General features: G+C 52.5%; 58 protein-coding genes (2 of these 58 running past the window's edge). 22 read left to right on the top strand and 36 right to left on the bottom strand.

The features are described 5' to 3' along the window. Positions 1-778 carry the 3' portion of a hypothetical protein gene (locus PCI15_RS04450; RefSeq protein WP_271273157.1) on the top strand. Its footprint begins 731 nt before the window's first position, so the window shows 778 of its 1,509 coding nt (coding positions 732-1,509); its start codon lies beyond the left edge, outside the window; it ends in the stop codon at positions 776-778. 53 nt (positions 779-831) lie between these two features. Here the strand turns inward: PCI15_RS04450 and PCI15_RS04445 are convergent, their stop codons facing one another. After that, positions 832-1,203 carry a YybH family protein gene (locus tag PCI15_RS04445; RefSeq protein WP_205659056.1) on the bottom strand — a complete coding sequence of 124 codons (372 nt, stop codon included), beginning with the start codon at positions 1,201-1,203 and terminating at the stop codon, positions 832-834. 134 nt (positions 1,204-1,337) lie between these two features. After that, positions 1,338-1,889, bottom strand: a complete 552-nt coding sequence (locus PCI15_RS04440; RefSeq protein ID WP_271273156.1) for a cysteine hydrolase family protein — start codon at positions 1,887-1,889, stop codon at positions 1,338-1,340. 140 nt (positions 1,890-2,029) lie between these two features. Between PCI15_RS04440 and PCI15_RS04435 the strand changes: the two genes are divergently transcribed. Beyond that, on the top strand, positions 2,030-2,986 hold the full coding sequence (locus tag PCI15_RS04435) for a GlxA family transcriptional regulator (protein ID WP_271273155.1): 957 nt from the start codon (positions 2,030-2,032) through the stop codon (positions 2,984-2,986). A 6-nt stretch (positions 2,987-2,992) separates the two neighbouring features. Here PCI15_RS04435 and PCI15_RS04430 read toward each other — a convergent pair whose 3' ends face one another. The 4 genes from PCI15_RS04430 to tdh form a co-directional block, all read right to left on the bottom strand. Continuing rightward, on the bottom strand, positions 2,993-3,238 hold the full coding sequence (locus PCI15_RS04430) for a DUF2442 domain-containing protein (RefSeq protein WP_271273154.1): 246 nt from the start codon (positions 3,236-3,238) through the stop codon (positions 2,993-2,995). Continuing rightward, positions 3,219-3,443 carry a DUF4160 domain-containing protein gene (locus PCI15_RS23690; protein ID WP_376787839.1) on the bottom strand — a complete coding sequence of 75 codons (225 nt, stop codon included), beginning with the start codon at positions 3,441-3,443 and terminating at the stop codon, positions 3,219-3,221. The genes PCI15_RS04430 and PCI15_RS23690 overlap by 20 nt, the downstream gene beginning before the upstream one ends. A gap of 255 nt (positions 3,444-3,698) precedes the next feature. Further along, positions 3,699-4,889 carry a glycine C-acetyltransferase gene (kbl, locus tag PCI15_RS04425; RefSeq protein ID WP_271273153.1) on the bottom strand — a complete coding sequence of 397 codons (1,191 nt, stop codon included), beginning with the start codon at positions 4,887-4,889 and terminating at the stop codon, positions 3,699-3,701. A 3-nt stretch (positions 4,890-4,892) separates the two neighbouring features. Then, a complete protein-coding gene (gene tdh, locus PCI15_RS04420) occupies positions 4,893-5,921 on the bottom strand; it encodes an L-threonine 3-dehydrogenase (RefSeq protein WP_271273152.1) in 1,029 nt (342 codons plus the stop codon). 154 nt (positions 5,922-6,075) lie between these two features. Here tdh and PCI15_RS04415 point away from each other — a divergent pair, with 154 nt between their 5' ends. Continuing rightward, entirely contained in the window at positions 6,076-6,684 is a 609-nt protein-coding gene (locus PCI15_RS04415; RefSeq protein WP_271273151.1) for a helix-turn-helix domain-containing protein, read from the top strand. Between the two features lie 193 nt (positions 6,685-6,877). Here PCI15_RS04415 and cysQ read toward each other — a convergent pair whose 3' ends face one another. Continuing rightward, the gene (cysQ, locus tag PCI15_RS04410) at positions 6,878-7,660 is read right to left on the bottom strand and encodes a 3'(2'),5'-bisphosphate nucleotidase CysQ (RefSeq protein ID WP_271273150.1); all 783 of its coding nucleotides are present in this window, start codon (positions 7,658-7,660) and stop codon (positions 6,878-6,880) included. A gap of 275 nt (positions 7,661-7,935) precedes the next feature. On the opposite strand from cysQ, the gene PCI15_RS04405 reads away from it, so the two are divergent. After that, positions 7,936-8,460: a hypothetical protein gene (locus tag PCI15_RS04405; RefSeq protein ID WP_271273149.1), complete on the top strand. Its 525-nt coding sequence runs from the start codon at positions 7,936-7,938 to the stop codon at positions 8,458-8,460. A 63-nt stretch (positions 8,461-8,523) separates the two neighbouring features. Here the strand turns inward: PCI15_RS04405 and PCI15_RS04400 are convergent, their stop codons facing one another. From PCI15_RS04400 to PCI15_RS04365, 8 genes are all read right to left on the bottom strand, one after another. Continuing rightward, entirely contained in the window at positions 8,524-9,084 is a 561-nt protein-coding gene (locus PCI15_RS04400; RefSeq protein WP_271273148.1) for a lipid-binding SYLF domain-containing protein, read from the bottom strand. A gap of 63 nt (positions 9,085-9,147) precedes the next feature. Next, on the bottom strand, positions 9,148-9,642 hold the full coding sequence (locus PCI15_RS04395; RefSeq protein WP_271273147.1) for a protein-tyrosine phosphatase family protein: 495 nt from the start codon (positions 9,640-9,642) through the stop codon (positions 9,148-9,150). 92 nt (positions 9,643-9,734) lie between these two features. Continuing rightward, the gene (locus PCI15_RS04390) at positions 9,735-10,385 is read right to left on the bottom strand and encodes a GntR family transcriptional regulator (protein ID WP_271273146.1); all 651 of its coding nucleotides are present in this window, start codon (positions 10,383-10,385) and stop codon (positions 9,735-9,737) included. A gap of 86 nt (positions 10,386-10,471) precedes the next feature. Further along, complete coding sequence (locus PCI15_RS04385) at positions 10,472-11,296, bottom strand: 3-methyl-2-oxobutanoate hydroxymethyltransferase (RefSeq protein ID WP_271273145.1); 825 nt, start codon at positions 11,294-11,296, stop codon at positions 10,472-10,474. Positions 11,297-11,315: 19 nt separating this feature from the next. Then, positions 11,316-12,614 carry a M24 family metallopeptidase gene (locus tag PCI15_RS04380; protein ID WP_271273144.1) on the bottom strand — a complete coding sequence of 433 codons (1,299 nt, stop codon included), beginning with the start codon at positions 12,612-12,614 and terminating at the stop codon, positions 11,316-11,318. Between the two features lie 66 nt (positions 12,615-12,680). Then, entirely contained in the window at positions 12,681-13,919 is a 1,239-nt protein-coding gene (locus PCI15_RS04375) for an NAD(P)/FAD-dependent oxidoreductase (protein ID WP_271273143.1), read from the bottom strand. Between the two features lie 11 nt (positions 13,920-13,930). Next, entirely contained in the window at positions 13,931-14,242 is a 312-nt protein-coding gene (locus tag PCI15_RS04370) for a Rieske 2Fe-2S domain-containing protein (RefSeq protein WP_271273142.1), read from the bottom strand. A 51-nt stretch (positions 14,243-14,293) separates the two neighbouring features. Then, positions 14,294-15,307 (bottom strand): fatty acid desaturase, encoded by a 1,014-nt coding sequence (locus PCI15_RS04365; RefSeq protein WP_271273141.1) that lies wholly within the window; start codon positions 15,305-15,307, stop codon positions 14,294-14,296. Positions 15,308-15,457: 150 nt separating this feature from the next. On the opposite strand from PCI15_RS04365, the gene PCI15_RS04360 reads away from it, so the two are divergent. Continuing rightward, positions 15,458-16,342: a LysR family transcriptional regulator gene (locus tag PCI15_RS04360; protein WP_271273140.1), complete on the top strand. Its 885-nt coding sequence runs from the start codon at positions 15,458-15,460 to the stop codon at positions 16,340-16,342. A 40-nt stretch (positions 16,343-16,382) separates the two neighbouring features. Here PCI15_RS04360 and PCI15_RS04355 read toward each other — a convergent pair whose 3' ends face one another. From PCI15_RS04355 to PCI15_RS04340, 4 genes are all read right to left on the bottom strand, one after another. After that, positions 16,383-17,528, bottom strand: a complete 1,146-nt coding sequence (locus tag PCI15_RS04355) for a mandelate racemase/muconate lactonizing enzyme family protein (protein ID WP_271273139.1) — start codon at positions 17,526-17,528, stop codon at positions 16,383-16,385. Between the two features lie 84 nt (positions 17,529-17,612). Then, positions 17,613-18,737 (bottom strand): mandelate racemase/muconate lactonizing enzyme family protein, encoded by a 1,125-nt coding sequence (locus tag PCI15_RS04350; protein ID WP_205659022.1) that lies wholly within the window; start codon positions 18,735-18,737, stop codon positions 17,613-17,615. Continuing rightward, positions 18,737-20,245 (bottom strand): BCCT family transporter, encoded by a 1,509-nt coding sequence (locus PCI15_RS04345; protein WP_271273138.1) that lies wholly within the window; start codon positions 20,243-20,245, stop codon positions 18,737-18,739. The genes PCI15_RS04350 and PCI15_RS04345 overlap by 1 nt, the downstream gene beginning before the upstream one ends. A 92-nt stretch (positions 20,246-20,337) precedes the next feature. Continuing rightward, the gene (locus PCI15_RS04340) at positions 20,338-21,660 is read right to left on the bottom strand and encodes an FAD-dependent oxidoreductase (RefSeq protein WP_271273137.1); all 1,323 of its coding nucleotides are present in this window, start codon (positions 21,658-21,660) and stop codon (positions 20,338-20,340) included. 361 nt (positions 21,661-22,021) lie between these two features. On the opposite strand from PCI15_RS04340, the gene PCI15_RS04335 reads away from it, so the two are divergent. Beyond that, positions 22,022-22,423 carry an MAPEG family protein gene (locus PCI15_RS04335; RefSeq protein ID WP_271273136.1) on the top strand — a complete coding sequence of 134 codons (402 nt, stop codon included), beginning with the start codon at positions 22,022-22,024 and terminating at the stop codon, positions 22,421-22,423. A 119-nt stretch (positions 22,424-22,542) separates the two neighbouring features. On the opposite strand, the gene PCI15_RS04330 is transcribed toward PCI15_RS04335, so the two are convergent. From PCI15_RS04330 to PCI15_RS04315, 4 genes are all read right to left on the bottom strand, one after another. Beyond that, a complete protein-coding gene (locus PCI15_RS04330) occupies positions 22,543-24,552 on the bottom strand; it encodes a N,N-dimethylformamidase beta subunit family domain-containing protein (protein WP_271273135.1) in 2,010 nt (669 codons plus the stop codon). Positions 24,553-24,659: 107 nt separating this feature from the next. Further along, complete coding sequence (locus PCI15_RS04325; protein WP_271273134.1) at positions 24,660-25,988, bottom strand: TRAP transporter large permease; 1,329 nt, start codon at positions 25,986-25,988, stop codon at positions 24,660-24,662. Beyond that, positions 25,949-26,431, bottom strand: coding sequence for a TRAP transporter small permease (locus PCI15_RS04320; protein ID WP_271273133.1), 483 nt, complete (start codon positions 26,429-26,431; stop codon positions 25,949-25,951). Before PCI15_RS04320 ends, PCI15_RS04325 begins: the two co-directional genes overlap by 40 nt. Before the next feature lie 90 nt (positions 26,432-26,521). Continuing rightward, positions 26,522-27,535, bottom strand: coding sequence for a TRAP transporter substrate-binding protein (locus tag PCI15_RS04315; RefSeq protein ID WP_271273132.1), 1,014 nt, complete (start codon positions 27,533-27,535; stop codon positions 26,522-26,524). 179 nt (positions 27,536-27,714) lie between these two features. Between PCI15_RS04315 and PCI15_RS04310 the strand changes: the two genes are divergently transcribed. Further along, positions 27,715-28,617, top strand: coding sequence for a LysR family transcriptional regulator (locus PCI15_RS04310; protein ID WP_271273131.1), 903 nt, complete (start codon positions 27,715-27,717; stop codon positions 28,615-28,617). 7 nt (positions 28,618-28,624) lie between these two features. On the opposite strand, the gene PCI15_RS04305 is transcribed toward PCI15_RS04310, so the two are convergent. Next, positions 28,625-29,476: a CZB domain-containing protein gene (locus tag PCI15_RS04305; RefSeq protein WP_271273130.1), complete on the bottom strand. Its 852-nt coding sequence runs from the start codon at positions 29,474-29,476 to the stop codon at positions 28,625-28,627. A gap of 142 nt (positions 29,477-29,618) precedes the next feature. Then, positions 29,619-30,026, bottom strand: a complete 408-nt coding sequence (locus PCI15_RS04300) for a group II truncated hemoglobin (RefSeq protein WP_271273129.1) — start codon at positions 30,024-30,026, stop codon at positions 29,619-29,621. Positions 30,027-30,261: 235 nt separating this feature from the next. Between PCI15_RS04300 and PCI15_RS04295 the strand changes: the two genes are divergently transcribed. Then, positions 30,262-31,359, top strand: a complete 1,098-nt coding sequence (locus PCI15_RS04295) for a PQQ-dependent sugar dehydrogenase (RefSeq protein ID WP_271273128.1) — start codon at positions 30,262-30,264, stop codon at positions 31,357-31,359. A gap of 109 nt (positions 31,360-31,468) precedes the next feature. On the opposite strand, the gene PCI15_RS04290 is transcribed toward PCI15_RS04295, so the two are convergent. Together PCI15_RS04290 and PCI15_RS04285 are read right to left on the bottom strand one after the other, a co-directional pair. Then, complete coding sequence (locus PCI15_RS04290) at positions 31,469-33,022, bottom strand: trimethylamine methyltransferase family protein (RefSeq protein ID WP_271273127.1); 1,554 nt, start codon at positions 33,020-33,022, stop codon at positions 31,469-31,471. Between the two features lie 5 nt (positions 33,023-33,027). Next, on the bottom strand, positions 33,028-35,454 hold the full coding sequence (locus tag PCI15_RS04285) for a GcvT family protein (RefSeq protein ID WP_271273126.1): 2,427 nt from the start codon (positions 35,452-35,454) through the stop codon (positions 33,028-33,030). A gap of 178 nt (positions 35,455-35,632) precedes the next feature. On the opposite strand from PCI15_RS04285, the gene PCI15_RS04280 reads away from it, so the two are divergent. Beyond that, positions 35,633-36,565, top strand: coding sequence for a LysR family transcriptional regulator (locus PCI15_RS04280; protein WP_271273125.1), 933 nt, complete (start codon positions 35,633-35,635; stop codon positions 36,563-36,565). 54 nt (positions 36,566-36,619) lie between these two features. Here the strand turns inward: PCI15_RS04280 and PCI15_RS04275 are convergent, their stop codons facing one another. From PCI15_RS04275 to PCI15_RS04265, 3 genes are all read right to left on the bottom strand, one after another. Next, positions 36,620-37,681 (bottom strand): quaternary amine ABC transporter ATP-binding protein, encoded by a 1,062-nt coding sequence (locus tag PCI15_RS04275; protein WP_271273124.1) that lies wholly within the window; start codon positions 37,679-37,681, stop codon positions 36,620-36,622. Beyond that, on the bottom strand, positions 37,674-38,561 hold the full coding sequence (locus tag PCI15_RS04270; RefSeq protein ID WP_271273123.1) for an ABC transporter permease: 888 nt from the start codon (positions 38,559-38,561) through the stop codon (positions 37,674-37,676). Before PCI15_RS04270 ends, PCI15_RS04275 begins: the two co-directional genes overlap by 8 nt. Positions 38,562-38,674: 113 nt before the next feature. Then, on the bottom strand, positions 38,675-39,664 hold the full coding sequence (locus PCI15_RS04265; RefSeq protein WP_271273122.1) for a glycine betaine ABC transporter substrate-binding protein: 990 nt from the start codon (positions 39,662-39,664) through the stop codon (positions 38,675-38,677). Positions 39,665-39,823: 159 nt separating this feature from the next. Between PCI15_RS04265 and PCI15_RS04260 the strand changes: the two genes are divergently transcribed. The 4 genes from PCI15_RS04260 (at position 39,824) to PCI15_RS04245 (ending at position 42,830) form a co-directional block, all read left to right on the top strand. Continuing rightward, entirely contained in the window at positions 39,824-40,351 is a 528-nt protein-coding gene (locus PCI15_RS04260; RefSeq protein WP_271273121.1) for a MarR family winged helix-turn-helix transcriptional regulator, read from the top strand. 267 nt (positions 40,352-40,618) lie between these two features. After that, the gene (locus PCI15_RS04255; RefSeq protein ID WP_271273120.1) at positions 40,619-41,086 is read left to right on the top strand and encodes a DUF2269 family protein; all 468 of its coding nucleotides are present in this window, start codon (positions 40,619-40,621) and stop codon (positions 41,084-41,086) included. Then, complete coding sequence (locus tag PCI15_RS04250; protein WP_271273119.1) at positions 41,083-41,730, top strand: DUF4166 domain-containing protein; 648 nt, start codon at positions 41,083-41,085, stop codon at positions 41,728-41,730. Before PCI15_RS04255 ends, PCI15_RS04250 begins: the two co-directional genes overlap by 4 nt. Further along, the gene (locus PCI15_RS04245) at positions 41,727-42,830 is read left to right on the top strand and encodes a saccharopine dehydrogenase family protein (protein ID WP_271273118.1); all 1,104 of its coding nucleotides are present in this window, start codon (positions 41,727-41,729) and stop codon (positions 42,828-42,830) included. The genes PCI15_RS04250 and PCI15_RS04245 overlap by 4 nt, the downstream gene beginning before the upstream one ends. Positions 42,831-42,843: 13 nt before the next feature. Here the strand turns inward: PCI15_RS04245 and PCI15_RS04240 are convergent, their stop codons facing one another. From PCI15_RS04240 to rpe, 3 genes are read right to left on the bottom strand one after another with little or no spacing between them, the layout of a single operon-like run. Beyond that, positions 42,844-43,845: a CobW family GTP-binding protein gene (locus PCI15_RS04240; RefSeq protein ID WP_271273117.1), complete on the bottom strand. Its 1,002-nt coding sequence runs from the start codon at positions 43,843-43,845 to the stop codon at positions 42,844-42,846. A gap of 53 nt (positions 43,846-43,898) precedes the next feature. After that, positions 43,899-44,579: a phosphoglycolate phosphatase gene (locus PCI15_RS04235; protein WP_271274578.1), complete on the bottom strand. Its 681-nt coding sequence runs from the start codon at positions 44,577-44,579 to the stop codon at positions 43,899-43,901. An 8-nt stretch (positions 44,580-44,587) separates the two neighbouring features. After that, complete coding sequence (gene rpe / locus PCI15_RS04230; RefSeq protein WP_271273116.1) at positions 44,588-45,256, bottom strand: ribulose-phosphate 3-epimerase; 669 nt, start codon at positions 45,254-45,256, stop codon at positions 44,588-44,590. On the opposite strand from rpe, the gene PCI15_RS04225 reads away from it, so the two are divergent. Beyond that, positions 45,255-46,496: a DUF3530 family protein gene (locus PCI15_RS04225; RefSeq protein WP_336296729.1), complete on the top strand. Its 1,242-nt coding sequence runs from the start codon at positions 45,255-45,257 to the stop codon at positions 46,494-46,496. The two genes, rpe and PCI15_RS04225, sit on opposite strands and share 2 nt — an antisense overlap. 1 nt (position 46,497) lies before the next feature. Here PCI15_RS04225 and djlA read toward each other — a convergent pair whose 3' ends face one another. From djlA to PCI15_RS04210, 3 genes are read right to left on the bottom strand one after another with little or no spacing between them, the layout of a single operon-like run. Continuing rightward, positions 46,498-47,340, bottom strand: a complete 843-nt coding sequence (gene djlA, locus PCI15_RS04220; protein ID WP_271273114.1) for a co-chaperone DjlA — start codon at positions 47,338-47,340, stop codon at positions 46,498-46,500. A 58-nt stretch (positions 47,341-47,398) separates the two neighbouring features. Next, positions 47,399-48,103, bottom strand: a complete 705-nt coding sequence (gene murU / locus PCI15_RS04215) for an N-acetylmuramate alpha-1-phosphate uridylyltransferase MurU (RefSeq protein ID WP_376787830.1) — start codon at positions 48,101-48,103, stop codon at positions 47,399-47,401. Next, positions 48,100-49,149, bottom strand: a complete 1,050-nt coding sequence (locus PCI15_RS04210; protein ID WP_271273113.1) for an aminoglycoside phosphotransferase family protein — start codon at positions 49,147-49,149, stop codon at positions 48,100-48,102. Before PCI15_RS04210 ends, murU begins: the two co-directional genes overlap by 4 nt. 188 nt (positions 49,150-49,337) lie before the next feature. Between PCI15_RS04210 and PCI15_RS04205 the strand changes: the two genes are divergently transcribed. The 8 genes in view from PCI15_RS04205 to PCI15_RS04170 are tightly spaced (at most 49 nt apart) and all read left to right on the top strand, a layout consistent with a single transcriptional unit that may run on beyond the window. Further along, positions 49,338-51,794 carry an LPS-assembly protein LptD gene (locus tag PCI15_RS04205; protein ID WP_271273112.1) on the top strand — a complete coding sequence of 819 codons (2,457 nt, stop codon included), beginning with the start codon at positions 49,338-49,340 and terminating at the stop codon, positions 51,792-51,794. Next, positions 51,784-53,088: a peptidylprolyl isomerase gene (locus tag PCI15_RS04200; RefSeq protein ID WP_271273111.1), complete on the top strand. Its 1,305-nt coding sequence runs from the start codon at positions 51,784-51,786 to the stop codon at positions 53,086-53,088. Before PCI15_RS04205 ends, PCI15_RS04200 begins: the two co-directional genes overlap by 11 nt. After that, positions 53,088-54,089 (top strand): 4-hydroxythreonine-4-phosphate dehydrogenase PdxA, encoded by a 1,002-nt coding sequence (gene pdxA / locus PCI15_RS04195; protein ID WP_271273110.1) that lies wholly within the window; start codon positions 53,088-53,090, stop codon positions 54,087-54,089. The genes PCI15_RS04200 and pdxA overlap by 1 nt, the downstream gene beginning before the upstream one ends. A 49-nt stretch (positions 54,090-54,138) precedes the next feature. Continuing rightward, positions 54,139-54,948 (top strand): 16S rRNA (adenine(1518)-N(6)/adenine(1519)-N(6))-dimethyltransferase RsmA, encoded by an 810-nt coding sequence (gene rsmA / locus PCI15_RS04190; RefSeq protein WP_271273109.1) that lies wholly within the window; start codon positions 54,139-54,141, stop codon positions 54,946-54,948. Positions 54,949-54,952: 4 nt separating this feature from the next. After that, a complete protein-coding gene (gene apaG / locus PCI15_RS04185; protein WP_271273108.1) occupies positions 54,953-55,339 on the top strand; it encodes a Co2+/Mg2+ efflux facilitator ApaG/CorD in 387 nt (128 codons plus the stop codon). Positions 55,340-55,350: 11 nt separating this feature from the next. Next, a complete protein-coding gene (locus PCI15_RS04180; protein WP_271273107.1) occupies positions 55,351-56,169 on the top strand; it encodes a symmetrical bis(5'-nucleosyl)-tetraphosphatase in 819 nt (272 codons plus the stop codon). Positions 56,170-56,173: 4 nt separating this feature from the next. Beyond that, entirely contained in the window at positions 56,174-56,500 is a 327-nt protein-coding gene (gene glpE, locus PCI15_RS04175; RefSeq protein WP_271273106.1) for a thiosulfate sulfurtransferase GlpE, read from the top strand. 2 nt (positions 56,501-56,502) lie between these two features. Further along, positions 56,503-57,150 carry the 5' portion of a tRNA nucleotidyltransferase/poly(A) polymerase-related protein gene (locus tag PCI15_RS04170; RefSeq protein WP_271273105.1) on the top strand. 453 nt of this gene lie beyond the right edge of the window, so only the first 648 of its 1,101 coding nucleotides appear in the window; its start codon is at positions 56,503-56,505; its stop codon lies beyond the right edge, outside the window.

Genomic DNA, 57,150 nt, shown 5'->3' with positions numbered 1-57,150 from the left:
GGATATCCCCAAAGACACGCTGGAAGTAGGTGAGGATGTCAGCATGCATGACATGATTGGCTGTGCGTCTCCCGGCTGGAGCGATAAATACGATATCCCTCAGCAGCGGATCGCCAGTACCTGCGTCTCAGAAAAGCGCTTTATGTTTGATCAGCTCATCCAGAGCCGGCCTGAAGTGCTGATCATCGTCAGTAACAGTTCGCTGAAAATGTTCTGCGACGGGCTGGACAGCTTCAGCGCCAGCATCGACCTGACCACCAAACGGCCGGACTCCGATGAACAGCGGGATGTGTTCGATCTGATGAAAGAAACCTGCCTGCGTAAACGTTACGTCAGCTATCCGGTGAACGGAAAAACCGTTAAAACCCGGATCATCGTCACCCCGCATTTCTCCTACGGCAGTAACTTCAATAACCAGTCACGGTTTTCAGTACAGGCCTGGGAAGCATTTAAAGCAGAATATCCCGGCGATTACCTGACCCTGAAAAAAGCCAACAAAATAGAACGGGAAACCTATAACGGCTATATCCCGATTGATCTGCAGGGTGAAGACGACACCCTGAAAGACAGCATTAACCCGGCCGCCTGGCAGGTGCTGATGGGCCACCATTATGAGCCGAAAGAACTGGTTGCCGACGCCCTCTATTCAGAAGTGGAAGCCGGCAATCTGCACTACGACAGCCAGTCGGGCCACCTGAAACGGGTCAGCGGCAAGTGTACCTTCTGCGTCAACGACCAGTGGCAGTTCCCGGAAGGCTGTGCCTACGGCAAAGCCTGAGCCGTTCTGAACAGAGCAAAAAGCCGGGAAACCCCGGCTTTTTTGTGCAGCAATCAGCCCTGCGCTTCGAAATCATCTTCACGCAGTTTGGCGGTACCATCATCCTGCAATACCCAGAGTTCGCGGTGAATCACGCCGTGGGCATTATTCATTTTCCAGCCGGATGTCAGCAGCATGCTGGTTTCATCCACCATTTCCAGTTTCGGCTCGATGTATTCCACGTCACTGAAGCCATCGGCGATCAGCTTGGTCCAGAACGCCTGAATTTCTTCCGTGCCGGTAAATGTACCGAACGGCCGGGCATGCATCACCGCATTCGCTTCATACTGGGCGGCACAACCGGCAGCATCGCCGCTGTTAAACGCATTTTTCCAGTTTTCACTGGCGGCCTGTACCGCCGCTAACAGAACATGATTGGTTTTCATAACTTCTTCCTTCGTTAAATAACAGTCAACATCAAACAGACTTTCACTGGCCCCTTTACGGCCCGGTATGGCAAAACAGTAAACGCAGAAAACGCCACCCACTTTCGCAGGCAGCGTTTTAAAAAAGTTCGGACTTACAGATCAGCAAGCAGCTCATCAGTGCCGGCCACCCGGCCATAACCAAAGCTGAGTGCTGACATATACCCGTGGTGCACATCCGCCGCGGCAACGGTTTTACCGTCGAAGCTCAGATCCAGCGTGGCGCAGGCATCATGGGCAACCGAGACTTCATAGCCAAAATCAGCGGCAGCCCGGGCACCGGCATCAATACACATATGGCTCATCGCCCCGACAATCACCAGATGCTCAATGCCCTGCTCATCCAGCAGTTGCTTCAGCTCGGTATCCCGGAAGCTGTTAATCTGCTGCTTCAGGACCACCGGCTCACCCGCCAGCGGCGCGACACTTGGGTGAATCTGTGCGCCTTCTGAACCGGGCAGAAAAAACGGCGCATCATCGGTTGGAAACTCATGCCGCACGTGCACCACCGGCAGGTTTTTCTCACGGAAAGCAGCCAGCAGTCTGGCCCCCTGCGCGGCGGCGGCCTCTGTACCCACCAGTTGCCATTTGCCACCCTGGAAATAATCGTTCTGAAAATCGATCAGTAATAATGCTGTTTTAGCCATCGGCCAGTACCTCTGAAAGAAGATGTTCTGCGTTAAGTCCCGGGAATGATTTAAGGCGCCCTGAATATGGGACTATTATTACCCGGCTCTGCACGCTAGACTAAAGTCAAAACTGGCACAAAACAGGCTAAAACTGACAAATGACCTCTACTTCTCAGTCAGCGGATACATCCCTGATTAAAATCGGCATCATCAACTACCCAGGAGCAATGCTGTCTGCCGTACAGGGGCTCAGGGAAATCTTTCTGCTGGCCAACCGGATTTGCGCGCAAAATGGCTTTGAGCGGGAGTTCGAAGTGATTCTGCTTACCCCGGAAGACATCGCCGGGGGCGGTTATGAAGATCACCGCCTGCAGGTACTGATCATGACCCCCTGTCTGGAAGGCAAATATCACCTGCAACCGGATGCCCACCTGAACCGCTGGATGCAGCAGCACCACAGCCAGGGCGCGGTGGTATGTTCAGTCTGTGCGGGGGCTTTCCTGCTGGCAGCCAGCGGTATTCTGGACGGCCGGCCCGCCACCACCCACTGGGATCTGGCGGAACAGTTCGCCACCGACTACCCCCGGGTAAAACTGGATATCAATAAGATTCTGATTAACGACGGCGACATCATCACCGCCGGCGGCCTGATGGCCTGGATGGATTTAGGGCTGGAACTGGTGGCCCAGTTCACCCAGCCACAGATCATGCGCCAGTTAGGCAAATACCTTATTATCGACACCGGCGCGCGGGAACAGCGCTATTACCAGAGCTTTAATCCCAAACTGGATCACGGTGACCGGCTGGTACTGAAAACCCAGCACCACCTGCAGGCCTGTTTTCATGAACATATCAGCATCAGCGACTTACCGGACATGGTTCACCTGAGTGAACGGACTTTTTTACGGCGTTTTGTTAAAGCCACCGGTCTGAAACCCATGCAATACCTGCAGCGGCTGAGAATTCAGAAAGCCTGTGATCTGCTGGAAGCCAGCGCCGATACCATAGAAGCCATCGCCGAGCAGGTCGGTTACGAAGACACCAGCGCCTTCCGTAAAATATTTATAAAAACCACCGGATTAACCCCTAAGGAATTCAGGGGACGGTTCAGTTAAAAGCACTTAATGATTGCCCGAAAGGAGCCCGGCAATACTTAAATCTTCATCCAGCGCCGGCCAGTGTATACCTTCACCATCGCCCAACAACTGTAAGTTCTTAAGCTGATCTGGCTGGGCATTATTCAACCGTGGAAACCATTCAAGCGGCACTGAAATCGTCCGGCCATCCCGAAGCTGGACGGTAAGGCTACCTTCCGAACACAGAGCACTGACTGCCCGGGGTTCAGAATCAATGGGTACAATTGTCATGCCATCCCTCCTGAAAAACGTCCTTATATTTTATAACCAGAGATTTTACTTTGCGAAGTTCTGCGTTCGACATCTGCGTAGCACTGGCCAGTTCAACCGGACTTAACCAAAACTTGGCCAGTTTATTATCCCGCTGGATATGAATATGGGCGGGCTCTGAACCTTCATTACTGTAGAAGAAAAATCGGTACGGACTGATTCTCATTATGGTAGGCATCATTTTCTCTTCCCTGAGAATTCATCTTCAGCGTAACAAATTCAGGGAAAAGAAAAAAATTGCGTCCTCCACCGTTCAGGCTACTTCACGGTGGAGAACGCGAGGGCACAAGGTACGTTACCCGGCAGGTAATCCGGATAAGCTGTGCACGCTGCCCGGGGCAAGGCGTTTTAAGGCAGGGCAGCGTTGCTTTGGAGATCAGACAATCAATCTGATCTGAAGGGGACCAAAGTCGTTTACGTATTACAGGTTCATTTCCTGCATTACTTTACGGAAAGCATCCAGTACCCGGTCGATATCTTCGCGGCTGTGACCGGCGGATACCTGCGTACGGATACGGGCCTTACCCTGTGGTACCACCGGATAAGAGAACGCAATTACGTAAATACCGTGTTTTAAGGCCCGCTCGGCAAACTCAGCAGCCACCTTCGCGTCGTACAGCATGATAGGGACGATAGGATGGTCACCCGGCAGAATTTCAAAGCCGGCCTCTGTCAGCTTTTTACGGTAATACTGGGTGTTTTCTTTCAGCTGACCACGGATATCCGCCGACTCACTGACCAGATCCAGCGCTTTAATCGCACCGGCAACCACCGGTGGCGCAACCGTATTGGAAAACAGATACGGGCGTGAACGCTGACGCAGCAGCTCGACAATTTCCTTACGGCCACTGGTGTAACCGCCACTGGCACCGCCCAGCGCTTTACCCAGCGTACCGGTAAGGATATCGATTCGGCCGATCACACCGCAGTGCTCATGGCTGCCGCGACCATTCTCGCCGACGAAACCGGTGGCGTGACAGTCATCCACGTGCACCATCGCACCGTACTTGTCCGCCAGATCGCAGATCTTATCCAACTGGGCTACATAGCCGTCCATAGAGAATACGCCGTCGGTGGTGATCAGCTTGATCCGGGCGCCGTCAGCATCCGCCTGCTGCAGAGCCTCTTCAAGCTGCTGCATATTGTTGTTGGCATAGCGGTAACGCTTCGCCTTACACAGCCGCACACCGTCAATGATGCTGGCGTGGTTCAGGGCATCAGAAATAACCGCATCCGCATCCGTCAGAATGGTTTCAAACAGACCGCCGTTGGCATCAAAGCAGGACGGGTACAGAATGGTATCTTCCGTGCCCAGAAAATCGGTCAGTTTGTCTTCCAGCTGCTTATGGATGGTTTGAGTACCGCAGATAAAGCGTACCGACGCCATGCCATAACCAAACTCTTCCAGGCCTTCACGGGCCGCCCGGTTCACTTCCGGATGCTGCGCCAGCCCCAGATAATTGTTGGCACACAGATTCAGCACCTGTGAACCGTCCTGCAGTGGCACATTGGCATTCTGTGCACCGGCGATGACGCGCTCATTCTTGTATAAACCCGCATCGCGAATCGCCGCTAACTGATCGGCGTAATGTTGTCTTGTATTCGCCTGCATTGTTTAATCCTCCCAGTTCAGGATAACTTTACCTGCCTGTCCGCTGAGCATTGCGTCAAAGCCCTGTTGAAATTCTGTGTAGTGCATCCGGTGAGTAATCACCGGGCTGAGATCCAGACCGGTTTCCACCATCATGGACATCTTGTACCAGGTGTCATACATCTCACGGCCATAGATACCTTTAATGGTCAGCATGCTGAAAATCACCCGGTTCCAGTCGATATGCGTATCCTGATTCGGAATCCCCAGCACCGAAATCTTACCGCCGTGGTTCATGTTGGCGATCATGTCATTCAGCGCCGCCGGGCTGCCGGACATTTCCAGACCCACGTCGAAACCTTCCACCATGCCCAGCTCTTTCTGAATATCATCGAGCTTCTCGTCCATGATATTCACCAGACGGGTTGCCCCCAGTTTACGGGCCAGATCCAGACGGAACGGGTTGTGATCGGTTACCACAATGTTACGGGCACCGGCATGTTTACAGACCGCCGCCGCCATACAACCGATGGGACCAGCACCAGTAATAAGCACGTCCTCACCCAGTAGCGGCCACTGCAATGCTGTATGCGTGGCGTTACCGAACGGATCGAAGATGGCCGCAATGTCTTTATCGATATCCGGGCGGTGTACCCAGACGTTCGCCATTGGCACCGCAATATATTCAGCAAAGGCACCGGTGCGATTTACCCCGATACCGGAGGTGTGATTACAGAAGTGACGCTTACCGGACATACAGTTACGGCAGCGGCCGCACACTACGTGCCCTTCACCGGAAACAATCTGGCCAGGATAAAAATCCACTACGTTGGAACCCACATCGACAATCTCGCCCACGAATTCATGGCCGATTGTCATCGGAACCGGAATGGTTTTCTGCGCCCACTCATCCCAGTTATAGATATGCAGGTCGGTACCACAAATCGCCGTACGCTGTACTTTGACCAGAACATCATTGATACCGATTTTAGGCATCGGTACCTGCTCCATCCAAAGACCGACTTCTGCCTTCGATTTAACCAGTGCTTTCATTGCCACTTCTCATATATTGGAAAATTTTCCTGCATACTTACTCAAGAAAGTACAATATGCAAGATTTTTTTCTATTATCCTAAAAACGACATATGGAAAAAATCCGCAAATACGCGTAGCATTGGGCTCCTTCGTAAATCAGCGCAAAAGAAAGATGTCGGAAATAAACCTGAAAAGCCTCGCAGACAGGCTAAAACAATACCGCAAAGATAATCAGTGGACGCTGGAACAGCTGGCTGAACAGTCAGGTGTCAGCCGTTCAATGCTGAGCCAGATCGAACGGGGCAAAGCCAACCCGACACTGGCGGTGACCTGCCGGGTCGCCCAGGCGCTGAATATCTCCATTGCCGAACTGGTGGAAGAACCCTGGACCCAGCCAAGTATTGAAGTGGTCGCCCACGACGCCGACGATAACGTGATGCGCGACGATGAGAACGGTTTCGTGCAAATGCTAACGCCGCCGAACTCCACCACCGAATTCTACCGCCTGCGGCTGGCACCTGCCGCCACCCTGAACTCCAAGCCCCACTTCCGCGGCACCCGGGAAATCCTCACCGCCCACAAGGGCAAGGTAACGGTGATTTCCGGCAGCGATAACCGGGATATGGAAGAAGGTGATACGGCGTATTATCAGGCGGATCAGAACCACTGCATTATCAACCGCAGTGATGAAGAGGCGTTGCTATATATGGTGATTTGTCTGGAAGAACCCAATGCCATTGGCTATGAGTGGGATCTGACGGATCATCCGGATAATGTTTGATTCCATTATCCCGCATAAAAAAAGCAGCCCTTGGTGGCTGCTTTTTTATGTCTGTTTAATTTATGGGTTTTGGAATAAGAGCAAGCGCTGACAGGTTTTTACATTGTCTTTATTATTCAAATTGCTGATATTTCAGCACTCGAATACATAAAAACACTGAATTGTCAGTATCCCAAATGAATCAACCCAACAATCACTTCACCCGATAACGCCCACCGGCAATAAATGCCCCGTTACGATACTCATCCTTCCCGTAAAGAAACGGCCCGCCTTCCGGCAGATCCACATAGCCTCCTGCAGCCCGCAACACCACATCACCGGCGCCGGTGTCCCATTCCATGGTTGGCCCGAAGCGGGGATAAACGTCTGCTTCGCCGGCGGCCAGCAGGCAAAACTTCAGTGACGATCCAATCGCTACTGTGTGTTCAATCCGCTGTTGTTCTAACCATTCATCGGTTTGCTGATCCCGGTGGGAGACACTGGCCACCGCCACTGCTCCGTCAGGTGGAATTTCCCGCACCTGTAATCGCCGTGTACCTGCTGAACTGACCTCAAATGCACCGTTCTCATTGCCATAAAACAGCCGGTCCAGCGCCGGAGCATACACCACACCCAACACCGGCACACCGTTGTCGATCAGGGCGATATTCACCGTGAACGAACCTTTACCGTCCCCTTTCAGGAATTCCTTGGTGCCGTCCAGTGGGTCCACCAGAAAGAAACACGGTGGCGCGCTGATGCTGTGGCTGCTGGCGTTTTCTTCCGATATTACGGTGATCTCCGGGGCGACCCGGGCCAGTACAGGTAAAATCAGATCTTCCGCGGCCTGATCCGCCATTGTAACCGGCGAGCCATCATCCTTAAGGCTGGCCTGAAACCTTTTATCAGCAAGCATTTGTTCATAAACCTGCATAATCGCGGCACCGGCTTCTCTGGCGACATCTATAAGAGGCGATAATAAATATTCTGTTTGCATAAGAGCCTTCTTTTGGAAAAAACACACGAAATTACCAGGATCATCCAAGATTAAAGCTGACAGATTTTATGTAAACACTAAGGAGAAAGTTCTGCGAAATATCTTGAAATATACTAAACGCTTTAGCTTTCCCGGTGTCTGTCTGACTGCATAGTCTGAAGTAGCTCAATCATCAGATAATCACCGCCGAAACACAACATAAACGTGCTTCAGCTGGCAGTCACCCGGCAGCGGGTATATATATGTAGTAACCCACGAAGAACCTGGTGAACACCATGCTGAAACATTTAACTCTGATCTCCGGTTTACTCATATCTGCATTGTTACTGGTACCGGCCAGCCAGGCCGCAAAACCGGAAGGCGTTGGTCAGGATAAAGCCAAACATCAGCAGAAAGCGAACAAGCACCATAAGGCTTCTGCCAAACATGATTCCGATTCCGCCAGAATATACGGTTTCACCCGCCATGAAGCAGACATTATCCGTGACTATTACGGCGATCATTACGGCTACGATGCCCGCACCTATAAAAGCCTGCCAAAAGGGCTGCAAAAGAAGCTCGCCCGCGGTGGCAGCCTGCCGCCGGGCTGGCAACGTAAATTACAGCAGGGTGATGTACTGGATTATGAGCTGCGGGCACTGAGTGAACCTATCCCGGACAGCCTGCGCCGCCGCCTGCCGGATTATGACCGGGCCCGTTATGAACTGATCAGAATCAAAGATCAGATCATCCGGGTTGCCCGAGGCGAGGGAACTGTTATTGATATCCTCAGCCTGACGGATCTGTTTCTCAACCGCTGAACGCCCCTGAGAGACCCACTGTGACATCTGCCGTACTGGCAGATGTCCGGGGCAGCCTGCTGCTCAGTTCAGCTCTGAATCCCGCCAGAACTTGGTGCCTTTAAGCGTTGCCTGCAACGCCAGACCTGATTCAGTAATCTGGTAAAGGGTCATGTTACCCACAGGAATACCACCACCTATCTGGCCACCGCTATCTGCGGCTTTAGCAGCAGCGTCTGCTTCACCACTGAATATCAGACCTTTATCAACAAAGTCACGATAAGCACTGGCGGAATGGAAAACAAAAAGAGCCCGGAAGTCCTTAACCCCCAGCCCCAGACCAAAGCCCACTTCTCCCATTTTCATATACACCCGCCGGCCACCGGATTTAGCAACACCATGCCCTCCTCCACCGGCAAGGAAGAACAGATTTATCTGGGCATTACTGAATACTGCATACCCGGGTGAAGAAGCCACGTGAGAGCGGGCCTGCGGACTGACAGCATAAATATCCTGCAGAACCCGGTCATGCATTCGCTCAATACTGGCCCGTTTATCTGCCGACGTTGTACCCGTTGCACTGCAGCCTGCAACAGCCATCACAAAGCAGCCCAACAGAATATAAGTTACATTTTTTACCAACATGACATATACCCATTCCTATCGTTCGGTAGTTACAGCATAGTCACAGGTATTCAGCTGTGCAGATCAGCCAGCCATATGCAAAGCAATCAGCTTATAAACCCAGTCACGTTGTACGACACTTTCCGGTACCTGTTCACCACGACACTCCGTGATTCGGGCAAACGCCACATCCGCAGAGATATTAAGCCGGGAGAGCAGCAGCGTTAGCATCATTGATGAACGGCCAACACCTCCACGGCAATGAAACAGAATCCGCGAATGAGTACCGGACATAGCCAGTAAGGTATCCACAAACGCCAGCGCAGCGGCATCCGAATCCGGAATGTCATCACGCACAGGAAAGTTAAGGTAGCGAATACCCGCAGCTTCAACAGAATCAGCTTCCGTGCTTAATCCCAGTTCATCCTGCTCTTCAGACGTGAGCATAGAAACAACCAGATTTATATTGAGCGCTTGCCATTGCTGAATTTCTGCCGGCAGATCTTCCCCTTGCGGGTGCGGCATAATAAAAAACCGGTCATCACAAACTCCGGTTATAGGGTAAATTCTGGTCGACATATCTCATCCCTGTCATTCGATCATTGACTGTTTCATAAAAAAGGGCCACTCCTGAAACAGGGCAGCCCTTCGGAAAACTCAATGCCAGCCGTCTACCGAAACTGTTCCAGTTGCTGGCGGGCGAAGTTCTGCAAATACTGCATCAGTTCAGCTGAGCAGGCCATAGATGTGGTTTCATCGCCGCTGAGCAGTGCCTGCATCTGACGGACATAGAGGTCAGTACAGTAGGCCTGGTCTTCATCCGTGGCGTAGTAATACCAGAAGCGCCGGGAAAGGCCCTGGGTTGACTTGATTGAGTCGAGAATAAATTCGTTCTTAGAGGAGTCCGCCAGAATGTTATGGATTTCCCGCAGCTGCGCCATGAAGCCTTTGCGGTCACCGTTATCCAGCGCCTGAAGGGCATCAATTACCGGCGTGATTCGGGCGCGGTCTTCATCCACCATGCGTTCGATAGCTTTTTCAATGCACAGCCGTTCCATCATGCTGCGGGGTTCCAGCAGCTTGAGCATGGTCATGGGGTTCAGTTCAGGAATGACCACCCCTGCCCGGGAGAGGCGTACCAGATTTTCATTGGCCAGCCGGGTCAGTGCTTCACGGACCGGGGTTCGCCCCAGATCGAGGTATTCGCTGACCTCAGTTTCTGTCATCACAGAACCCGGTTCCAGATCACAGCTGATAATTGCAGCTTCCAGCAGCTCGGCGGCAAGTTCCGCCTTGGTCTTTTTTTCCAGAGATGTTTGCATGCTGGGATTATATCGGAAATCGACATAATACCCAGCGGTTTCATCCCAGTCGGTGGCCATTTTAATGCCTGTGGAAAAACAGCCTGTTACGGCTGTTTATCCAGCTCCTCAAGGAACTTATCCAGCTCAACAGCATTCATCTCCACGGATTCGGCAATCCCCGGAAACGCCCCTTCTTCCACATCTGCCCGGAACTCTTTCAGGGCGGCAATGCGTTCACGGCGCATCTGTTCCCGGATCTCGAAAAAGTTACGATAACTGCGCACATGCCGTGGCGGATTTTCCGTTTCACCGACAATGTCATCGGTAAACAGGAACATCACATCGCCACCGGAACCGGCTCCGATAGAGGTTGTCACCAGTTTGGTTTTCATATTGATGGCCGCCAGCACTTCTGTCGGTACTACTTCCACTTCAACCGCCCAGGCACCGGCGTCTTCCAGCCGCTTGAACTGCCGGTACAGCTCCATGGCTTCTTCGGCAGTACGGCCAAAAGCACGCAGGCCGCCAATCCAGGTGGACTTGCGGGGAATCAGCCCCGCATGGCCCATCACCGGCATATCAAAGCTGGCCAGTTTACTGACCATCTCCAGATTACGGATGGTATAAACCGCATCCGCGCCCCCTTCCATTGCCTTAAAGGCACCGTTAATCACCGCATCTTCCTGATAGTAATCCGTCAGTTGCAGCGCCGCGGTTATAAAGGTGTGCGGCGCTGCGGCACGGGTCACGGCCAGATCATCAGCAATGATGCTGATCATGTCGATCCCCGCCGCTTCCGCCGCTGCGGCTTCTTCCCCGTTAACAGCGGTCACCTGTGTCAGTTTCGCGCCGCCTTTGTGGGCCGCCAGATCGGCGGCGGTCCAGTTACGCAGGCCGAACTCGCCGCCGTAGGTATAAATCTTTTTCATTACAACATCCTCAGCGGGTTCAGAACTCAGGGTTCAGCAGGTTGTCTTCGAAGGGATAGCGGGACAGGGTGATCGGGCCGGACTCAGTGACCAGCACCTGGTTTTCCAGCTTGATGCCTTCGTTGCCGCCCACTTCCCCCACATAACTTTCTACACAGATAACCATGCCGGCCTCCAGCTGGCCGTCGAAATGGAACTGTTCATCTGCGGGGTAATAAACCACCGGCCATTCATCCCCCATGCCCAGCCCGTGGCACAGGGCCGGATAGGTCTGCTGGCCAATGGCTTCCGGCTGAATATAGCGGTTGGCGATAATGTCGTTAAAATCCGCCCCCGGCTGCATCAGTTCGGTGTTGTGCTGAATCTCTTCCCAGGCCTGAGTATACAGCATGCGCTGGTGATCGGTCGGTTTTCCCGGGCCGCAGTGAAAGGCCCGGGAAATGTCGGCGCCGTAGCCGAACGGGCCGATCATGCCGCAGTCGAAACACACCAGATCACCGGCACGGATCATCCGCGACCCGGCTTCCTGCTGCCAGGGGTTGGTACGTTCACCGGAGGCCAGCAGGCGATATTCAATCCACTCACCGCCCCCTTCAATATTCGCCTGCCACATGTGAGACCACAGCTGAACTTCGCTGATACCGTTGACCAGCGCATTACGCATGCGGGTCATGCCGTCTTCCGCCACCGCGATGGTCTGGTTCATACAGAGAATTTCTTCAGCGCTTTTGATTTTCCGCGCCATGGCCAGCGCGGCACCGGCATCCAGCACTTCCAGCCCGACATTCTGGAATGCAATGGTGCCTTCCGTGCCTGCCTTTTCCAGACCTATACGCGGGTTACCGCCGCCGTACTGGTCCATCAGATCTTTGATCTGCAGGGCCCATTTACGGCACCATTCTTCATGGCGACTGCCGGCGAACATATGGCTGATCGGTAACAGGTCATCCCGGATAATATCAATGGTTTCCAGCTGATTACCGGTATAGCGCCCCGGGGAAGAATCGAAATACACCACTGGCCCTTCTGCCGGCACAAACAGGTAGCCTGCATGAATATGGGTCTGGAACAGGGCGCAGTTGCGGACACCGGTGGCATAACGGATAGACAGTGGATCTGTCAGCAGCACGCCGCCCAGATTGTGCAGTTTGATCTGCTTACGCAGGCGTTCCTGGCGGTAACGGCGCAGCCTTGGCATGTCCAGCATTGCTTCGGTATCTGTCAGTTGCGTCGGCGGGGTAATCCAGGCAGCCTGCTCCAGCGTCATGGGCTGGGGTTTGGCGGCAATGCCGGTTTCGTAATCAGATGCTCGGTTCATTATGTTTGACTCTTAATTGTTTTTGTTATGGTTCTGCGGGCGCAGTTAAAGCTGTGTTTAAGGCCGTCAGAGTTTCAGCAATTTTTTCAGCGAGATATTTTCATCCGCCAGCATGTCAAAGGGCGGTGTTTTACCCTGCTGCAGCAACATCTGGCCTACGCGGACATCTTTCGCGATGGACGTACCTTTACCCCAGCCCACCACACCGGTCAGCACACCGTCGCTGTGGATAAACCAGATTTGTTTGCCCTCTGCTGCCGATCCGCGGCTGATAAGCTGTGCCTGGCTGTCGAAGATACCAGCCACCTGAAATGACCAGTCGTACTGATCCGACCAGAGCCAGGGAACCGCATCATTCTGTATGTCTGAAGTCTCAGCACAGATGGCCGCCGCGACAATTGCCCCCTGCAGGTTGGCGTTCTGCCAGGATTCCAGCCGGACGGCCCGCTGGTAATAGGTGTGATAACTGTTAGCGCAGTCACCGATGGCATAAATATGCGCATTGCCGGTGCGACACTGAGCGTCGGTACAGATGCCGTTATCCACCGCCAGCCCGGCGGTTTCTGCCAGTTCGGTATTAGGAATCAGGCCGATACCTACCACCGCGATGTCGGCGTCAATCGACTTATCTTCCAGCTGAATACCACTCAGACGGTCCGTACCGGCAAAGCCCTGCAAACGGGCGTTATAATGGAATTCCACCCCCTGATCTTCATGCAGGGCAACCACGTCGGCGGCAATGGTTTCCGGCAGGCTGCGCTGCAACACCCTGGGTGCGGCTTCTATCACGCAAACTTCCAGCCCCATTTTCCGGGCGCTGGCGGCCACTTCCAGACCGATAAATCCACCACCGATCACCGCCAGTTTTTTATACTGTTTCAACTCAGCAGCCAGCCGGGTACCGTCACCGTGACTGCGCAGATAATGTACGCCCGGCAAGGCTTTACCCGGCAACTGACGGGGGCGGCCGCCAGTGGCCAGAATCAGGTTGTCATAGCTGATCACCTGACCGTCACCGAGTTTTACCTGCTGTTCCTGCGGCAGAATCTGTTCGGCCCGGCTTCCCAGCATCAGTTGAATATTGTGGCTATCGTAGGCGGGTAAATCCCGCACCAGAATATCTGAAAGGCTCTTCTCTTCGCGCAGCACCGCTTTAGATAGCGGTGGCCGTTCATAGGGCGGCAGCGCTTCTTCACCGATAATGCACACCGGGTCGCTGTAACCTTTCTCCCGCAGGGCAAACGCCGCACTGGCCCCGGCCTGCCCCGCTCCGATAATCAGGGTGCCAACTTTCAGTTCCCTCATGCTAATCCCCCTCAGACGATCTGAATATAGATCTGATCGCCTTCCACTTTCACCGGATAGCTAACCAGGTCTTCACACACCGGAGCACTCAGGGCTTTACCGGAGGAGATCTCAAACCGCCCCTGATGCAGCGGGCATTCAATGACATTGCCGATCACTAACCCGTCTTCAAGATGCTGCACTTCATGGGTGCAGTAACCGGCAGTGGCAAAAAAACCGTTATCGGTATTGTAGATAGCGTAGGTTTTGTCTTCGTGATCAAAACGGATCAGATCTTCTTCGTCGATATCATCAGTGGCACAGGCCAGCACCCAGTCAGTCATAGTTCGTTCCTTACAGCGTTCTTATGGTTGTTATGTTGTTCCGGTGAGACGTCAGGACATTTCCTGCAGGTCCGGTGTGTTAATCATGTGCGGTGCCTGACGGATACTCGCCGCCCGGGTTGAGCCGCCCATGGAGCGGCGCCAGACCACCTGTAACACTTCCAGATTGGTGCGGATAAAGCCCGGGTCCGGTTGCGGAATCTGGTCTTTAATCTCAGCATTGAGATTTTCCAGCTGATGGAATGGCACCATCGGATACAGGTGGTGTTCGATGTGGAAGTTCATGTTCATGTACAGGAAGCGGCCCAACCAGTTACTGGTGAACGAGCGGGTGGATTTGCAGATATTTACATCGTTTTCCTGCATTTCCACGTGCTGAATCAGGGTAAACAACAGCATCACCGGTGCCCCCAGCAAACGCGGGATAATGACGAACCACAGTGGCCACATAATGCCGGCCAGCGCCATGCCGAACAGGCTTGCATAAACCGCCAGACAAATACGTGCGCCCCACTTCAGTTTGCCCAGCTCAGACGCCGGGGTGTAATCCAGCACCTCAGCATCAAACTTACCCAAAGCATTGCGGATGAACAGACGGGTTTCGTAGACATACAGCGCCCAGCCGGTGATCTCCAGCAACCAGCCTTTAAAATTCATCGGCGTGGCAAAGGGCATCTGGGCATCTTTGCCTTCTATCCAGGTGTAGGTGTGATGCCGGGCATGGGCAAAACGGCGATGGTTTGGCTCTTCGTAATACAGCAGGGAAGAAATCCACAGCAGGGCTTCATTCAGGCCACGGGTGCGGAAGGCCGAGCCGTGGGCACATTCATGGGACAGCGCATAGCTGGGTACTGTCAGGAAGATGCCGTAGAGGAACATCGCCGGCCAGTGCCAGACAGTGCCGATGCTCAGATATACACCGTACCCGGTGATCAGCAAAAACGCAGCCCACTGGGCCAGCCAGATCAGGCCCGGCTTATCGCTGCGGCGCATCAGCGCTTTGAGGTTTTTCTTGGGAACACTGATGCCGGAAGAAGCAGCATTGGTGGCTTGATAGTCAGTCATAGGAACTCTTCATCACGTTATTGTTTTTCTGAGTTCAGTAGAAAACAGCGGCCGAAAAGTGACAAACGATGAATTTACTGTTATCACATTACTCAAACTTATGCATAAGTTGGTCATTACAAAAATAACAATGCGTATCAGGAATTTGCTGTGAATAAACTGCCCCCGGTGCAATGGTTACGCTCCTTTGAAGCGGCCGCCCGGCACCTGAGTTTTACCCAGGCTGCCAGTGAGTTGCATGTCACCCAATCGTCGGTCAGCCAGCAAGTTAAACTGCTGGAAAACCATCTGGGGGAATCCCTGTTTATCCGCCGGGTGCGCAGCCTGGAGCTGAGCGAAGCGGGCCGCCTGTACCTGCCATGGGTCCAGCAGGCGTTCGAAACCCTGCGTCAGGGCACCGAACTCTTTACCGGCAAAGACCACCAGCAGGCCATTACTGTTCGGGCGAATATTGCCTTCATCACCTTCTGGCTTGCTCCCCGGTTAGCGGATTTTTATCAACACTATCCGGATATTCAGACCAGCCTGACCACCATGATCTGGCAGCGGGAATACGGCCTGGGCGAAGAAGATCACGTGGAAATACGTTTCGGCAAAGGTGACTGGCAGGTGGATGATTTATACCCATTTCCCCGCCAGACCTGTTTCCCGGTATGTACCCCGGAAATTGCTGCTCAGCTCAGTACCCCTGCCGATATCTTCCGCTTCACCCGCTGGGAGACGCAGGGATCAGCGGACCGCTGGGAAAACTGGCTCAGCTATGCCGGCTGTGAGACACAGGGCAGCCAGCCGGTGCACTCCACCTCCACCTTTGTGGTCTCCATGGATATGGCCCGGCGCGGGCTGGGCATTGCGCTGGGGCATCCGCTGGTATGCGCGGATTTGCTGGCCAGTGGCGAACTGGTCAAGCCTTTCGATATCAACATGCCCATGGAAGAGAATTATTACCTGCTCAGCCCGGCGGACAACGAACGCAATGCCAGCGGCCGGACTTTTTGCGACTGGGTGAAAGCATTCTTCCCTGATGCAGAGTGATCCTGCCCCGGCAGGCATCCCCCTCTGATCCGTCCCGGGGTCATTGCCCCGGCAGGACACATTCCCTGATCAGCTCCCAGTTCAGATCTACCCCCAGCCCCGGCAGCTCTGAGCGCACGGCAATCATGCCGTCATCGTCCAGTTGATGAGGGTTCAGTGCCAGCTGCCGGCGTAATACCGACGGGCTGGTGGAAAACTCCAGTGGCTCACAGATTGTTTGAGCAGCAAGAAAATGGGCATTTACCCCGATGGTGATATCCGTGTTATAGCCATGGGGAACGATCCGGCTGTCGGTATCCGCCAGCGTGTTCTGTAATTTCATCGCTTCACTGACACCACCAAACATGGTGATATCCGGCTGAGCAATGTCCACCACCCCGGCATCCAGCCAGGGCTGATATTCCCGCACGGTAGTCAGCCCCAGATCCCCCACCCCCAGCGGCAAATGGGTACGCTGTTTCAGGCGCTGATGATCCCCGGGATTATCCAGCGGAAACGGTGCTTCCAGCCATTTGATATCCAGCGCTTCCAGCAGATCGATAAAGGGTTCCAGCTGGGCGTAATGCTGGAACTCCAGCGCCACATCCAGCATCAGTTCAATATCCGGTCCGATAAAGGCGCGCAGTTCTTCCAGATTGCTGCAGGCCAGCTCAAAGTCATGCCACCAGGGCTCCACACAGATTTTGATCCGCCGGAAGCCCTGGCTGAGAAATTCGCCGATCTGAATTTTGAAACTTTCCGGCTGCTCCTTCATGGGGTACACCGTGGCATAGGCCGGTAACCGCCGGTGTTGCTGCGGCCCGAAATATTCCAGCAGAGGCTTACCTTCGGAGCGGGCATAAAGATCCCACAGAGCAATATCCAGCGCGCTGATCGCATGAATCGCCACCCCGTGGCGGCCGTGCCAGCTGGTATGTTTGAACATCTTGTGCCACAAACGGACCGGGTCATCCAGGTATTCACCTTTGAGTAATCCGGCCAGCCCGCAGGACAAATGGTTATAGGCAGGGGCATCAATCAGTGCCTTAATGACCGCCGGCGGAGAGTCACTCTCACCGATGCCATAGAGGCCGTTATCCCCGTGAACAATTACCAGCACATTCTGGTAACTGCCTTCAAAGCGCACATAGTCTGCCTGCGGATCCTGCAGACAAAGCACCTGAATATTTTCGATTCTGACAGACATTTTCCAACACACGCATAAAACCCGGTGCCTGCACGGCAACCGGGTTTTCTGTTCTTACAACGGAGTCGCTAAGGGGCGGCTCTGCTAACGGCTGAACCGCCGATGGAAATACACCAGCGGATCCAGTACATCCCAGTCCAGCTCAACGCCGAGGCCCGGCAGTTCAGTCGGGCTGATATAGCCGTCGCTGTCCGGCCGGAATACCTGTTTGGCACCCACTTCGTATTTCTCATACGGCGCGGCCTGCTCAAAGTATTCGCAGTTCGAGTTAGATAGCATCATGTGCAGGTTAGCCGCCTGCGTCAGAGTGTAACCCCATGACTGCACTTCGGCTTTCAACCCATACGCCTGACTCAGCGCCATTACCCGGCTACCGTTGGTAAAGCCGCCAATAGTGGTGAAATCAAAGCGTACCCGGTCCCAGCTGCCGCGCTGCAGTGCCTGATTAATCAGCTGCAGGTTGGGCACTGCGTTACCGCCGGCCACAATGTCGATATCCAGATTTTCTGACAGATAGCGATAGCCTTCAAAGTCGGTATCGCTTAAAGGTTCTTCAAAGAAGTCCCACTCATATTTATCCAGCAGGCGCCCCATACGCAGCGCTTGCTGCCGGTTGTAGTTGGCATCAACATCCAGACTCCAGCCAATGTCCTGATCAGCAAACTCAGCCTGCAGTGCTTTCACAAGCGCATAGTCTTCCTGAAAGACACAGCGTGGATGGATTTTAATGGCATTAAAACCCTGTGCCAGCATCTGATGGCAGTACTCAATGTATTGCTGATTATCTTCCAGCAGCGGGCTGGAAGCATATGCCCGGACTTTTGGCTGCGCCTGACCGAGCATTTTGTAGATCGGCAGGTTCAGCAGCTTGCCCTTGGCATCGTGCATGGCAATGTCGAACAGCGAGGTTGCGACATTCTTCAGCGGCACATACCGGGACATGCATTCGGCATAGATCTTCGGTATATCGAACAGGCCCTTACCCAGCAGGAAAGGCGCCATCAGCGAGGCACTTTCGACCACGCTGCGATCAAACTCATGTTCGGTATAGACGGTCGAGCCGGCAATGCCGACCAGACCATTATCAAAGGTCAACTCGACGACAATCATCGCCTCGTACATGGGCCCCAGGAAAGAAGACCAGGAGACCTTCTCGCCGTCGGGACCTATACCATAGATGTCAATTGACTCGACAACCGGTTGGTTCATTATGGATTGTCCTCACGGATGTACTTCCAGGTGGTGTACATCATAAAGATTAGAATAAACATGATAGGCAGACCAGTAATGACAGCGGCTGTCTGCATGGTCTTCAGACCGCCCAGGAACAGCAGAATTACCGGCATGACTGCAATGGCGAAACACCAGAACAGACGGTTATTACGCGCCGGCTCCTGGCCTTCATCCAGTTCTTTGGTACTCGCACAGGCCATAGTGTAGGCCGCAGAGTCAAAGGTGGTTGCCAGCATCACGATGCCGGATATACCCACAGCAATCAGCACCACGCTGGCCAGGGGTAAGGTTTTGAACAATTCAATGATCGCCACCGCAGGACCGGAGCTGTTCACAATCGCCTGGAAATCAACGCCGCCATTAACCTGCAGGTCGATGCTGTACCCGCCCAGTACGATGTAGAAGATCGCACAGCCCAGAGTCCCCCAGGTCAGCATGCCCAGAATCACTTCACGGATAGTACGGCCACGGGAAATACGGGCAACGAACATGCCCATGAACGGCGCATAGGATACCCACCACGCCCAATAGAAAACGGTCCAGGCCTGCGGGAAGCCGCTGCCGGAAATACTGTCAGTCCAGGTGCTCATCTTAATATAGTTGCTGACCGCATAACCGATTGAATCCATTCCCAGACCCAGAATGAAGTTAGACGGACCGACAACAAACACGTAGATCACAACCGCAATCGAAATGGTGGTTGCAAAGTTAGACAGGTTTTTAATCCCTTTATCCAGACCTAAACCACTGGACACGGTGAAGATAGCCGTACAGGCCAGAATGATGCTGACATCCAGATAGGTATTACGCTCGAAGCCAAATACTTCAGCAAATGCGCCACTGATCATCGGCGTGCCCAGCCCCAGCGAAGTAGCCGCCGCCCCCAGTACACCAAAAATAAACAGGTAGTTCAGTAACGTGCCCAGCGGGCCGTCAACCAGGCCGCCCAGCGCACCACGGCAAGCTTCGCTGATACCATAGGTGTGCACCTGACGGATGTAATATACGTAAGCAATGGCAATGGTCGGCACACAGTACAGCGCCCAGGCCGTTGGCCCCCAGTGGAACAGACCATAGGCCTGACCGACGGTGAACATTTGCTCGGTCTTGGCTTCCAGACCAAAGGGTGTCCAGGCATAGTGGTAACCCCACTCAGTACCTGCCCACAGCATCAGACCTGAGGCGATACCCGCCAGGAATACCATGGTGGCCCAGGAGCCTTTAGAAAATTCAGCCGGCTGATCTTTATCTTTACTCAGCTTAATGCTGCCGTAACGGGAAAACGCCAGCGTGATAAGAAACATCAGTGCTGCCAGTCCGATCGCCAGAAAAGCGAAATCGAACGAGTTGGTCATCCACTTGAAAATGGTGTCTTTGATCACCGTTTTCGATGCATCCGGGTACATCACCAAAGGAAATGCCGTCAGAAGGATCACCGCCAGACTGACAATTTGCATCTGCCGGTTGGTTTCAACAGTCTTCATTATTTTTGTCCTGTTAGGGTTTTAAAAACCGCAAAGGGCCATGCCATCCAAACCGGACAGCACAGCCTGCCGAAGCCTCGCGGGGTAAAAAGTTACTGCATAAGCGCAACAATTTGGCCGGCTTCCATGTCCTGGAAAGCCAGATCTTCCTTAATGGAAAGGTCCGCAGCGAATGCTGCAGCCCGTCCGTACTCGAAGCACTGCGCTGTCACCCGGCAGCTGGCCAGCGCTTCGTGTTCGCTGCTCAGGCAACGCCCGGCAACGATCACATCCTGGCCACTTTTTGGCACCAGGGTGTGGAAAGGGACATCGTAGTAATCATCCACCAGCCATTCTGTTTTTGGCTTGGCACCGTAGTGCAGCTCAATTGGCCAGGAGGTTTTGGCGATACTGTCTTCGCGCTTACGCTTATTGATAACATCGTCGTTCATCAGTTTGGCGATGCCGTCGATGGAACGGGTCTGACGTACGCCCACTTCCGTGGCGTAATCGATGAAATAGGCATTTTCACAGCCGGGAATGTTATCCCGCATAAATTTGAAGAAGTTCTGCGCCTGATATATGGAAAACTGTTCTGCTTCAGAGTGATCCACCGGGTTGGTCACATCCAGCGCACGGCCGTCAAAGCCAGTGACCTTGGTGGCATTCACCAGCAGTTCACCCGGATTAACCGTTGGGAACAGCCAGACTTTTTTGCGCAGCAGTTCGTCTTCGGCTTCCAGCATGCTGACGACTTTCGGCGGCGAAATGGTGTCCTGCCCCCAGTACGACAGATATTGCTGCATATCCACATTGCCCACCTTGAACATCATGGTCGGATTCTGGATAACACCGTCGTTACCTTTGCTGGTTTTCAGACCCATTTTGTACACCACATCGGCATCGCCGCTGGCATCAATTGCCTTCTTCGCATTCACCCGAGTAAAGCCGGATTTGGTATGCAGTACCATGCCTCTGAAGGCATCGTCTTCGGTGATCACGTCGATCATCTGGGTGTGGTACAGCACGGTCACCCCCGCCTGCCGGGTCATATCCGTGGCCACCCGCTTGTAGGTCGCGCAGTCATGGGTCGCGACCCAGGTTTTGCCGTAAATCTGCGGATCTGTTAATCCGCCAGCCTGATACAAGGCATCACGGAAACGCTCGGCAAAGCCAAAAATAATCTGTTCAGGCTTTGCCACCAGCGGATCTGCAACTGTCATATACAGACCGCAAATGGTACCGGACATACCGGAAACCGCCGCACCGCCCAGAAAGCCCAGCTGTTCAATTAACAAGACCTTATTTCCCAGCTCGCTGGCGCTGACCGCTGCGGCAATACCTGCCGGGCCACCGCCCACTACGATAATGTCGAATGTGCCAAAGCAGGGAAGCTGGTTTTTATAATCAGCCGGCAAATTATTGCGGTATGTCATGACGGACCCTTTACATATGATCAAAAAATACCACCCAGATACAATCCGAATAATATAAATATATTTTTAATATATTTTGAATATTGTCATTAAGAGACCAGAGCTGTCAATCCTGTGCAGATGAAATATCCACAGGAAAGGTGAATCAGACAGGGAAGAATGAACTCAGAAAAGTCAAAGACAGCACTTGAAAAGCGCGCGCAAAAAACGGAAGAATTTGCCAGAAAACCGCTAAAAAGAATGATCGGTCAAGGATTTCGCATATCTGATCATGGTTAGTCCGCACCTGCCGGTGCCATCATTAACTCATCAGAAACAAGGCCGGTAACGGTCACAAAGAAACTTTGCTGAGGAACAAACCATGCAACAGATCTATATCTATTTACTGCTGAGCGGGGCCCTGACATTACTCTTATGGACGCCCTATATTCTGGCCCGGGCCGCCGTCTGGGGCATTCCGACATTTCTGAATAACTACCCTGAAGGATATCCACAGCAGGCGCCCCGGCAACCACTCTGGGCTGAACGGGCCCAACGGGCGCATCTGAATATGGTTGAAACCATGCCGGCATTCATTGCAGTAGTCTTTGCTGCAATTGGCCTGCAGGCAGATGTTGCTGCAGTGGCGATGTGGGTAAGTGTATTTTTCTGGGCACGGCTGGGGCACGCGGCTGTGTATATTCTGGGCATTCCTTACCTGCGCACCCCGGTCTATCTGCTGTCATGGTTTGCAATTCTGGCCATTGCTGCCAGCTGTTTATAAACCGTTCTGTACAAACACAGTTAGCACAGATACTCCCATCACTGACAGACATAAAAAAGCGCTTCAACAGAAGCGCTTTTTTTTGCAGGGTAACCGTCAGGCAGCAAATGTCACCATAGCTATCTCTGCATATGCCTGCGTAGTACATTCTCTAATAACCGAGAAACTGCGTTTTCATAGTTATTCCAGGGCAGACTGCCACAAAAGGTTATCGATCCTGTTGAAAATACCCGCCCACCACCGGGGACTTCAAAATACACCATATCAGCGCGCAGAGCGTCTTCAGCAGGGGCTCCGCTTAAGTTGGTAAGGTGTGTTAACTGCTCTTCAGGCACCAGCATAAAATCGGTTGCAGCGTTAACCGACTGTGCGAGCACAGTAATATTTTCCGGTACATGATGATCGTTACCTACATTATCGAGCTCAAACCCTGCCGCACCGTTACCGCTGTAACCAAAGTCACCAAAAACCTGATCGCTTATTCCTTCGAACACCCAGTCGAAACATGGATCTGTACATGTCCGTTTATAAGGTCCGCCAACAAACTCCCCCTGAGCGGTAAAACCTATACCTACCAAGCGTTGTGGTGTCCGGCCATTGCGCCGCCACAGCCCCCCATAACCGCCATCAAAAGCATTGTAATATTCGCCGGGCTCTGCCGCCCAGGCACGAATACCATCCTCAGCCCGGCGAATTTCAAGCAGACTGTCATTTTCACGGTGCAGAGCAATCCGCCAGTAAAAACCATTACCGCCAAGGTAGTGCAGAGCTCCCCCCTGATCACGGTAATCTAACAGAGCATCCAGCATTTCCCGGGTATGGTATTCAGGATGACTTGCGGTAGTTACAGCAGGATAAGCCTCTAATACAGCCACACCGTCACGGTGCAGTTCCGCATCGGTAATCACCTCATAATCGATCCCTTTTGCATGCAACCAGCTAATCAGGTGGCTGTCTGCCTGAAAATGCCTCAATCCCGAACATTCTGCGGCTCCAAAAGTAATATACCCAGGGCGCAGGTTAAATAACGGGCGACGGTGAGAAGCATGACAAATCCCCGAGCCGTCACGGTGATTGTTGTAAGTGGATAATCCATATTCAGGATATTCTGCCGGATTGTAGGGGTACCCCCGCCAATCCTGAATACGCTCCTGCCAGGCGGATTCGTAATCAGGCCTCGCGTGATTGCCATAAATGCTATAGGTAAAAGTAGAGATCAGAACCAGTAACTTAGCCCCGGGGTTGCCTAATGTGGGACATATATAGATGGGCAGAGCATCTTCATAACCCGCACTGCTAATACGCATTACATAGATACCGGAGGGCATCCCGGTTGGTATTTCAAACTGAAAGTCCGTTTCCCAACCAAAGTCATAAATATCATCTTCGTGAAAATGAATCGCTGCATAATGCTCTGGGCAGTGTCGCCAGCACATTTCTGAACCGTCCCAAGCTGAACTGGTCATACCACGGGCAGGAAAATTAAATAACTCCAGCCTTTCTCCACGTAAACCCGGTACCTGACAGGCAGACGTTTCTCTTGCCAGGTCCCAGCCTGCCAGAATTTTGCCATCAATATGTATTTCCGGAGCTTCAACTTTACCATTGTAGAAATCGTCCGGACCTGCATCTGTTACACTGGCAGCAACTGACACAACACCTTCCTGTGGCCAGTTAACAGCCACAGTCTGTTGCGCCCGGACACATTCACCGGCCAGCTTCTCTAACGGTTGCTGCTCTATGCTTAACTGCCCGTCATGACTGACTTTGCCAACAACTTTATACCAGCGCCTTAAAATTAACGGCACATTCGTAGCAATGCTGTTTCCTGCCACGGTAAAAGTTACACAACCGTCACCGGCGATACTTAAAGCAACCTGCCCGCAGGCTAGCACACACTGGCTTTGGGCTTTGTGTAACGTTGGATAAATAATCGCACTGCAGCACAACTCCTGTTGTGGTTCTAACCAAAAGCGTTGTTCAGTGCAGCCATAGGATCCAGGATAAAAGGGTTGGTCAGCAGCGCTGATCGTCATCGGGTCAAAATATACCTGTGCATCTTCCTCGATAATGCCCGGTCCCCGGGGGTTCGGATCCGCGCTGACTGAGCGGTATAACCGTGCTGTCACAGGCTCCCCAGTCCGGCAGGATATCTTAAAACCGATACTCTCTCCGGCACGCGCCGAAAGACGGTCGGTATAACCAAGCAAAGGAATATGCTTCATAACGGATTACCTCAAAGTCGTTCGCCATAAATAAAATCTGGCAAAAAAGTCACCCAGTCAGAGAAAAATACGAGCATGAATATCATCAGGATGTAAGGAATAAGCAACGGCAGCACACCTACTGATATTTCTTCGATTGATATTTTGCTGATCCTTGCTGCCACAAACAGATTGACCCCGATAGGCGGGGTTAAGAAGCCAATTTCACAGGTCATTACGGTAAAGATACCGAACACAACCGGGTCAACCCCTAAGCTGGTTACCAGCGGGAAAAATACTGCAGTGAAAATAATGATTTGCGGTATGCTTTCCAGCCACATACCGACCACAATATACAACAGGCCGATCAGCAACATGACCAGCCATGGATGTTCAGCAAGCCCCTGAAACAGGTCAAGAATCGACGCTGGAATATCAAAAATGGTCACTAACTGACCGAAGGCTTTTGTCGATCCGAGGATAAATAATACGGTACCAATTACGATTGCAGTAAACTTAAAAGACTGCAAAAGCTTTGCAAACGTCAGGCCTCGATAAATAAAAAGGCCGACAAGCAAGCCATAAGCCACCGCCACTGCGGCCGCTTCAGAAGGTGTAAATAAACCGGCATAAATACCGCCCAGAATTATAATCGGCGCAAAAACAGCCCACCTCCCTTCCCACAACGCTTCCAGTAGCGGCCCCCAGCGGAACGCTTTTGCGCTGCCTCCATAGTTATGCCGCACTGAAATGATAAACACCACCAGCATCAGCATCAGGCCCAGTATCAAACCGGGCACAATGCCGGCAAGAAACAACCGTGGAATAGAAACATCCGTCACCAGAGCAAAAATAATCAACAGGTTAGAGGGAGGAATCATACTTCCTAACGCCCCTGCCGCAGCGGCTATCGCACCGGCAAACCGTGACTGATAACCTTCTTTTTGCATGGCGGGAATAGTAATCGAGCCGATTGCTGCCGTTGTCGCCGGACCAGATCCAGACAGTGCGGCAAAGAACATACAGGCAACAACGGTTACCAGACCCAGCCCACCTTTATAAGCACCGACCAAACGCTGGGCTATAGCCACCAGCTTTTCCGACATACCGCCGTGTTCCATCAACTGCCCGGCCAGAATAAACAAGGGAATTGTCACCAAGGGGAATGGCTCAAAAGCGGTCCAGGCCGCCTGCGCCATTAAGGTTAAGGGAATATCAGCAATTAATAACCCGGCCACGGTTGCAATACCTGCGGCAAAAGGTACCGGCACGCCAACGGCCATCGTCAGCACGAAAACCAGCGCCATAATCACAGGACCGTTCACAGCGGTAATCCCTTCCAGTGATTCGTGCCCCAACACCAGTAAACCTGCAAAATCCGAAATAACATCAGACTGAAAGCAATTGGAATAACAACCTGCACCCAACGCTGTTCAATACCCAGACCCGGCGTCTGATAAGTCACGTTAAACAAGAGTTGTGAATAGGTAACGGTCTGCACGACCATAAAGACGATGAATCCAGCCCAGAGAAGATCGGCCAGCACAACAGAGGCTACCTGCCAACGTCTGGGAAGCCGGTTCACCACCAGAGTAATACGAATATGTCCCCGGTCACGAACCGCCATACAGGCACCAAAATAAACGGCGAAAATCATGCCGTAAACAGCCGTTTCTTCAGCCCAGACCGCCGCTGAAGAAAAGAAGATACGCAGTACAACCTGCATTAATACAGAACCGACAACCACACACAGGCAGAAGGTACAGATAGCTTCTTCAAAATATTTATCGAGTTTTTTAAGCATTAAACATGCCCCGCACAGGTTAACTGACACCCACCGGACTCTCCGGGAAGCATGCTGCCCGGAGAACCGCACTTACAGGAGCAAATTCGCTTAAGGAGCCGCCGTGTCACGAATGGACTGTACGAAAGCAGTAAATTCCTCACCTTTTTCCGTGGCATACCGGTCCTGAACCCGCTGACCGGCAGCAATGAAGTCAGCCCGGTCAAATCCAGCAGTTTTCATCCCCCCTGCAGTTGTCAGGAATTCTCGGATGCCTGCAATACGGCTACTCATTTCCTGCTTCTGATACAGGCCGGCATCTTTTGCTGCACGACGCACAGCAGCCTGCTGTTCGCCGTTAAGTTTGTTCATAATGCGGGTACTGGCGAATAAAGGTGAAAAGTACGAAAAGTGCTCTAACACTGTAAAATGCGGCATAATTTCATAGAATTTTTGCGCTTTTATGAAGGAAGTACCGTTATCTGCACCTTCAACCGTTCCGGTTTGCAGGGCAGTGGGTGTATCTGCCCATGGCAGTGGAATTGGTGAAGCACCAAATTCAGTAAAGGTGTCGATCATCACCTGATTCTTCGGTACCCGCACTTTGAGACCCTGCATGTCTTTCATCGAGGTAATAGGGTTACGCGAATTATAGAAATCCCTGTCACCGACAAATCCAAAGGTCAGCAGTTCAACCCCGGTAGCAGCTTTTAAACGTCGGGAAAATTCAGCGCCCACATCCCCTTCAAGGACTGCATAAGCATGTTGTTTATTCTTAAAAATGTAAGGCAGGACAAAGGCATCCATTAACGGAAAGTGGGGGGAGACGTTGTTCCCGGTGATGATATGCATATCAACGGTACCTAATTGCAGCGCTTTGAAGGCTTCATCCTCACCCATCAGCTGTCCACAACAGCGTACTTTTACGTCAATACTGCCACCGGAGTATTCCTCCGCCAACTCTTCAAATTTGGCGGCCAGCACACCGTAAGTACTTGTATCAGGAGCCGCATACCCCAGATTAATAGTGACGTTTGCTGCGATGCTTTGCGCTGAAATCAATTGCACCGACATCATTAATGTCAGCGTTGCTGCAGCACGGCAGATTTTGAGAAGTGAAAACATAATTAACCTCTGTTTTATTTTTGTTTTTTAGCGGGCGTGATCATGAATCTTAACTGTAAGTATTTATCGCAAATTGCAGATATTTAACCCTGCAAACCGAATGGGTAAAAATAAGCTTGGACTATCTTTTGATTTAAGTAAAATATCAATAAGGCCTCAATTGATAACAAAAAAGAATCATGAGATTTGAACTTCGTCACATAAAATATTTCAAAGCACTTGCTGAAGAACTGCATTTTCGCCGTACTGCCGAGCTTTTAGGCGTAGCCCAGCCAGCATTAAGCCGCACCATAAAACATCTGGAAAATGAGCTGGAAGTACAATTATTCGAACGGAATAACCGGAATGTAAAACTTACCGAAGCAGGAAAAATATTTTTAGAAGGCTGCATTGAACTGATCAATTCAATAGAGACAACGATCGAAAATACCCGTCAGGTTAGCCGTGGTAAACAAGGCATATTACGCATTGGGTATACTGACTTCGCCATTGCTGGCGTATTGCCAGAAATTCTCACCCGCTTTCGCGATGAATATCCGGGTATAGTGCTGCAGCCTAATCACAGCGTAACTACCCGACAATTATCCATGCTTGAAACTGACCAACTTGATGTAGGCTTTATAACCGGGCAGGTATGTCACCCGGGTTTTAACAGCTGTGAGGTACAGCGTGAGTCATATGTTTGTCTGGTATACGAAGCACACCCTTTAGCTGAATGCGGAAGCATCAGCCTTCAGGAACTGGCAGATGAAGACTTTATTCTCGGGCCTTACAAGGACTGGAAGTACTTTTACGATTACCTGACGCCACTCTGCCATAAAGCAGGATTTGTACCCAATATAATCCAGGAAGCTTTTAACTCTGCTGGCATTCTGGGTCTTGTAGCATGTGGAATGGGCATAACCATTTTAACGGAAAATACATATTACTATGCCAATAAAGGCATTGTAGCACTTGAGCTGAACAACGTTACTGAACAACTGGTTACGTCGGCAATCTGGTTACCAACCAGTGGAGAAGGCCCCAAACAAACCTTTATCAGTTCATTACAGGAAACCTATCTCACAACTGAAAAATTTTGAGACTAACTCAGGCAGCCGGTGCCTCGGCCTCTGCATTCGCTTCCTGACTGCTCAGTTGCTGATGCAGTTTATCCAGTGACAACAGCATAAAACTTAAACCGGACGGGTCGCGAATGAAGCCTTCCAGCGGTTCCCGGCTGTTTTCCCGGTTAACAGCTTCCATGGTTTCAGAGTTGTAATCAATGACATCACCGATATTATCCAGCACCAGTGAAAACCAGGTATTCTGCCCTTCCCGGGTAAGGTGCAGTACGACCGGATGCACGCCATTCTTCAGAAACTCGCTGATATGATCCAGCGTGCGCAGCAGCACCCGCAGGGTGGTCTGTTTTTCAATCCGCAGTTTCGCCACCGCTTCTTCAGCCTCACCGGCTGCAACCATGTCCAGCAGAATATCCGCCATGGAATGAATACGTTCGTGGGGTTCTTCAATCTTATCCAGTAGGGAACGCAGGCTTTCATCCTTGGTTTCGAAGCTGTAATACCACTTGCCGAAATCACACATTCTGGGATTTCGTGCCCTGGTAAAAGGCTCGCCGGACGTGATCGACTGTTCCAGTGCGGCAACCCAGTCAACGTGGGCCTTCTGATAGTTGGCAATTTCATCAACCAGATTCATCAGGTCATCCCGTTCACGCCGGTGCCCCAGAGAGGTTGCGCACTCAAATACCGGAACTAAGGTGTTGCGAAAATCCAGATATCCCAGAAATCCTTCGGCTTCCCGGCCGCCCGAATACTGGATGTCGCTGAAAGTATCAGAAAAGCTGAGAATGTTGCCTACATTAATGCCATACAGGCTATCGCCAATGCTAAACGTCAGCGCCTGATTTCCATTGCCGTCCAGGTTTCGTAATGACATACCATCACTTCCGGTTGTGTTGTGTGAATGCGCAGGCTAAATACAAAGGCATTGCCCCTGCACAGTGATTACATCTTACAACAACAATAGTTAATACAGCGGGTTACAGCACGCGGTATCGCCCACTTTGAGTAGCTCACTCTTAATCGCGGGTGCGGCTGCGCTCCGCCGGCCGCCATAGCTGCTCCAGCAGATAGGTTTTGAACCCGTCTTCATAGGGTTGTTGTTCCAGTGCTTTGCGCATACACAGCAGCCAGGCATCCCGCTCGTCACAGCCTATATCAAAAGGCTTATGGGCCTGGGGGATGTGAATCGAACCGTATTTCTCCCGGTATAACTTCGGCCCACCCAGCCAGCCGCATAAAAAGCGTGCCAGTTTATCGGCAGAGCCGCTGATGTCCTCTGGGTGCATAGCACGGATCGTCCGGGCTTCTTCCAGCGTATCCATCTGCACATAAAACTCATCCACCAGCCGGAAAATACCCTCCTGCCCTCCGGCAGCCCGGAAAGAGGCGTCTTCCACACCGTATTGCGGTACATCTTGTTGCATGCCAGCTCTCTTCACTGAAAAATAAACGGGTGAATATATACGGTGCTGCGAGAATTAATTCAATGGAAAAATGCACAAGGGTCGCCTGCACGTTTTGTGTGTCGCCTGAGGAACCGGTTCACTGTGCACGGAATGATTTGCTGATTCCTGAGTCTGATCACTATAGTCTTAACAACAGTTTTAATAATTGGCCGGAAAAATCCTGCCCCTGATAACTTTCTGCCAGAGAAGTACTATGCCTATTCGCACCTGTTATCTGATACTGACCTCTGTCCTGCTGCTGAGTCTCAGTACGCTTACTGTCAGCCAGCCACGCTTCGAGATCACAGAAATTACGGATCAGCTGGACAGCCCGTGGGCACTGGCGGAATTACCGGACGGACAACTGTTAATCACTGAACGCCGCGGCAGACTCATCCGTATCAATGCGGATCAGGTTCACCGGATTACCGGTATTCCTGATGTGCTGGATGTCGGCCAGGGCGGTTTACTGGATATTAAACTTCACCCCCGTTTTAGCGAAAACAGCTGGCTCTATCTCAGTTATGCACAGGGGACGCGGGGCAATAACCGGTTACGTCTGATGCGGGCAAAACTGGCAGGCAATGCGTTAACAGAACAACAGGTTATTTTCAGTGCCCGTCCGGATAAAAGCGGCGGCCTGCACTATGCCGGACGCATTGCATTCCTGCCGGATAACTCCCTGCTGCTGAGTATCGGGGACGGTTACCGGTATATGGATCAGGCGCAGGACAAAAAAAGCTTACTGGGTAAAATTATCCGGCTGGATGAAAACGGTAAGGTTCCCGCTGATAATCCCTTCGTCAACAGCCCCAACAGTGCCGCAGAAGTCTATTCCTATGGCCATCGCAACCCCCAGGGGCTGATTTATGATCCGGTACGCCAACAGATATTTTCCAACGAACACGGCCCTAAAGGCGGCGACGAGATCAATATTATTCAGCCGGGAAACAATTATGGCTGGCCGGTGATCACCTACGGCGTAGATTACTCCGGGCTGAGTATTACTCCTTACCGTGAACGGCCCGGTATGGAGCAGCCACTGGTGGACTGGACACCGTCCATCGCCCCCTCCTCTATCACCGTGTATTACGGCAACATGTTCCCGGAACTGCAGGGGGATTTGCTCAGTACCACCCTCAAAGCCCGACATCTGCGCCACGTAGAGATGAATGGCAATAAACCGGTTGCGGAACATGAGTTGCTCGGTGAGCTGAACGAACGGTTACGGTTTATCCACACGGCAATGGACGGCAGCATTTACCTGCTGACAGACAGCGGTAAGCTGCTGCACCTTACTTCTACTGAATAGCTTCCTCTGAATAGCATCCCCTGAATAAAAAAGAGCAGCCGGAGGCTGCTCAATGACTAACCACTGCGGGAAACACAGTGGGCTGAAGCATCTGTTCAAAGACGTCCGGTCACAGGGTCAGCTGAATATTGTATTTAGCCCTGATAGCCGCATCGGTTGCGGAATCCAGATAATTAGGCCGGTGTTCGGCCAGAATCTGCTTCGCTTTCAGGTTGGCCCGCTGCCACATATCCTGCCCGCCCATCTCCTGCCAGGTACGCGGCTCCTGCCGGTCTGACATATCGCTGGGATAGAAGTAATCACGCTGCATGGCAGCCAGCGTGTGTTCTCCGCCAAGAAAATGCCCTTCACCACTGACAGCCTCACGGATCGCTTCAAATCCCAGAGTTTCCTCGGTGACTTCCACGCCGCGCAGCACCCGGTAAACATGGGAGATCATTTCATCATCAATCAGAAATGATTCGAATGACGCCCCCAGCAAGCTGGCGGTCATACCCGCCGATTCATACACCATATTGCAACCGGATAACCCAACCGATACCGCCGACAGCGCCTTTTCCAGCCCCATCTGGGCATCAACCGCCTTGGCGTCGCTCATACTGGACGCCGCCCCGGAGGGTAGCCCCAGATAGTTTGATAGCTGAGCCGAAGCCGCATTCAGTAAGGTAATCTCCCCTCCGCCACCACAGAACGAGCCGGTGCGCAGATCAATCACCAGCGGCCAGTTCGAAAAGATCATCGGGTAACCCGGCTCAAACACATTCACCATGATCAGCGCCGCCAGCGTTTCTGCCAGCGTTGAACTGAGCATCCCTGCCAGCGTCGCCGGTGAGGTGGCACCGGACTGTGCGGCAACAATGTTGTTGATCGGCACGCCTCTGCGCATGCAGGCCAGTGCGACATCTACCGCGTCTTCCCCGTAGCGCAGGGGTGAAATCACCGGGCTGATATGCGCTTTGCAGAATGGCCGCTCACGGAATTTACCTTCCCCGCCCAGTGCTATATCAAACATATCGATAATCGGATCAACATGCTCCGCCAGCGTAAAGCTGGTACCCACCGGTTTTTCTGTTCCCACCAGCAGTGCATAGGCAGTGTTTACATCCAGATCATAATTATCCGGTACATCCGTTGCCACACAGCAGCGGGTAAACCAACTGACGTTGTTCAGGGTATCCATCAGCCGGGTAAAATCGTACAGATCATTCAGGGTCGACGGGCGGTATTCTCCGCTGTCGATATCCAGCGTCTGTACTGCAGCACCGCCGGTACCGAAATACACGCTGTCGCCACCCACTGTGAAATCATGTTTCGGATTGCGCCCGTAGTAGGTAAAGCTTTTACAGGCACCGGCGATCTGTTCTTCCACCATGCTTTTAGGGAAACACAGCCGCCCGGATTCACTGACGAAGGCACCTTTACTACAGGCCTGATCAATCAGTACCTGTGGCGATTCCCCCATACCTATCTCTTCCAGGATTCTCAGGGCACTCTGATAGATAGTTTCAATCTGCTCATCGCTCAGCGGCTTATACTGCCCCCCGGCCGGCCCTGGCGGGCACGGGTTAATGGTCGGTGGCGCGCTGCGTTTCGCCCGCATAATGTCCCGGGCACGGGGGCCTCCCCGGCCCCGGCGTCTTGCTTTAGTTGATTCATCAGTCATGCTGATTACCCCCGTACCAGTGTATTTTCCGGATCGTACTGACCAGGCTCAATCACTTTAACCGGATACATTTCTCCCAACAGATCAATGCTCAGTTCCGTGCCGATGGCAGCAAACTCAGGGTCTACAAATGCATAAGCCAGATTCTTTTCAACCCGGTGGCCATAGCCGCCGGAAGTGACTGAACCGATCAGATTATCTCCGCTGTAGATGGAATCACCGGAATGGGCCGGGGCAAAATCACAACTCACTTCCAGGCTGACAAATAATTTCTGCGGGCCCCGGGCCTGCTCTTCCAGCAGAGCACCTTTACCCACAAAGTCAGGCTTATCGAGATTTACAAACCGGTCCAGACAGGACTCTAGCGGGTTACGCTCATAGATCAGATCCGCCTTCCAGTGACGATAGCCTTTTTCCAACCGCATAGATTCGGTGGCGTAAAGCCCGAACAGCCCCAGACCAAACGGCTCACCGGCCTCTGTAATCAGTTTCCAGGCCAGATACAATTGCTCATTCGGGATGTGCAGCTCATAGGCTAACTCGCCGGAGAAACTCACGCTCATCGCAGTCATCTTTGCATGGCCCAGCGTTTTCTCCTGCACACTCATCCATGGCATGGCGTCTTTCGACCAGTCACAGCGGGGCGATAAAGACTGTAATAACTCACGGGACTTCGGCCCGGCCACCACCAGAATGGTATGGCTGGCAGTCATTTCGGTCAGGCTGACAGTGTCCGGCTTATAAGCATTCAGCCAGTCACGGTCATGCCATTCAGCGGCCGCTGCCGAACCGTACCAGTAATGTTCTTCATCCAATTTGGCAATGGTGGCTTCCGCCAGCAGATGCCCCTTTTCATTGAGCAGATAACACAGGCCAACCTTGCCCACTTTTTTCGGCAGATTGCCACAGACCATCCGGTCGAGAAACGCGGTAGCGCCCTCACCTTTAATCTCATAACGGTTAAAGCCGGAGACTTCCATCAGGCCAACATTCTGTTGCAGATTGGCAATTTCCTGCGCAACGATAGTTTTCGTCGCATTAAACCGGTAACCGTGTTCATCCACAAAATCAGCATCGGGCTTGAAGAAAAGCGCCCGCTCCCAGCCATTGACCACGCCCCAGGCAGCATCTTTTGCATCCAGTACCGGATACAACGGCGTTGTCCGCGCCAGACGCGCTGCCGGACGGTGTTCATGAGGCTGGTGATAGTGAAATTCGTTCTGATAATCCTCAATGGCTTTCAGACAGGTATGTTCCGTATTGGCATACTGAGTAAACCGGCGGGGGTCCAGACACCATGCGTCCCACTCACTTTCACCGTGTACCATGAGTTCTGCCAGAATCTTACCGTGGCCACCGCCTTCACCGATCCCCGCCCGCAAGCCGATGGCGCAGAATGCGTTCGGCACCCCCGGTACAGGTCCGATCAGCGGCATGCCGTCAATAGTATAGGTAATTGGCCCGTTCACGACGGTATGAATGCCGGTTTCGGTCAGGCACGGCATGCGTTCAAAAATACGTTCCATGTTGTCCAGACAACGGTCCAGATCTGACGGGCAAAGCGCCTGGGTAAAGTGCGGATCGATGCCATGCATACCGAAGGTTTTACAGCCCTGCTCATAGACCCCGACCAACAGGCCATTCTTTTCCTGACGGGAATAAAAATCATCGCCCGGGTCACGGATAATCGGTACCCGCTTATCCATGGCTTCCAGCTCTGCAATGGTATCGGTAAGGAAATACATATGTTCCATCGACGTGACCGGATGTTCAACCCCCAGCATTCGGCCCACTTCGTTCACCCGGTAACCGGTGGCGTTCACCACCATTTCACAGGTGATATCCCCTTTAGCGGTATGCACAATGAATTCGCCGTTCGGCTTACGGGTGATGTTTTCCACAGGGTTAAAGCGATACACCTTAGCACCGGCTTCCCGGGCTTTACGGGCCAGCGCAAACGTCAGGCCTGCCGGATCGATATCACCATCCAGCGGATCCCACCAGGCCCCCAGTAAACCATCAGTGTTGATCAGCGGGTGGCGACGGCCGGCTTCTGCAGCATCGATAAACTCCATCTCAACACCCATGCTTTTCGCCATGCCCACATAGTGCTTATAAGTATCTATATGTTGCTGAGTGTAAGCCGTACGCATCCCCCCGGTGATGTGATAGGAAATCGGATGTTCAGGATCAGCCGCCAGTTCACGGTAGAGATTAATACTGTGGCGCTTCAGGCCAATCATTGTCTGGTTACCACCAAACTGAGTTACCTGAGCTGCCGCATGCCAGGTGGAACCGGATGTCAGTTCATCACGTTCCACCAGAACTACGTCCGTCCAGCCTTCCTGTGTCAGGTGATACAGGGTCGAACAACCGGCGATACCGCCACCGATTACCACGACTTTAGCGTGGCTTTTAATCGCTTCACTCATACAGCAAATCCTTCTTATTTTTAGTCTGTCCGGGGGTGATACGTGACGTGTCCGACCCAAAAGACAGTTTGTGCAGTTATGTGTCTTACCCTGATATTCTCTGAGAAAGTGATCACTGACAAACCGAAAAAATTGTTATATGGTTCAATAAAATTAAACTGTAATTACTGGCCAGCCGATGAAACATGACCTGCCACCACTCGACGCATTAAAGGTTTTCGAAGCCGCTGCCCGGCACCTGAGTTTCAGCCTGGCAGCCGATGAGCTTTGCCTGACCAAGGGTGCGGTCAGCTATCAGATCCGAAAACTGGAAGACCAGCTCAGCTGCGCACTGTTTCGCCGGGCTACCCGTCAGGTCTACCTGACAGAAGCCGGACAGAGCCTGTTAAAAAGCACCCAACAGGTTTTCACCGAGCTGCGCCAGAGTTTCGAATCGCTAAAAACGGACCACAACAGCCAGGTTACCGTGGCCGTTACCACTTATGTTGCAGTGCGCTGGTTATCAGCCAATATTGCCGGCTTTAATGAACGTTATCCGAATGTATCAATTATGCTTCAGCACACCGTAAATTCTGCTGACTTCAAACTTCCGGATGTGGATATGGCCCTGCGCTGGAGCCCCTCAAAACAGAGCTCAGGCCCGGACAGAATCATGCAGGCCACCATGCCCATGTTTCCGGTTTGCAGCCCGGCACTGTTGGAAAAGCTCGGGTATAACGCGCAGGTGAAACTGCCCCGCGAAGCAATGTTGCAACCGCCATGGTGCGATATCACTTTATTATGCGAAGACCGGACTCAGGATTTCTGGACGGAATGGTTTGAGGAACAGGATGACGCGCTGATCAACCCCCGGCGTACCCTCAGCGATGCCAATGTTCGGGTGCAGGCGGCCATTGATGGCCAGGGATGGATGCTGGCAGATGAACTGATGCGCAGCGAGCTGGATAACGGTTTGCTGGTCAGCCCCTTTGACCACGGGCTGAACGGCTATGGCTATGTATTACTGTGTGAACCGTCCCGGATTGTCAGCCGTAATGCTGAACTGCTACAACAGTGGCTGGCTGAAAAACTGGCCACCAGCAGCCAGCCGGACATGCTCGAACACCGATAATTGCAGATACAAAAAAGGCCGCCCGAAGGCAGCCTTTCTGACCACTCACCCGGATCAGGTAGTGGTTTTTTCTTCTTCAACCTGATGGCTGACCGCTTCGGCCAGAGTATCAGTATCGATACTGCCAACATGCTGGCCGTCTTCATCCGCCACCACAACCTGCAGGGCATCTTCAGTCAGCATCTGGTGCAGAACTTCCTGAACCGTATCATCCTGCCCGACAACCACGGTATCGCTATGACTGATATCCGTCGGTACCTGCGCCGACATAATCGACTTCGCCAGTAACACACGGGTACGGTTTACGTCAGCAACAAAGCGTTCCACGTAATCATCGGCCGGGTTCATCAGGATATCCTGAGCCGGGCCCTGCTGTACCAGACGTCCATCGTTCAGGATGGCAATCCGGTCACCGATCTTCAGTGCTTCATCCAGATCGTGGGTGATGAAGACGATGGTCTTCTTCAGCTCAACCTGAAGTTCCAGCAGGATATCCTGCATATCGGAACGGATCAGCGGATCCAGTGCCGAGAATGCTTCATCCATCATCAGGATATCAGCATCACAGGCCAGTGCCCGTGCCAGACCAACCCGCTGCTGCATACCACCGGACAGCTGTGCCGGATAATGCTTCTCGAAGCCCTTAAGGCCTACACGCTCGAGCCAATAGTGTGATTTTTCAGTAATGAAGGCAGAGTCTTTTCTCTGCATCTGCAAACCGAATTTAACGTTTTCAATCACGGTACGGTGCGGTAACAGCGCGAACTTCTGGAATACCATCGCCGTTTTTGTCTGGCGGAATTCACGCAGCTGGCTTTCGTTCATTTCGCAGACGTTTTCGCCGTCCACGATGATATTACCGATTGTCGGATCAATCAGGCGGTTAATGTGACGGATCAGCGTCGACTTACCCGAGCCTGACAGCCCCATGATCACCTCAATCGAATGATCATGCAGGTCCATGTTGATGTTATCCAGACCCAGTACATGCTTATGATTCTTCAGCAGATCAGGCTTGCTGATACCCTGCTGCACATGCGGAACAACCGATTTAGGGTTGGCGCCGAAAATCTTCGACAGCCCTTCAATGCGAATTTTAACTTCTTTATCAGACACCGTGACCTCCTTCGCGATGTTTCTGAATACGTAAACCGTACTGCTGCGAAACCCGGTCAAAAATAATTGCAATGGCTACGATCGCCAGACCGTTTAATAAACCCATAGAGAAATACTGGTTGGTGATCGCCTTCAGTACTGGCTGACCCAGACCTTTTACACCGATCATAGAGGCGATTACAACCATAGACAGCGCCATCATGATGGTTTGGTTCACACCGGCAAAGATAGAAGGTAATGCCAGTGGAATCTGAACGTTCTTCAGCTTCTGCCAGGAGGTACAACCATAAGCGTTAGCCGCTTCCACAACATCCGGGTCTACGTGACGGATACCCAGGTTAGTCAGACGAACGATAGGGGGCAGCGCATAAATGATTACTGCAATCAGGCCCGGCACTTTACCGATACCCAGCAGCATAACAACCGGAATCAGATATACGAAACTCGGCATGGTCTGCATGATATCAAGTATCGGGGTCACCACAGCCTGCACCTTATTGGAGCGCGCCATGAGGATACCCAGCGGGATACCGATTGCGATTGCAACAATGGTACAGACGGTAATGATACTGAGCGTACTCATCGTATCTTCCCACATACCGAGATAACCGATAACACTGAAAGCAACAATGACGCCGACGACCAGTTTCCAGCTTCGGCTACCTAAATAAGCAAGGCCAGCTATCGCGAAAATGACCAGAGGCCACGGAGAATTCAGCAGGATTTTTTCGCTCCAGACCAGAAAGGTTAACAGTGGATCGAAAAAGGATTCGAGTGTTTCACCGTAAGCCTGGGTAAACTCACGGAAACTATCGTCGATAGCTTTGCGCATGCTGCGCAGATCGCCTCTCGACATACTCGGGAAGTCAGACCAGCTCATTTTTTGCTCCTTATCAGGAAGGCAGGGTTCCGAAGGTACAGTGAGTACTTTGAAATATTACTCACTGTGACCCTGCCTGCGATTCTTATTATGTGTATAACAGTTGTGCGGTATTACAGTGCAGCTTTAACTTTTTCAGCTACGTCTGCAGGTACCCACTTAGTCCATACATCTTCAAAGTTCTGCAGGAAGTAGTAAGCACCGTCTTCACCGTTTGCCTGGTTATCATCCATGTAAACGATTACCTGGCCCGCCATATTGGAATCATAAGAACGGGTGTTCAGGTACTTCATTTCTTCAGGATGTGATTTAGCAAACTCAGACACCACAACAGTCATTACATCGGAAGGTGTGTAATCAGACTTTCTTGGCTCAGCACAGGTTTCGTTAACGATACACTCATCCCAGTGCGTTTTGTCGTACTCAACACCGAAATCCAGCTTCTTCAGCTCATACTTGGTGATAGGTACAGTTGGCTGCCAGTAGTAACCAAACCATGCTTCTTCGCGGTCATAAGACTTAGCAATCGAACCGTCCAGACCCGCAGCGGAACCCGGATCAACGACGGTAAAGTTATGCTTGGCAAAGTCATATGCAGACGGCTTAGCCAGGTTGTTAGATGCGATCTGGCACGCCCAGCCGGCAGGACAGGTCATAAACTGACCAACATTCGGATCTTCTTTACTTGGGAATAACTGAGGATTGTTCAGAACGTCCTGAACGGTTTTGATTTCCGGATGCGCATCAGCGACAGCCTTAGAAATGAACCAGCCTTCTGCAGCATCGGTAATCAGACGCGGACCACGAACGATGTCACCCTTTTCTACAGCTGCATCAATACGATCGAAAAATGCGTTGGCCCACAGTTCCGGCGCGATGTCCGGCTGACCTTTAGACTCCATGGATGCAAAGGAGGTTACGGTTGATCCCGGGATTAACTCGACGCTACATCCGTAACCTTCTTCAAGAATAATTTTATCCAGATTGGCAGCGAACTCCGCTGAGGCCCAGTTCATTTCAGCGATAGTAACGGTGCCGCAGTCGGCGGCCTGTGTCAGTGAACTTGCAATTACCAATGGTACAGCTGCTAACAGTGTTTTCATGATATCTCCGTCCCATAAAATCGGGCTAATGTTATTGTTTTATAATATGCCTGAAATTCATCTTACAACTCTAATATTTAGAGTTCAAACCTTTATTCATTTTGTCATATAATGAGGCCATTACTTTATGTCATCCTTACTAACTGGTTGAAATTAATAATGAATGAATCAACACACTGGCAAGAAGTTCTGATCGCACTGCGCCGAATTATCCGCGCAACTGATTTGCAGTCTAAACGTGTGTCTAAAAGCTGTGGTCTGACAATTCCTCAGGTAATGGTTTTAAGAGCGATTAAAAATCTCGGCGACGTCACTGTCAGGCGTCTGTCGGTTGACGTATCCCTCAGTCAGGCAACCGTTACAACCATTCTGAACCGGCTGGAAGACCGGCAACTGGTGGAACGGGTACGCAGCGCCAGCGACAGACGTATCGTGAACGCCCGCCTTACCAAACAAGGTATCGAAGTATTGGAAACAGCGCCACCCTTGTTACATGAGGCATTTATCGACCGTTTGGAAAGCCTTGAGAGCTGGGAACAGACTCAGATTTTGTCATCTCTGCAACGTGTCGCCAGCATGATGGACGCCGAGAGCCTAGATGCCTCGCCGCTGTTAGACATAGGCGCCCCTGCCAAGGACACCATCCTTAACAACACTGAGAAGCAGACAAGAGCCGCAGAAGATTAGAGTTCAAAACAAAAATAGTGTGCCGCAAAAAGGCAAAAAGGTGACGCTTTGCGACAATGAAAAACTAACCAAAAGCCTCTCAAACAGACGTTTCAGGCCATTTTTCCAAATGATTTTTAAATTCAGAATAAACCTCCACGGGCTTCTGATTTATCCCTAAAAAGCTTCACCCCTCTCCGTTTCACCAAACGCAGGCCCGCGTATTTAATTGCTTTAGGAATCTGCTAAAGTGCAAACTCAGGCTTTAACTGAAGGATCAGTTATCTGATGTCTCTTTACCTTACTGTAAAAACACTGCATATCCTGAGTGCCGCTGTTCTGTTCGGTACCGGTGCCGGAATTGCGTTCTTCATGTTTCGCAGTTATTTCAGCAGCGATTCCCGGGCCAGGCTTTTTGCGGCCCGGAACACGGTACTGGCTGACTACCTGTTCACACTCCCGGCGGCGATATTCCAACCGATATCCGGCATCTGGCTGATATCTCAGGCAGGCTATAACTGGAATGCCGGATGGTTGCTGACAAGTTATGTCCTGTATCTGCTTATCGGCCTCTGCTGGTTACCTGTCGTGAGAATTCAGATCATGCTGAAGCAGCAGCTTAATGCTGCCCATGCCACCGGTAATCCTTTGCCTGCTAACCATAAAACACTCTTTCACTGGTGGATAGCACTGGGTATACCTGCATTTATCAGTATTCTTCTGATCTTTTTCCTGATGGTGCTCAAGCCCGTATGAATACCGATAACAGCCAACCGGTGTTCAGTCATATTTTTGCTGAACAATGGCCTCAGCTTCCGGCGGTGATGCATAAACATTACCTCAACAGACCCTACTCCAATGATCATACCCGGGTAACAGGTACCATTAATGTCTGGTGCGCGCGGCCATTAAAACTGATCGCCGGGCTGCTCTGGCGGCTTAAAGGCATCCCGCCTCACAGTGAAACGCATGTGCCGATCACCGTCGACTTTTACAGCTCAGCACATAACAACCACTTCCGGTTTGAGCGTACTTTCCGATTTAAGAACCGCCCTCAGTACCGGTTTGTCTCTGCAATGGAACCCATTAAAGACAACCTGATGATCGAAAGAATGTCCGGCCATATAGGCTGGCTTTTGCGTTACTCGTGGGAAAACCGGAAGGTAAAACTGAAGCACCATGGCTACGCAGTCTGTCTGGGAAAGCTCAGAATTCCTTTACCTGTGACCTGGCTGATCGGTAAAGGGTATGCGGAAGAATGGGCGCTGGATGAAAACCGGTTTGCAATGTGTATGCATATATCCCACCCCTGGTGGGGAAAACTCTACCAGTACGAAGGTGAGTTCATGATCAGCCAGTTACCTGACACTGCCGGCATAAAAGGATCAGTGAACTTATGAAACATATACTTATCATCGGCGGTTACGGCAACTTTGGCCGCTTTATCAGTCAGACAATTGCCAAAGAAACCGGGATTCAGCTAACCATTGCCGGCCGCTCGGCAGAAAAAGCAGAAGCGCTGATCAGGGAATTACCGAACGACGTTCCCATGCAGAGTTACCGGTTAGATATCCGTGAACCGTTACAAAAGCACCTAATGCACCTTAAACCGGACATTGTCATACACACATCAGGGCCTTTCCAAAAACAGGGCTACGACGTCGCTCAGGCCTGCATTGACTGCGGCGCGCATTATATCGATCTGGCCGATGGCCGGGAATTTGTCAGCAGTATCGCCACCCTGAACAGCGCTGCCCGGGAAAATGATGTACTGGTTGTCAGCGGGGCCAGTTCAGTGCCCGGGTTAACATCAGCAATCGTCGATAAATACTTACCTGAATTCAGCCATCTGGAGAGTCTCGACTACGGCATTACCACTGCTCAGAAAACCACCCGGGGACTGGCAACCACAGCCGCCATTCTGGGCTATACCGGCCAACCGGTGAAGACACTCACCGCGGGCAAGCCAGATACAATTTTTGGCTGGCAGGGACTCAGAATCAGAAAATACCCACAACTGGGCTGGCGGTTACTGGGTAACTGCGACATTCCCGACCTGACGTTATTTCCGGAGCGTTATCCCGGCCTCAGAAACATACGCTTTTATGCCGGCCTGGAAATCCCGCTGATTCACATTGCTCTCTGGCTGCTTTCCTGGGGCGTGCGGGGCGGTCTGATCAGAAACCTGAGCGGTTCAGCACCGCTCTTACTGCGGCTGTCATTTCTGTTTGACTGGCTGGGCACCGCCAACAGCGGCTTTCATATGCAACTGAGCGGTACTGATCATAACGGTGATGCCAGGCAAATCTGTTTTGAACTGACGGCCCGGTCCGGCGATGGCCCTTTTATTCCCTGTATGCCCGCCATTTTACTGACCCGAAAGTTACTGACAGGCGGATTAACACAGCGCGGCGCTCAGGCCTGTATCGGACTGATCAGCCTGGATGAATACCTGAACGCCCTGAGCGAGCTGGATATTTCCTGGACGGTAACAGAGTAAGGCGCTTATCCGACTACAGTCGCTGGCTGGCAGCCAGCAAGTCAGACTCCAGGGTCTGCCATGCGGAAGGATTCCGGCCGATCACTTCAATACGGCTGTCATACACCTCATCCAGTGCGGTACTGCTCATCAGTCCGTCAACGATGTTAAAGGCAAAGATCCCTTCATCGGTGATAAACACGCCTTTGACCCGTTCAGCTTCTATGCCCATCAGAATGGACTCCAGCGTGATAAAGTCGAATTCAAAATCCGGCTGAAAAATCCAGCCGCTGCTGAAATAACCGTCACCTTTATTATCTTTACGCAGATAGCCTTCTGCCGGCATATCCGGTGTAGCAGCAAACACATCGCCATGACCGTGACCATGAGAATGCTGAGCTTTAGTTTCAGGCTGCGGTTGCCAGTGGCAGGGAGCATTCAGCCATTGCCGCTGTAACCGGCCATGCGCTACCGGATAAACCGGCCTCTCAGTAATCTGTTGCTGCGCCAGATAGGTATTTAACTGTTGCAGTTCATCTGCTTCATATAAATCACTTTTATGGGCAATGATGCAGTCTGCAACCCGGATCTGCTGCTGATAGGTTTCATCCGCGGTATAGTCCGGGTCAGACAGCTTGCGGGCATCCACAAGGGTAAGGGTTGCCTGCAACTGAATCACATCACTGTATTCAGCACTTCGCAGGCTGGCGAGCACTTCCTCGGGATGCCCAAGGCCGGTAGGCTCGATCAGCAAACGGTCAGGTTTTGCCCGCTGAATCAGTTGGTTAAGCGCCATCTGCATAGGTAAACCTGCGGTACAGCACATGCAGCCGCCCGGCACTTCCCGCATAAATATGCCGTCTTCGGCGTCCTCCCCCATCATGCTGGCATCGATGCCGACTTCACCGAACTCATTAACCAGTACGGCCCAGCGCTCATTATCCGGCTTGTTTGCCAGCAGGTGCTGTATGGCGGTGGTTTTGCCTACCCCCAGAAAACCGGTAATTACATTGGTAGGAATCGCATTAAACTGCATACAAATAAGCTCCGAAGAAAGGATCTGCAGACCACTGAACGGTAAAGAATGGATCAGCCGGCTAAATCAGCCAGGCTGTCGAGAATCAGATCCGGCTGATATTCAGCAACAGACTTGCCATGGTTAAAACCATAGCTAACAGCGACCACCGGACACTCTGCCGCTTTGGCTGCCAGTATATCGTTCGCTGAATCACCCACCATCAGAGTTTGTGATGGCGATGCATTCAGCACCTTCATCGCATGCAGCAAAGGTAAGGGATGCGGTTTCTTTTCCGCTAAACAGTCGCCACCGAGCACCAGTTCAAAATACTGTGTCAGGCCGAACTGCTGCAGCAGATGTTCTGTAAAAGGCAGGGGTTTATTGGTCACCAGCCCCATCGGGATATTCAGGCTGGCCAGCGCTTCAAGGCAAGCTCCCACCCCGGGGTATAAACGGCTTTGCTGGCCGCTCACGTCACCATAGTGCTGAAGAAACAGTTCCAGCGCCTGCTCTGCCAGGGCATCCGGCTCACTGTCAAAAATATCGTAACGGTCCAGCAATGCCCGGCGAACCAGTACCGCTGCTCCGTTACCGATCCAGCAGCTGACTTTGTCTTCGCCGGCCGGAGGCCGGTCCAGATCCGCCAGCATCCGGTCAATCCCTGCTGCCAGATCCGGCAGGCAATCTATCAGGGTGCCATCAAAATCAAACAGCACCAGCGCCGGTAACTGCCCGGCAAACAGGGATTTCATCACCGCCGTTATGCCTGCGCCAGTTCTTCACGCATTTTGGTGATCGTTGCCTGATAGTCATCCGTATTAAAAATGGCAGAACCGGCCACAAAGGTATCCGCACCAGCCTGGGCAATTTCACGGATATTACCAATGCCCACGCCGCCGTCCACTTCCAGACGGATGTCATAGCCACTGGCATCAATACGCTCGCGTACCTGACGCAGCTTATCCAACGTCGAAGGGATGAATTTCTGACCGCCAAAACCCGGGTTAACAGACATCAGCAGGATCATATCCACCTTATCCATCACATGATCAAGGTAGTGCAGCGGAGTTGCCGGGTTGAATACCAGACCGGATTTACAACCACCATCACGGATCATCTGCAGCGAACGGTCGATGTGATCAGAACCTTCCGGATGGAAAGTAATGATGCTGGCACCGGCATCGATGAAATCTCCGATCAGACGGTCCACAGGACGTACCATCAGATGCACGTCAACCGGGGCGGTAATGCCATAATCACGCAGCGCCTTACATACCATAGGGCCAATTGTCAGGTTTGGAACATAGTGATTGTCCATCACATCAAAATGTACGTAATCCGCACCCGCAGCGAGTACATTTTCAACTTCTTCGCCCAGGCGGGCAAAATCTGCTGATAATATAGAAGGAGCAATCTTAAAATCGGCCATGGCAGTCGCAACTCTTGAAATAATAATGGCGCCTATTGTACTGTCGGAACATCTAAACACAACACGAAAGCAGCCTGTGCAGACAACTGAAAACTCTTTAACACACCGCTGGCCTACCGGACTCCGGCAACTTATATGCGGTTCGCTGCTGTCATACTGTGCGTTTATCCCCTTTACGGCACAGGCTGAAGAAAATAATGGCGCCGCCGGCATGACAGAAATGTCTGACACCCAGCAGGGTGACAGCATGTCCGAAGCAGGTGAAACAAAGCGCGTCCCCCGCAGTATTCCTAACCCGGCCGCCCAACGGGCTGCCGCGCTGGCACAGGAACAGTCTCCGGAAACTGAAATTATCTGGCTGAAAACTGACAAAGAAACCCAACTGAGCCTGTTCATGCCCAGCGGCATTACCGAATCCTATGGCGGGATCATCCTGTTTCACGGCAGCATGGCTACCCCGGACTGGCCGGACATCATCCGACCGCTACGGCTGACCCTGAGCGATCAGGGCTGGGCAACCTTATCGGTGGCGTTACCCGACCCGAACCCGGCGCCTGTTCCGGAGCGAATGATGCAAGCTTCGGTACCGTCAGGTTCCGGTGATGGCACCGAAACCGGCTCCGCAGATGACACCGGACTGGCAGAAGCTGCAGCCACTGAAGCGGCGATGACAGAATCCGCCATGTCAGGCGATACCATGACAAACAGCATGGCCAAAGAAGAGAGCCCTCCCAAAGAGCCTTATATTGACCAGCTCACCAGAATTGCCATTGCCGCCAGTACACAGTTAACTGACCGGGAACAGAACCGGCAGATTATAATAGGTATTGGCACCGGCGCAGTGTGGGCAGCAGCCTATATCGCCCAGGCGCAGGACGAGCAAAACATCCGCCTGCTGATGATCGACCCGCGTCAGCCTGACGACCCGTCGGCCCCACAGCTAAGCGAACTGATCCCCCTGCTGGACAGCGAGACGGTTCTTGATCTGTATTTTGAAAACAGCGAGTTCAGTAAAGCACAGGCCAGACACAGGCTGCGCCTGAGTATGCGCAGTAAACTGCCGGACTACCGTCAGATAAAAATTAATCAGCGCCCGGATGACAGCAAACGTGAACAGCAATGGCTGGCGAAAAAAGTCCGCGGCATCCTGAAAACTAACATCATCGACGCGGATTTTGCCAGAACCACCAAAGGCCGGCTGGAAACGGAAAAAGCCATGCAGCTGATGCCCGGGGGCTGATTCAGTTTTTCCGGGCCTGACGGATACGGTCATAGGCGGACTGAATTTCCTGGGTCTTTTCCTTGGCCAGTTGCATCATTTCTTCCGGCAGCCCTTTCGCCACCAGCTTATCGGGATGATGCTGACTCATCAGGCGGCGGTAGGCTTTCTTCAGCTCCGCATCACTGACATCTTCTGACACCCCCAGCACGCCATACGCTTCTTTCAGCAGAGTCGCCTGAGACACTGAGCCATGCTGATGGGACTGATAACTGTGTTGCTGATATGAAAACTGAGACTGCATTCTGGCCATTAGCGCGGCCATTTCCGCCTGCGACATATGCAACAGGGCACAGACCTCGCGGATAATTGCCAGCTCCGCTTCACTTACCTGCCCATCCGCCATCGCGGCCTGCAGCTGAATCTCGACAAACATCAGTTTCAGCGGCACCCGGTAACGTATCAGCGCACTTAATGGCCGTAATACATCAGCAATATCGAAGTGTTCATCTTTACCCCGGGTAAACAGCTCAATCGCCTGCTTTTGCCGCTCGCTGCTCAGCCCCATACGGTTCATCACATCACGGGCGTACTGAATTTCTTCCTGGCTCACCCGGCCATCGGCTTTCGCCAGCTTTCCCATCACAGAAAAAGTGGCTTTAAAAAAAGCATCCTGAGGATTCAGTGCATTGCCCAGCAGATTCTTCAGCCCCTTGGAGAGGGCAACACCGATCGCACCGCCCAGCAACAGCCCGAACAAACCACCGGACATCAGACCAATCAGCCCGCCAATCACCAGAGCCGTACTGTTGTTTCGGATCATTTGTCCGAAGTTTTCACCGGAACGCTGTGCATCGAATGCCATTCGCTACTTCCCAAATTAAATAGATGTCGTCACGCCCCTAAACCAGGGACGCAAAAAGTTACTCAGCAGTTATATGATTGCCTGTTAAATCTTTTTCAACCGCCTGCAACCGCTCAATTGTGCCTATATCCCGCCAGTAACCGGCATAGTGTTCGCCGCTCACCAGACCTTTAGCCATTGCTTCACGCAGTAACGGTGCCAGCGCAAACTTACCCGACTGACAACCGACGAATAAGCGTGGGGATAAAATACTGATACCGCTGAACGTTAACCGTTCCCCATCCCCTTCGCTAACATTACCTCCCGTCAGTATAAAATCGCCGTCAGGATTGTGCTCAGGGTTATTCACCATCACCAGATGCGCCAGCGCACCGCTGGCATCCAGACGGGCCTGCGCCGCCAGCAGTGACTTCGTCGGATAATCCGTAAAGACATCACCGTTGATGACCGCAAACGGTTCCTCTTGTGGCGACACCAGCGGCAAAGCCTGAAAAATACCACCACCGGTTTCCAGTGCGTCAGACTCCGGCGAGTAGACTATCCCGGCACCATAAGGTTCACCGTTACCCAGCGCGCGTTCCAGCTGTTCACCCAGCCAGGCATGGTTGATCACCAGCTCAGTGATCCCGCCCGCCACCAGACGCTCAATATGATATTCAATCAGCGCTTTACCGGCTACTTTGATCAGCGGCTTGGGCGTCGTCAGTGTCAGCGGACGCATCCGGGTACCCAGCCCTGCCGCCAGAATCATCCCGCGCATCATTTAAACCACTTATCCAGCAGTGCTGTATCGAAGTGCTCAGAGGCATACATTGCCGGGACCACCACTTCGTTGAGCCAGGCAGCAAACGTCAACAGGTCCTGATACCGCGAACAGACCCGGATGATGTAATGCAGGGTTCGGGGAATATCCGCCAGATAGCCGTCTTTACCGTCACGCAGTTTCAGCCGGGCAAAAATACCGCTGGCTTTAAGGTGACGCTGCACCCCCATCAGATCAAACCAGTAATAGAATTCGGTACGGTCGAAGCTTTCCAGTACACCTTCAGCTTCCAGCTGAGCTCCGTACTGATCCACCCAGCCATAAACCTTGATATCCGGCCAGGCGATATAACAGTCCCGCAGCAATGACACCAGATCATAGGTCACCGGGCCAATAACGGCGTCCTGAAAATCAATCACACCCAGCGAGTCACCGCATACCATCAGATTCCGGCTATGGTAATCCCGGTGCACGGCAACCTGCGGCTGTGCCCGGGCACTGTTCACCAGCTGCGCACAGACTTCTTGCCAGAGATGTTCCACACCCGGCTTGATTGTCAGCCCCAGCAAGTCCTGCAGAAACCAGTCATGGAACAGGGCCATTTCCCGCTGCAACAAGGCTTCGTCATATTCAGGCAGCGGGAAGCCGGCAACGTCGGTCGCTTTCTGGATCAGCAGCAACTCATCCAGTGCGCGGGTATATAAGTCATCAGCAGAGCTATCATTCAGGTGTGGCAGATATTGCTCATCCCCCAGATCACTTAACAGCATATATCCAAGCGATAAATCAGCGGCAATGACCTGTGGAACCTTTATACCCTGGCTGTACCAGCTGTCGGCAATCTTAACAAAGGGCAGGCTGGCTTCTTTTTCCGGCGGAGCATCCATCAGAATCCAGCTTTGCTGACCACTGATCAGCCGAAAGTAACGCCGAAAGCTCGCATCGCCCGACACCGGCTGGCACTGCCAGTCTGACGCCAGATCAATTCCCGATGCCGCACAAATGTCGACCACCCAGGCACGCAACCCGGCCAATCGTTGACCCATAATTTTAATCCTCTAGCATAGATGCGCCGGAATGTTTTATCATTCAGCGCTTTAGTGCGTATATTACTCGAAATAACGGTTTGGCGATAAACAAAATCGAAGCACATTTTTCCGCTGTAGAATGGATAGGCCGGATGCCCTTTAAAAGACAATCTTCATATTTACTTACCTTAGCGGTCGCTGCCGCTATGTCGCCTTCGTTATATGCCGCACCCGCCGATTTATGGCAATGCCAGACCCAGGCCGACGGCAGCTGGCAATGTGCCGGCAGCGATACACCGGCAGAACCGGCTTTTTCTGACCCTGCTAATGTTCCGACCCAGCCACTGAACACACCTGAAGCGGTGTCTCAACCTGAATCAGTCAATGTTTCACCGGCAGCGTCAGCACCGGCCGTTGCACCGGCGGCCATCCGCACAGAAGACAAGCAACAGCAAGCATCTCAGGCAGCGGTGCTGAACGCCCCTGCAGCAGACCTGGCAGCCCGGCAACTGGACTGGCAACCGGGTGAAGGCGGCCAGTGCGGCCGCTATGTTGAACCTGAGTATCCTGTAGCAGAAGCAGGTAAAGAAGAAGAAATCATCATCAATGCCGATCAGTCCCTGACTCAGATTGGCCAGACATCCACCATGCGGGGTGATATACGTGTCCGTCAGGGCAACCGCACCATCAGCAGTGACGAAGCTACCCTGTACGAAACCACCAATACCGCAACCCTGCAGGGCAATGTGATATACCGGGAGCCGGGACTGCTGATTGTGGGTGACAATGCCCAGGCCAATATAGATACCAGCGAAACCCGGATTGAAGCCGCTGATTATGTCATGCATCAGCAAGGCATCCGGGGTTCTGCGGTGAGCATTACCCGCCAGCCGGACAGCAAAATCAACCTGCAGGACACCTCCTACACCAAGTGTCCTCTGGGGGATGAAAGCTGGAAAATCAACGCCGATGAAGTCGTGCTTGATCCGGAAGAAGGTTTCGGTACTGCCAAACATGCCACCCTGCGCATTGGCGACGTACCTGTATTCTACTATCCGTACTTCACCTTCCCGATTGATGATAAGCGCCGCTCCGGTTTCCTTTACCCGACCATGGGCTATTCCGACGGTGACGGGCTGGAACTGGCAACCCCGTATTACTTTAATATCGCCCCAAACATTGACGATACGCTGACACCGCACCTGTACAGCAGCCGCGGCCTGTCTCTGGATAACGAACTGCGGTACATGAACAGCTACAGCTATAACGTACTGAGCACCGCATACCTGCCGAACGACCGTAAAGCAGACAAGGACCGCTGGCTGGTTGACGCCGAGCACCGCGGCTATCAGGGGAACTGGCGTTCAACAATTGATTACACCCGGGTCAGTGACGACGACTACTTTAACGATCTGAACACCGGCCTTGAAGTAAACCGGCAGGACCATCTGGACCAGATTGCCCAGGCAAGCTATGTCACCGATAACTGGACAGCGACAACCCGTGTTCAGTCTTATCAGACCATAACCGACGCCACCCAGCCTTACCGGAAGCTGCCACAGATTTCCCTGCAAGGCAGCCAGAGTGATCTGGTAGACGGTTCTGATCTTGAGCTGAGTTATCAGGCAGACTTCACATCCTTTGAACGGGATAACGACAACCTGACCGGCGTTGACCGTGTGAATGGTCAGCGTGTTCACCTGCAGCCGTCTGTCAGTATTCCGTTCCGCTGGCCCTGGGCTTACGTAACGCCCAAAGCCACTCTCTGGTCTTCACAGTACAAGCTTGATGATCAGGTGGCCGGCAAGTCCGACAGCATCAGCCGTACGGTGGGCGTGCTCAGTGTCGACAGCGGCCTGAGCTTTGAGCGTACAGTCAATGAATCCGGCATGATTCAGACGCTGGAACCACGCCTGTTTGCCCTCTACGTGCCTGAAGAAGACCAGACCGCCATTCCGAATTTTGATACCGCCGAATACAGCTTTACATACAGCTCTCTGTTCCGGGAAAACCGCTTCAGTGGTTATGACAAGATCGGTGATACTCAACAGCTGACACTGGGACTGAGCTCCGGGTTCTACCGCAGCAACGGCAGCGAAGTGGCCCGGCTGGGCATTGCCCAGGCCCATTATTTTGCCGACCGCGAAGTTCAGTTGGAAAGCACCACGGCAGCCGACACCAGCAAGCGTTCCAATGTTGCCCTTGAAGCCAGCTGGAATGTAACCGACGCCCTGCGGATCAGCAACGACAGCGAACTGGACGCCAGTGACTATCATTTAATCGAAAACAATCTTAAATTCAGTTACTCTCCGAACGTCAACAAAGTTTTCAGCCTGGGCTTCCGTGACCGTGAAGACACCCGCGAACAGGCAGACCTGTCATTTATCTGGCCGGTTGCAAAAAAATGGAGCGTTCTGGGACGCTGGCAGGAAGATATCCGGAACAATACGACCCCGGAAGCACTCTTAGGTGTTGAGTACTCCGACTGTTGCTGGCAGGTACGGGTTGCCGCCAGAGAGTATCTGCCAAGTGGCAGCACCGAAAGGGACAGCGGAATTTATATACAGTTTGTCCTGAAAGGGCTGGGCGCTTTCGGCCAAGGCAAAGGCTTATTCGATAACATTACCGGTTTTGAAGAACGTGAAAAACAAAATGACTATTAAGTGTATGCGCCCGTTCGGGGCCAAGCTCATCAAGCCGGCAATGGCGGCTATCGCGCTCAGCGCATCTGTGTCAGCGTTTGCTGCCACCTCTCTGGACCGGGTGATTGCAATCGTCAATGACGACATCATTATGCAAAGTGAACTGGAAGCCCGCGAAAACATAATCCTGCACCGTCTGGCCCGCAGTAACGCGACCCAGCCGCCGGCGGAAGCGCTGCGTAAACAGGTACTGAACCGCCTGATTGTCGACCGGGTCCAGATGCAACTGGCTGATGAGCGGGGAATCCGCGTCAGCGATAACGAGCTCAATGCGGCCCTTAACCGGATCGCCGGCCAGTCAGGCCTGAGCCTGGCTCAGTTCCGTGAGACCCTGATTGCTGAGGGCCAGGACTACGCTAAGGTGCGTAACCAGATCCGTCAGGAATTACTGATCAGTGAAACCCAGCGTCAACTGGTTAACAGCCGTATTAATGTATCCCAGCAGGAAGTTGACAACTTCCTCAGCTCAGATCAGGGAAAACTGGCCGCTTCAAAAAGCTATAACCTGAGCCTGATTCTGATTGAAGTTCCGCCACAGGCTGATGCTACAACCATCCAGCAGGCCGCTGAAATCGCCGCTGAAATCAGCAGTGAATTACAGAACGGTGCCGATTTTGCAGAACTGGCTCTGGAACGCTCCGCCGGAAATAACGCCTTAAGAGGTGGTCAGCTGGGCTGGAAAAAAGCCGCTGAGCTACCCCCTGCTTTCGCACAGGCGCTCGGGGCTCTGGAAAAAGGCCAGGTAACAGCACCTATTCGCACCCCGAACGGCTTTCACATTCTTAAAGTAAACGACACCCAGCAGGGAAATGTACAAATGGTCGATCAGACCGAAGTACGCCACATCCTGCTTAAGCCAACTGAAATCCGTTCCAAGGCCCAGACGCTGCGGGAAATAAAATCCCTGTACAACCGTCTGGCACTGGGTGAACCGTTTGCCGAACTGGCAAAAGAATTCAGTGATGACCCGGGCAGCGGTGCAGAAGGCGGCGCTTTAGGCTGGGCTCAGCCAGGCCAGATGGTCCCTGAATTTGAAGAAGTCATGCGTAAAACACCGGTTGGTGAAGTCAGCATCCCGTTTGAAACCCGTTTTGGCTGGCACATTCTTGAGGTAACCGACCGCCGCCAGCAGGATCTGGGTGAAGAAATGCTGACCAATCAGGCACGGGCCAGCATCCGTGAGCGCAAGTTCAACGAAGAGCTGCAGAACTGGTTACGGGAGATCCGTGCCAAGGCATATATTGAGCTGAAATAATGCCGGATCAGATCTTCAAGTTAGCACTGACACCGGGCGAACCTTCGGGTATCGGCCCGGATCTGTGCATTCAGATTGCCCAGCAGGGCCATCAGCAACAACTGATTGCCATTGCCGATCCGCACATGCTTGCTGAACGGGCTGCACAGCTGCAACTCCCCCTGGAAATCCGTCAGTACGACGCCAGCGAGCCGGCACAAAGCACCCCTGCAGGCTGTCTGTGGGTTGACCCAGTCCCCTGTAAAACCGCAGTGACAGCCGGACAACTCGATACGGCCAACGCCCAGTATGTACTGGACACCCTGACCCGGGCGACGACCGGCTGCATGAACGGTGAGTTTTCTGCCATTGTCACCGCCCCGGTACACAAAGGCATCATCAACGATGCCGGCATTCCGTTCAGCGGACACACCGAGTTTCTTGAAGCCCTGACCGGCAGCGATAAAGTCGTTATGATGCTGGCAACTCAAGGGTTGCGTGTCGCGCTTGCCACCACCCACCTGCCATTACTGGAGGTACCGGGCGCAATTACAGCCCCCTTACTGCAGCAAGTCATCCGGGTACTGCATCAGGACTTACAACAACGCTTTGGCTTACAACAGCCACGTATTCTGGTTGCCGGCCTGAACCCCCATGCAGGAGAAGGCGGACACATGGGGCGGGAAGAAATCGAAACAATTGAACCGGCCCTTGAAAAGCTGCGTCAGGAGGGTATAAACCTCACTGGCCCGCTACCGGCAGACACCCTCTTTACTGAAAAATACCTGCAGCAAACCGATGCTGTCCTTGCGATGTATCACGATCAGGGATTACCTGTTCTAAAATACAAAGGCTTTGGCAACGCCGTCAATATTACGCTGGGCCTGCCCATTATCCGCACATCAGTGGATCATGGCACCGCCCTTGATCTGGCCGGCAGCGGCAAGGCCGATACCGGCAGCCTGCTGACCGCCATCGACTATGCGGCAGAAATGGCCAGCCACAGCAATCAGGATAACTGAGCTATCATTGCTTCAGTTATCCACAAAGAACCCCAACGGAACGTCATTCATGAGTAAAAAACCCGTCGGCCACAAAGCCCGCAAACGCTTTGGCCAGAATTTCCTGCATGATCAGGGCATCATTCGCCGGATCATTCGCTCCATCGCACCGCAGGAAGACCAGCATCTGGTAGAAATCGGCCCAGGCCTGGGGGCTATTACTGAAGAATTACTGCCCGAATGCCAGCAACTGAATGTCGTGGAACTGGACCGGGACCTGATTCCTATTCTGCGTACCAAGTTCTTCAGTTACGCGGATAAATTCAACATTCATGAAGCGGATGCCCTGAAGTTTGACTTTGCATCCCTGCACCAGGCCCCGCAGCCACTGCGTGTTGTCGGTAACCTGCCGTATAACATCTCGACGCCGCTGATTTTTCATCTGCTGAGCTATGCTGAAGAGATCGAAGACATGCATTTCATGTTGCAGAAGGAAGTTGTTGACCGTCTGGCAGCACAGCCAGGGGACAGTGCTTATGGCCGTCTGGGCATTATGGCGCAGTACTACTGCCACGTAGAACCACTCTTTATTGTGCCACCGGAAGCGTTTGACCCGGCCCCCAAAGTTGACTCGACAATCGTCCGGCTGATCCCATACAAAAAAGTCCCCCACCCGGCTAAGGATGTTGATAAACTGGAAGTCGTCGTCAGAACCGCCTTCGGTCAGCGTCGCAAAACTTTACGAAATAACCTGAAGCCGCTGATCAGTGCCGATGATATTCAGGCGCTGGACATCGACCCGGGCCTGCGCCCGGAACGTCTGAGCCTGCAGGAATTTATCCGCATCAGTGATTTCATCAGCACTAAACAGAGCGACTAAACAGATGATTGCCGCATTAGAACAAGAAAGTATCGCCATTAACGTGGAAACATCGTACCTTCCGGAGCAGTCTGATCCGGATAAAAAACGCTTTGTTTTTTCTTACCATATCACCATCACCAACCACGCCAGCCAGCCGGTTCAGCTGCTTAACCGCCGCTGGCTGATCGTTGACGGCGACGAACAGGTACAGGAAGTCAAAGGGGAAGGCGTAGTCGGTGAGCAACCGGTCATTGATCCGACAGAAAGCTACAGCTATACCAGTGGCACAGTACTGGCCACCAATGTCGGCAGCATGCAGGGACATTATGAAATGAAGGCCGAAGACGGCCAGACCTTCAATGCTGAAATTGCGCCGTTCACACTGGCACAGCCAAACGCACTGCACTGATCAGGCCCGCTATGACCCATTACGCCATTGGTGATATACAGGGCTGCTTTGACGAACTTATCCAACTGCTGGACACCCTGAGCTTCGGCCCGGAAGACACACTGTGGGTTGCCGGTGATCTGGTTAACCGTGGACCCAAGTCACTGGAAACCCTGCGTTTTCTGAAAGAACTCGGCAGCCAGACCCGAATTGTACTCGGCAATCATGATCTGCACCTGCTGGCGATTCATTACGGCACCACCACTCAGCGGCGCAGCGATACCTTCGACGAAATTCTTAATGCCCCGGACCGCGACGACCTGATGGACTGGTTACGCCACCAGCCCCTGCTGGTTCATGACGAAGCCCTTGGCTATACCATGGTGCATGCCGGTATTCCGCCTAACTGGTCATTAAAGAAAGCCCGCAGCTGTGCCAAAGAAGTTGAACAGGTGCTGCAAAGTACCCTTGCCATTGAGTATTTCCGCAACATGTACGGCAACAAGCCGGACCGCTGGAAGAAATCTATTCAGGGCTGGGAACGGCTGCGGATGATCACCAATTACTTCACCCGGATGCGCTTTTGCAGCGACAAAGGCCGGCTCGACTTTCTCGCCAAGGGTGCCCTGAGCAGCCAGCCGGAAGGTTTTTTACCCTGGTTTGAACATCCGGGAAAAACCGTCGACAAGCACCGTATTATTTTTGGACACTGGGCTGCACTGGAAGGCAAAGCCGACCACCATAACGTATTTGCCCTGGATACCGGCTGCGTATGGGGTAATACCCTGACAGCCATGCGCCTTGAAGATCAGCAGCTATTCAGTGTCCCAAGCCTGAAACAACCGGAGTAAAGCAATGGAAACCTATCAGTGTATTAATATCGAACAGGCAGTTGCCCTGATGGAAGACGGCGCCGTCGTTGTGGATATTCGCGACCCGCAAAGTTTTGCCGCCGGACACATTGTCAGCGCCAGCCATCTGAGCAATGAAACCCTGCATACCTTTATTACCTCAGCGGATATGGATCAACCGGTCATTGTCTGTTGTTACCACGGTCACAGTAGCCAGTCTGCGGCACAACTGCTGATTGGCCAGGGATTTGATCAGGTATACAGCCTCGACGGCGGCTACCAGCTCTGGCAGGCAAACAAGCCTGAAATGTGCAGCGCCCCGGAAGCATAAATATGCAGGTCTATCTGGTGGGCGGCGCGGTTCGCGACAAACTTCTGGGGTATCCGGTGTATGACCGGGACTGGGTCGTGGTCGGTGCGTCACCGGAAATCATGTTACAGCAAGGCTTCCGGCCTGTCGGCCAGGACTTCCCCGTATTTATCCACAAGGACAGCGGAGAAGAATATGCACTGGCCCGCACGGAACGTAAATCAGGCAAGGGCTACACCGGCTTTCAGTATCATGCCAGCCCGGATGTCACCCTTGAAGAGGATTTACTGCGCCGCGACCTGACCATCAACGCTATGGCTGAAAGCGCCGACGGTCAGATTATCGACCCGTATAATGGTCAGCAGGATCTGCAACAGCGCATTCTGCGCCATGTATCCCCCGCATTTGCTGAAGACCCGCTACGGGTGTTGCGTGTCGCCCGGTTCGCCGCACGCTACGCCCATCTGGGCTTCACCCTGGCACCGGAAACACTGGCGCTGATGCAACAACTGGCCAGCAGTGACGAACTTGAGTTTCTCACCCCGGAAAGGGTCTGGCAGGAAATGCAGCGGGCACTGGGCGAACAAAGCCCGCAAACATTTTTCCGGATACTGGAAGACTCTCACGCCAACGGCAAGCTGTTCCCTGAGCTGCCCATTCGCCCTGCAGAA

The organism is Aliamphritea hakodatensis, assembly GCF_024347195.1.
Lineage (GTDB): Bacteria > Pseudomonadota > Gammaproteobacteria > Pseudomonadales > Balneatricaceae > Amphritea > Amphritea hakodatensis.
The sequence above is the reverse complement of the archived record's forward strand: the minus strand, read 5'-3'. Positions and strand labels throughout refer to the sequence as shown.

Excerpts from the sequence above, each read along its gene's own strand:
- PCI15_RS04445 (WP_205659056.1), bottom strand. The coding sequence starts at position 1,203 with ATGAAAACCAATCATGTTCTGTTAGCGGCGGTACAGGCCGCCAGTGAA.
- PCI15_RS04440 (WP_271273156.1), bottom strand. The coding sequence starts at position 1,889 with ATGGCTAAAACAGCATTATTACTGATCGATTTTCAGAACGATTATTTC.
- PCI15_RS04435 (WP_271273155.1), top strand. The coding sequence starts at position 2,030 with ATGACCTCTACTTCTCAGTCAGCGGATACATCCCTGATTAAAATCGGC.
- PCI15_RS04430 (WP_271273154.1), bottom strand. The coding sequence starts at position 3,238 with ATGACAATTGTACCCATTGATTCTGAACCCCGGGCAGTCAGTGCTCTG.
- PCI15_RS23690 (WP_376787839.1), bottom strand. The coding sequence starts at position 3,443 with ATGAGAATCAGTCCGTACCGATTTTTCTTCTACAGTAATGAAGGTTCA.
- kbl (WP_271273153.1), bottom strand. The coding sequence starts at position 4,889 with ATGCAGGCGAATACAAGACAACATTACGCCGATCAGTTAGCGGCGATT.
- tdh (WP_271273152.1), bottom strand. The coding sequence starts at position 5,921 with ATGAAAGCACTGGTTAAATCGAAGGCAGAAGTCGGTCTTTGGATGGAG.
- PCI15_RS04415 (WP_271273151.1), top strand. The coding sequence starts at position 6,076 with ATGTCGGAAATAAACCTGAAAAGCCTCGCAGACAGGCTAAAACAATAC.
- cysQ (WP_271273150.1), bottom strand. The coding sequence starts at position 7,660 with ATGCAAACAGAATATTTATTATCGCCTCTTATAGATGTCGCCAGAGAA.
- PCI15_RS04405 (WP_271273149.1), top strand. The coding sequence starts at position 7,936 with ATGCTGAAACATTTAACTCTGATCTCCGGTTTACTCATATCTGCATTG.
- PCI15_RS04400 (WP_271273148.1), bottom strand. The coding sequence starts at position 9,084 with ATGTTGGTAAAAAATGTAACTTATATTCTGTTGGGCTGCTTTGTGATG.
- PCI15_RS04395 (WP_271273147.1), bottom strand. The coding sequence starts at position 9,642 with ATGTCGACCAGAATTTACCCTATAACCGGAGTTTGTGATGACCGGTTT.
- PCI15_RS04390 (WP_271273146.1), bottom strand. The coding sequence starts at position 10,385 with ATGCAAACATCTCTGGAAAAAAAGACCAAGGCGGAACTTGCCGCCGAG.
- PCI15_RS04385 (WP_271273145.1), bottom strand. The coding sequence starts at position 11,296 with ATGAAAAAGATTTATACCTACGGCGGCGAGTTCGGCCTGCGTAACTGG.
- PCI15_RS04380 (WP_271273144.1), bottom strand. The coding sequence starts at position 12,614 with ATGAACCGAGCATCTGATTACGAAACCGGCATTGCCGCCAAACCCCAG.
- PCI15_RS04375 (WP_271273143.1), bottom strand. The coding sequence starts at position 13,919 with ATGAGGGAACTGAAAGTTGGCACCCTGATTATCGGAGCGGGGCAGGCC.
- PCI15_RS04370 (WP_271273142.1), bottom strand. The coding sequence starts at position 14,242 with ATGACTGACTGGGTGCTGGCCTGTGCCACTGATGATATCGACGAAGAA.
- PCI15_RS04365 (WP_271273141.1), bottom strand. The coding sequence starts at position 15,307 with ATGACTGACTATCAAGCCACCAATGCTGCTTCTTCCGGCATCAGTGTT.
- PCI15_RS04355 (WP_271273139.1), bottom strand. The coding sequence starts at position 17,528 with ATGTCTGTCAGAATCGAAAATATTCAGGTGCTTTGTCTGCAGGATCCG.
- PCI15_RS04350 (WP_205659022.1), bottom strand. The coding sequence starts at position 18,737 with ATGAACCAACCGGTTGTCGAGTCAATTGACATCTATGGTATAGGTCCC.
- PCI15_RS04345 (WP_271273138.1), bottom strand. The coding sequence starts at position 20,245 with ATGAAGACTGTTGAAACCAACCGGCAGATGCAAATTGTCAGTCTGGCG.
- PCI15_RS04340 (WP_271273137.1), bottom strand. The coding sequence starts at position 21,660 with ATGACATACCGCAATAATTTGCCGGCTGATTATAAAAACCAGCTTCCC.
- PCI15_RS04335 (WP_271273136.1), top strand. The coding sequence starts at position 22,022 with ATGCAACAGATCTATATCTATTTACTGCTGAGCGGGGCCCTGACATTA.
- PCI15_RS04320 (WP_271273133.1), bottom strand. The coding sequence starts at position 26,431 with ATGCTTAAAAAACTCGATAAATATTTTGAAGAAGCTATCTGTACCTTC.
- PCI15_RS04315 (WP_271273132.1), bottom strand. The coding sequence starts at position 27,535 with ATGTTTTCACTTCTCAAAATCTGCCGTGCTGCAGCAACGCTGACATTA.
- PCI15_RS04310 (WP_271273131.1), top strand. The coding sequence starts at position 27,715 with ATGAGATTTGAACTTCGTCACATAAAATATTTCAAAGCACTTGCTGAA.
- PCI15_RS04305 (WP_271273130.1), bottom strand. The coding sequence starts at position 29,476 with ATGTCATTACGAAACCTGGACGGCAATGGAAATCAGGCGCTGACGTTT.
- PCI15_RS04300 (WP_271273129.1), bottom strand. The coding sequence starts at position 30,026 with ATGCAACAAGATGTACCGCAATACGGTGTGGAAGACGCCTCTTTCCGG.
- PCI15_RS04295 (WP_271273128.1), top strand. The coding sequence starts at position 30,262 with ATGCCTATTCGCACCTGTTATCTGATACTGACCTCTGTCCTGCTGCTG.
- PCI15_RS04290 (WP_271273127.1), bottom strand. The coding sequence starts at position 33,022 with ATGACTGATGAATCAACTAAAGCAAGACGCCGGGGCCGGGGAGGCCCC.
- PCI15_RS04285 (WP_271273126.1), bottom strand. The coding sequence starts at position 35,454 with ATGAGTGAAGCGATTAAAAGCCACGCTAAAGTCGTGGTAATCGGTGGC.
- PCI15_RS04280 (WP_271273125.1), top strand. The coding sequence starts at position 35,633 with ATGAAACATGACCTGCCACCACTCGACGCATTAAAGGTTTTCGAAGCC.
- PCI15_RS04270 (WP_271273123.1), bottom strand. The coding sequence starts at position 38,561 with ATGAGCTGGTCTGACTTCCCGAGTATGTCGAGAGGCGATCTGCGCAGC.
- PCI15_RS04265 (WP_271273122.1), bottom strand. The coding sequence starts at position 39,664 with ATGAAAACACTGTTAGCAGCTGTACCATTGGTAATTGCAAGTTCACTG.
- PCI15_RS04260 (WP_271273121.1), top strand. The coding sequence starts at position 39,824 with ATGAATGAATCAACACACTGGCAAGAAGTTCTGATCGCACTGCGCCGA.
- PCI15_RS04255 (WP_271273120.1), top strand. The coding sequence starts at position 40,619 with ATGTCTCTTTACCTTACTGTAAAAACACTGCATATCCTGAGTGCCGCT.
- PCI15_RS04250 (WP_271273119.1), top strand. The coding sequence starts at position 41,083 with ATGAATACCGATAACAGCCAACCGGTGTTCAGTCATATTTTTGCTGAA.
- PCI15_RS04245 (WP_271273118.1), top strand. The coding sequence starts at position 41,727 with ATGAAACATATACTTATCATCGGCGGTTACGGCAACTTTGGCCGCTTT.
- PCI15_RS04240 (WP_271273117.1), bottom strand. The coding sequence starts at position 43,845 with ATGCAGTTTAATGCGATTCCTACCAATGTAATTACCGGTTTTCTGGGG.
- PCI15_RS04235 (WP_271274578.1), bottom strand. The coding sequence starts at position 44,579 with ATGAAATCCCTGTTTGCCGGGCAGTTACCGGCGCTGGTGCTGTTTGAT.
- PCI15_RS04225 (WP_336296729.1), top strand. The coding sequence starts at position 45,255 with ATGGCAGTCGCAACTCTTGAAATAATAATGGCGCCTATTGTACTGTCG.
- rpe (WP_271273116.1), bottom strand. The coding sequence starts at position 45,256 with ATGGCCGATTTTAAGATTGCTCCTTCTATATTATCAGCAGATTTTGCC.
- djlA (WP_271273114.1), bottom strand. The coding sequence starts at position 47,340 with ATGGCATTCGATGCACAGCGTTCCGGTGAAAACTTCGGACAAATGATC.
- murU (WP_376787830.1), bottom strand. The coding sequence starts at position 48,103 with ATGATGCGCGGGATGATTCTGGCGGCAGGGCTGGGTACCCGGATGCGT.
- PCI15_RS04210 (WP_271273113.1), bottom strand. The coding sequence starts at position 49,149 with ATGGGTCAACGATTGGCCGGGTTGCGTGCCTGGGTGGTCGACATTTGT.
- PCI15_RS04205 (WP_271273112.1), top strand. The coding sequence starts at position 49,338 with ATGTCGCCTTCGTTATATGCCGCACCCGCCGATTTATGGCAATGCCAG.
- PCI15_RS04200 (WP_271273111.1), top strand. The coding sequence starts at position 51,784 with ATGACTATTAAGTGTATGCGCCCGTTCGGGGCCAAGCTCATCAAGCCG.
- pdxA (WP_271273110.1), top strand. The coding sequence starts at position 53,088 with ATGCCGGATCAGATCTTCAAGTTAGCACTGACACCGGGCGAACCTTCG.
- rsmA (WP_271273109.1), top strand. The coding sequence starts at position 54,139 with ATGAGTAAAAAACCCGTCGGCCACAAAGCCCGCAAACGCTTTGGCCAG.
- apaG (WP_271273108.1), top strand. The coding sequence starts at position 54,953 with ATGATTGCCGCATTAGAACAAGAAAGTATCGCCATTAACGTGGAAACA.
- PCI15_RS04180 (WP_271273107.1), top strand. The coding sequence starts at position 55,351 with ATGACCCATTACGCCATTGGTGATATACAGGGCTGCTTTGACGAACTT.
- glpE (WP_271273106.1), top strand. The coding sequence starts at position 56,174 with ATGGAAACCTATCAGTGTATTAATATCGAACAGGCAGTTGCCCTGATG.